The organism is Streptomyces araujoniae, from assembly GCF_050871195.1.
In the GTDB taxonomy this organism is placed as follows: domain Bacteria; phylum Actinomycetota; class Actinomycetes; order Streptomycetales; family Streptomycetaceae; genus Streptomyces; species Streptomyces bacillaris.
In genome coordinates this window covers 5123775-5180491 of sequence record NZ_CP194070.1, presented here as the reverse complement: position 1 = coordinate 5180491, position 56717 = coordinate 5123775, and the positions used below count along the sequence as shown (strand labels likewise).

General features: G+C 72.3%; 51 protein-coding genes and 1 pseudogene (2 of these 52 cut by a window edge). 19 read left to right on the top strand and 33 right to left on the bottom strand.

The annotated features are described in order from the left end of the window. Positions 1 to 1045, top strand: the final stretch of a protein-coding gene (locus tag ACQ9ZG_RS22445) for an ABC transporter permease (protein ID WP_109915695.1). The gene continues 1349 nt to the left of window position 1, outside the view; only the last 1045 of its 2394 coding nucleotides appear in the window; its start codon lies off the left edge, out of view; the stop codon is at positions 1043 to 1045. A 175-nt stretch (positions 1046 to 1220) separates the two neighbouring features. Here the strand turns inward: ACQ9ZG_RS22445 and ACQ9ZG_RS22440 are convergent, their stop codons facing one another. Then, positions 1221 to 2210 carry a hydrogen peroxide-inducible genes activator gene (locus ACQ9ZG_RS22440; protein WP_078562508.1) on the bottom strand — a complete coding sequence of 330 codons (990 nt, stop codon included), beginning with the start codon at positions 2208 to 2210 and terminating at the stop codon, positions 1221 to 1223. A gap of 132 nt (positions 2211 to 2342) precedes the next feature. Between ACQ9ZG_RS22440 and ACQ9ZG_RS22435 the strand changes: the two genes are divergently transcribed. Both ACQ9ZG_RS22435 and ACQ9ZG_RS22430 read left to right on the top strand, forming a co-directional pair. Beyond that, positions 2343 to 2897, top strand: coding sequence for a peroxiredoxin (locus ACQ9ZG_RS22435; protein WP_028416157.1), 555 nt, complete (start codon positions 2343 to 2345; stop codon positions 2895 to 2897). A 12-nt stretch (positions 2898 to 2909) separates the two neighbouring features. Further along, positions 2910 to 3443, top strand: a complete 534-nt coding sequence (locus tag ACQ9ZG_RS22430) for an alkyl hydroperoxide reductase (RefSeq protein ID WP_018490437.1) — start codon at positions 2910 to 2912, stop codon at positions 3441 to 3443. A gap of 81 nt (positions 3444 to 3524) precedes the next feature. On the opposite strand, the gene ACQ9ZG_RS22425 is transcribed toward ACQ9ZG_RS22430, so the two are convergent. The 4 genes from ACQ9ZG_RS22425 to ACQ9ZG_RS22410 form a co-directional block, all read right to left on the bottom strand. After that, positions 3525 to 4940: an AI-2E family transporter gene (locus ACQ9ZG_RS22425; protein WP_499281168.1), complete on the bottom strand. Its 1416-nt coding sequence runs from the start codon at positions 4938 to 4940 to the stop codon at positions 3525 to 3527. Between the two features lie 121 nt (positions 4941 to 5061). Beyond that, on the bottom strand, positions 5062 to 5781 hold the full coding sequence (locus tag ACQ9ZG_RS22420; protein WP_028416155.1) for an aggregation-promoting factor C-terminal-like domain-containing protein: 720 nt from the start codon (positions 5779 to 5781) through the stop codon (positions 5062 to 5064). A gap of 392 nt (positions 5782 to 6173) precedes the next feature. Beyond that, on the bottom strand, positions 6174 to 7496 hold the full coding sequence (gene phoH2, locus ACQ9ZG_RS22415; RefSeq protein ID WP_053559575.1) for an RNA 5'-3' helicase PhoH2: 1323 nt from the start codon (positions 7494 to 7496) through the stop codon (positions 6174 to 6176). A 410-nt stretch (positions 7497 to 7906) separates the two neighbouring features. Continuing rightward, positions 7907 to 8668 carry an isoprenyl transferase gene (locus tag ACQ9ZG_RS22410; RefSeq protein WP_018490433.1) on the bottom strand — a complete coding sequence of 254 codons (762 nt, stop codon included), beginning with the start codon at positions 8666 to 8668 and terminating at the stop codon, positions 7907 to 7909. 218 nt (positions 8669 to 8886) lie between these two features. Here ACQ9ZG_RS22410 and mgrA point away from each other — a divergent pair, with 218 nt between their 5' ends. After that, complete coding sequence (gene mgrA / locus ACQ9ZG_RS22405; RefSeq protein WP_028416153.1) at positions 8887 to 9936, top strand: L-glyceraldehyde 3-phosphate reductase; 1050 nt, start codon at positions 8887 to 8889, stop codon at positions 9934 to 9936. A 596-nt stretch (positions 9937 to 10532) separates the two neighbouring features. Here the strand turns inward: mgrA and ACQ9ZG_RS22400 are convergent. The 3 genes from ACQ9ZG_RS22400 to ACQ9ZG_RS22390 all read right to left on the bottom strand — a co-directional run bounded on the left by ACQ9ZG_RS22400 (position 10533) and on the right by ACQ9ZG_RS22390 (position 13317). Continuing rightward, entirely contained in the window at positions 10533 to 10982 is a 450-nt protein-coding gene (locus ACQ9ZG_RS22400; RefSeq protein ID WP_109914324.1) for a hypothetical protein, read from the bottom strand. Positions 10983 to 11187: 205 nt separating this feature from the next. After that, complete coding sequence (locus ACQ9ZG_RS22395) at positions 11188 to 12015, bottom strand: class I SAM-dependent methyltransferase (protein WP_499281167.1); 828 nt, start codon at positions 12013 to 12015, stop codon at positions 11188 to 11190. Between the two features lie 273 nt (positions 12016 to 12288). Next, a complete protein-coding gene (locus ACQ9ZG_RS22390; protein ID WP_499281166.1) occupies positions 12289 to 13317 on the bottom strand; it encodes a prepilin peptidase in 1029 nt (342 codons plus the stop codon). Between the two features lie 144 nt (positions 13318 to 13461). Between ACQ9ZG_RS22390 and ACQ9ZG_RS22385 the strand changes: the two genes are divergently transcribed. Next, entirely contained in the window at positions 13462 to 13893 is a 432-nt protein-coding gene (locus tag ACQ9ZG_RS22385) for a DUF192 domain-containing protein (RefSeq protein WP_499281165.1), read from the top strand. A gap of 123 nt (positions 13894 to 14016) precedes the next feature. Here the strand turns inward: ACQ9ZG_RS22385 and ACQ9ZG_RS22380 are convergent, their stop codons facing one another. Further along, entirely contained in the window at positions 14017 to 15399 is a 1383-nt protein-coding gene (locus ACQ9ZG_RS22380; protein WP_499281164.1) for a putative hexosyltransferase, read from the bottom strand. 89 nt (positions 15400 to 15488) lie between these two features. Continuing rightward, positions 15489 to 16082 carry a hypothetical protein gene (locus ACQ9ZG_RS22375; protein ID WP_028419843.1) on the bottom strand — a complete coding sequence of 198 codons (594 nt, stop codon included), beginning with the start codon at positions 16080 to 16082 and terminating at the stop codon, positions 15489 to 15491. A gap of 416 nt (positions 16083 to 16498) precedes the next feature. On the opposite strand from ACQ9ZG_RS22375, the gene ACQ9ZG_RS22370 reads away from it, so the two are divergent. Together ACQ9ZG_RS22370 and ACQ9ZG_RS22365 are read left to right on the top strand one after the other, a co-directional pair. After that, positions 16499 to 18526 (top strand): hypothetical protein, encoded by a 2028-nt coding sequence (locus ACQ9ZG_RS22370; RefSeq protein ID WP_109915403.1) that lies wholly within the window; start codon positions 16499 to 16501, stop codon positions 18524 to 18526. A 23-nt stretch (positions 18527 to 18549) separates the two neighbouring features. Then, a complete protein-coding gene (locus ACQ9ZG_RS22365) occupies positions 18550 to 19176 on the top strand; it encodes a hypothetical protein (RefSeq protein WP_232790496.1) in 627 nt (208 codons plus the stop codon). Positions 19177 to 19481: 305 nt separating this feature from the next. On the opposite strand, the gene ACQ9ZG_RS22360 is transcribed toward ACQ9ZG_RS22365, so the two are convergent. The 14 genes from ACQ9ZG_RS22360 to ACQ9ZG_RS22295 form a co-directional block, all read right to left on the bottom strand. Further along, positions 19482 to 20087: an OmpA family protein gene (locus ACQ9ZG_RS22360; protein WP_240800108.1), complete on the bottom strand. Its 606-nt coding sequence runs from the start codon at positions 20085 to 20087 to the stop codon at positions 19482 to 19484. Positions 20088 to 20131: 44 nt separating this feature from the next. Next, the gene (locus ACQ9ZG_RS22355) at positions 20132 to 20755 is read right to left on the bottom strand and encodes a hypothetical protein (RefSeq protein ID WP_109915402.1); all 624 of its coding nucleotides are present in this window, start codon (positions 20753 to 20755) and stop codon (positions 20132 to 20134) included. Positions 20756 to 20784: 29 nt separating this feature from the next. Further along, positions 20785 to 21345, bottom strand: a complete 561-nt coding sequence (locus ACQ9ZG_RS22350) for a hypothetical protein (RefSeq protein ID WP_109915401.1) — start codon at positions 21343 to 21345, stop codon at positions 20785 to 20787. 50 nt (positions 21346 to 21395) lie between these two features. Continuing rightward, positions 21396 to 21626, bottom strand: a complete 231-nt coding sequence (locus tag ACQ9ZG_RS22345; RefSeq protein ID WP_018490124.1) for a hypothetical protein — start codon at positions 21624 to 21626, stop codon at positions 21396 to 21398. Positions 21627 to 21830: 204 nt separating this feature from the next. Then, positions 21831 to 22721 (bottom strand): response regulator, encoded by an 891-nt coding sequence (locus ACQ9ZG_RS22340; protein WP_499281163.1) that lies wholly within the window; start codon positions 22719 to 22721, stop codon positions 21831 to 21833. 120 nt (positions 22722 to 22841) lie between these two features. Then, on the bottom strand, positions 22842 to 24188 hold the full coding sequence (locus ACQ9ZG_RS22335) for a sensor histidine kinase (RefSeq protein WP_109914519.1): 1347 nt from the start codon (positions 24186 to 24188) through the stop codon (positions 22842 to 22844). Between the two features lie 459 nt (positions 24189 to 24647). Then, positions 24648 to 25535: a DUF5936 domain-containing protein gene (locus tag ACQ9ZG_RS22330; RefSeq protein ID WP_028419650.1), complete on the bottom strand. Its 888-nt coding sequence runs from the start codon at positions 25533 to 25535 to the stop codon at positions 24648 to 24650. Positions 25536 to 25575: 40 nt separating this feature from the next. Then, on the bottom strand, positions 25576 to 26520 hold the full coding sequence (locus ACQ9ZG_RS22325) for a type II secretion system F family protein (RefSeq protein ID WP_109916768.1): 945 nt from the start codon (positions 26518 to 26520) through the stop codon (positions 25576 to 25578). A gap of 10 nt (positions 26521 to 26530) precedes the next feature. Further along, positions 26531 to 27868, bottom strand: coding sequence for a TadA family conjugal transfer-associated ATPase (locus tag ACQ9ZG_RS22320; RefSeq protein ID WP_028419648.1), 1338 nt, complete (start codon positions 27866 to 27868; stop codon positions 26531 to 26533). A gap of 82 nt (positions 27869 to 27950) precedes the next feature. Beyond that, a complete protein-coding gene (locus ACQ9ZG_RS22315) occupies positions 27951 to 28277 on the bottom strand; it encodes a TadE/TadG family type IV pilus assembly protein (protein WP_499281161.1) in 327 nt (108 codons plus the stop codon). 284 nt (positions 28278 to 28561) lie between these two features. Then, entirely contained in the window at positions 28562 to 29059 is a 498-nt protein-coding gene (locus tag ACQ9ZG_RS22310; RefSeq protein WP_499281159.1) for a TadE/TadG family type IV pilus assembly protein, read from the bottom strand. Between the two features lie 3 nt (positions 29060 to 29062). Continuing rightward, the gene (locus ACQ9ZG_RS22305) at positions 29063 to 30364 is read right to left on the bottom strand and encodes a CpaE/TadZ family protein (protein ID WP_499281157.1); all 1302 of its coding nucleotides are present in this window, start codon (positions 30362 to 30364) and stop codon (positions 29063 to 29065) included. A 7-nt stretch (positions 30365 to 30371) separates the two neighbouring features. Further along, a complete protein-coding gene (gene cpaB / locus ACQ9ZG_RS22300; RefSeq protein ID WP_028419644.1) occupies positions 30372 to 31085 on the bottom strand; it encodes a Flp pilus assembly protein CpaB in 714 nt (237 codons plus the stop codon). A gap of 230 nt (positions 31086 to 31315) precedes the next feature. Continuing rightward, a complete protein-coding gene (locus ACQ9ZG_RS22295; protein ID WP_258312145.1) occupies positions 31316 to 32188 on the bottom strand; it encodes a hypothetical protein in 873 nt (290 codons plus the stop codon). A 649-nt stretch (positions 32189 to 32837) separates the two neighbouring features. On the opposite strand from ACQ9ZG_RS22295, the gene ACQ9ZG_RS22290 reads away from it, so the two are divergent. Then, on the top strand, positions 32838 to 34574 hold the full coding sequence (locus ACQ9ZG_RS22290) for a chitinase (RefSeq protein WP_309076620.1): 1737 nt from the start codon (positions 32838 to 32840) through the stop codon (positions 34572 to 34574). Positions 34575 to 34647: 73 nt separating this feature from the next. On the opposite strand, the gene ACQ9ZG_RS22285 is transcribed toward ACQ9ZG_RS22290, so the two are convergent. From ACQ9ZG_RS22285 to ACQ9ZG_RS22265, 5 genes are all read right to left on the bottom strand, one after another. Then, a complete protein-coding gene (locus tag ACQ9ZG_RS22285) occupies positions 34648 to 35949 on the bottom strand; it encodes an Nramp family divalent metal transporter (RefSeq protein WP_109915268.1) in 1302 nt (433 codons plus the stop codon). A gap of 164 nt (positions 35950 to 36113) precedes the next feature. Then, positions 36114 to 37589 (bottom strand): GntP family permease, encoded by a 1476-nt coding sequence (locus tag ACQ9ZG_RS22280; RefSeq protein WP_028419640.1) that lies wholly within the window; start codon positions 37587 to 37589, stop codon positions 36114 to 36116. Between the two features lie 142 nt (positions 37590 to 37731). Next, complete coding sequence (locus ACQ9ZG_RS22275) at positions 37732 to 38142, bottom strand: RidA family protein (protein WP_018490109.1); 411 nt, start codon at positions 38140 to 38142, stop codon at positions 37732 to 37734. Between the two features lie 6 nt (positions 38143 to 38148). Further along, positions 38149 to 38913, bottom strand: a complete 765-nt coding sequence (locus ACQ9ZG_RS22270) for an IclR family transcriptional regulator (RefSeq protein ID WP_109915267.1) — start codon at positions 38911 to 38913, stop codon at positions 38149 to 38151. Then, on the bottom strand, positions 38910 to 40094 hold the full coding sequence (locus ACQ9ZG_RS22265; protein ID WP_499281154.1) for a sugar kinase: 1185 nt from the start codon (positions 40092 to 40094) through the stop codon (positions 38910 to 38912). Before ACQ9ZG_RS22265 ends, ACQ9ZG_RS22270 begins: the two co-directional genes overlap by 4 nt. 133 nt (positions 40095 to 40227) lie before the next feature. On the opposite strand from ACQ9ZG_RS22265, the gene ACQ9ZG_RS22260 reads away from it, so the two are divergent. From ACQ9ZG_RS22260 to ACQ9ZG_RS22250, 3 genes and pseudogenes are all read left to right on the top strand, one after another. Further along, positions 40228 to 41601 (top strand): alanine racemase, encoded by a 1374-nt coding sequence (locus tag ACQ9ZG_RS22260; RefSeq protein ID WP_499281152.1) that lies wholly within the window; start codon positions 40228 to 40230, stop codon positions 41599 to 41601. Between the two features lie 89 nt (positions 41602 to 41690). Continuing rightward, on the top strand, positions 41691 to 43322 hold the full coding sequence (locus ACQ9ZG_RS22255; protein ID WP_109917655.1) for an N-acyl-D-amino-acid deacylase family protein: 1632 nt from the start codon (positions 41691 to 41693) through the stop codon (positions 43320 to 43322). Positions 43323 to 43433: 111 nt separating this feature from the next. Continuing rightward, positions 43434 to 43529 (top strand): annotated as a pseudogene (locus ACQ9ZG_RS22250) (TetR/AcrR family transcriptional regulator); the annotation flags it as partial. Between the two features lie 68 nt (positions 43530 to 43597). Here the strand turns inward: ACQ9ZG_RS22250 and ACQ9ZG_RS22245 are convergent. Together ACQ9ZG_RS22245 and ACQ9ZG_RS22240 are read right to left on the bottom strand one after the other, a co-directional pair. Then, complete coding sequence (locus ACQ9ZG_RS22245; protein ID WP_109917479.1) at positions 43598 to 44461, bottom strand: S1 family peptidase; 864 nt, start codon at positions 44459 to 44461, stop codon at positions 43598 to 43600. A gap of 90 nt (positions 44462 to 44551) precedes the next feature. After that, a complete protein-coding gene (locus ACQ9ZG_RS22240; RefSeq protein WP_109917480.1) occupies positions 44552 to 44926 on the bottom strand; it encodes a winged helix-turn-helix transcriptional regulator in 375 nt (124 codons plus the stop codon). 99 nt (positions 44927 to 45025) lie between these two features. On the opposite strand from ACQ9ZG_RS22240, the gene ACQ9ZG_RS22235 reads away from it, so the two are divergent. The 4 genes from ACQ9ZG_RS22235 (at position 45026) to ACQ9ZG_RS22220 (ending at position 49038) form a co-directional block, all read left to right on the top strand. Then, positions 45026 to 45862, top strand: coding sequence for an NAD(P)-dependent oxidoreductase (locus ACQ9ZG_RS22235; protein ID WP_109917481.1), 837 nt, complete (start codon positions 45026 to 45028; stop codon positions 45860 to 45862). A 230-nt stretch (positions 45863 to 46092) separates the two neighbouring features. Beyond that, positions 46093 to 46908 (top strand): arylamine N-acetyltransferase family protein, encoded by an 816-nt coding sequence (locus ACQ9ZG_RS22230; RefSeq protein ID WP_028419631.1) that lies wholly within the window; start codon positions 46093 to 46095, stop codon positions 46906 to 46908. 288 nt (positions 46909 to 47196) lie between these two features. Further along, positions 47197 to 48408, top strand: a complete 1212-nt coding sequence (locus ACQ9ZG_RS22225; RefSeq protein ID WP_084992577.1) for a pyridoxal phosphate-dependent aminotransferase — start codon at positions 47197 to 47199, stop codon at positions 48406 to 48408. Positions 48409 to 48627: 219 nt separating this feature from the next. Further along, positions 48628 to 49038 carry an SCO4983 family protein gene (locus ACQ9ZG_RS22220; RefSeq protein ID WP_028419629.1) on the top strand — a complete coding sequence of 137 codons (411 nt, stop codon included), beginning with the start codon at positions 48628 to 48630 and terminating at the stop codon, positions 49036 to 49038. 238 nt (positions 49039 to 49276) lie between these two features. On the opposite strand, the gene ACQ9ZG_RS22215 is transcribed toward ACQ9ZG_RS22220, so the two are convergent. Then, positions 49277 to 50707 (bottom strand): hypothetical protein, encoded by a 1431-nt coding sequence (locus ACQ9ZG_RS22215; protein ID WP_499281150.1) that lies wholly within the window; start codon positions 50705 to 50707, stop codon positions 49277 to 49279. Positions 50708 to 50946: 239 nt separating this feature from the next. Between ACQ9ZG_RS22215 and ACQ9ZG_RS22210 the strand changes: the two genes are divergently transcribed. The 4 genes from ACQ9ZG_RS22210 to ACQ9ZG_RS22195 all read left to right on the top strand — a co-directional run bounded on the left by ACQ9ZG_RS22210 (position 50947) and on the right by ACQ9ZG_RS22195 (position 56180). Continuing rightward, positions 50947 to 52044, top strand: coding sequence for a hypothetical protein (locus tag ACQ9ZG_RS22210; protein WP_181398331.1), 1098 nt, complete (start codon positions 50947 to 50949; stop codon positions 52042 to 52044). A gap of 137 nt (positions 52045 to 52181) precedes the next feature. Beyond that, a complete protein-coding gene (locus ACQ9ZG_RS22205) occupies positions 52182 to 53441 on the top strand; it encodes a toxic anion resistance protein (protein ID WP_109916762.1) in 1260 nt (419 codons plus the stop codon). A 302-nt stretch (positions 53442 to 53743) separates the two neighbouring features. Next, positions 53744 to 55531, top strand: a complete 1788-nt coding sequence (locus ACQ9ZG_RS22200) for a vWA domain-containing protein (RefSeq protein ID WP_499281148.1) — start codon at positions 53744 to 53746, stop codon at positions 55529 to 55531. Beyond that, a complete protein-coding gene (locus ACQ9ZG_RS22195) occupies positions 55518 to 56180 on the top strand; it encodes a hypothetical protein (protein ID WP_109914118.1) in 663 nt (220 codons plus the stop codon). Before ACQ9ZG_RS22200 ends, ACQ9ZG_RS22195 begins: the two co-directional genes overlap by 14 nt. A 150-nt stretch (positions 56181 to 56330) precedes the next feature. Here the strand turns inward: ACQ9ZG_RS22195 and ACQ9ZG_RS22190 are convergent, their stop codons facing one another. Further along, positions 56331 to 56717: the 3' portion of a phosphoenolpyruvate carboxykinase (GTP) gene (locus ACQ9ZG_RS22190; RefSeq protein ID WP_109914117.1), read on the bottom strand. Its footprint extends 1437 nt past the window's final position; the window shows 387 of its 1824 coding nt (coding positions 1438–1824); the start codon falls outside the window, past its right edge; its stop codon occupies positions 56331 to 56333.

Sequence of the window (56717 nt, the reverse complement as noted above, 5' to 3'; positions counted from 1 at the left end):
CCTGCAGATGCTGTTCGCGGCGATGAACGCCGACTTCAACCGGATGACCGGCCAGGACCCCGCCCGGGCCCAGTTCGCCGGCTACTCGGAGAACGTCACCGGCGAGGCGGCCACCTCGGCCATCGAGCAGTTCCGCGCCACCAAGGGCGTGGAGGTGGTGATCGGCTCGGTGCAGGCGTACGCCACCAAGCCCGGCGTCTACGCCGACGACGACATCCCGCCCACCACCTCGGTGACCGTCGGCACCTGCGACACCCTGCGCGAGCTGGCCCGGATCACCTCCTGCGAGGACGGCGACACCTTCGTCGTCCACCCGCCGGGCGACAAGGACATGTCCTTCTGGATCGACCAGGCCGCCCGCAAGGGCCAGGTGGTCGAGATCGGCTCCGGGACGGGCAAGCCGCTGCGGTGGACCCTGCCCGCCGACTCCCCCACCGTGCAGGGCCGCAAGGACCCGATGGGCGACACGCACTACGGGATCATGGCGACCACCGGCGCGGTCGACGCGAGTACGCTGCCCGGCGCGCAGATCACCGCCCAGATCCGGGTCGACCGGAGCGTGCCGGACGTCGCCGAGCACGTACGGAACACGGCGGCCCGCATCGATCCCGGGATGCGCTTCGTCACCCTGGACTCGGTGGAGCGCGACCGGCAGTACGACAGCATCCAGACCGGGCTCAAGGTCGGGGCGAGCGTGGTGCTGCTGCTGATCGCCGCCTCGATGCTGGTCTCCCAGGTGGAGCAGTTGCGCGAGCGCAAGCGGCTGCTGTCGGTGCTGGTCGCCTTCGGCACCCGGCGTACGACGATGGGCTGGTCGGTGCTGTGGCAGACCGCCGTCCCGGTCTTCCTCGGCCTGGTGATCGCGGTCGCGGGCGGGCTGGGGCTGGGCGCCATGCTGGCCTGGATGATCGCGAAGTCCGTCTCCGACTGGTGGCTGTTCCTGCCGCTGACGGGGGTCGGCGCGGGGCTGATCCTGCTGGTGACGGCGGCGTCGATGCCGTCGCTGTGGCGGCTGATGCGGCCGGACGGGCTGCGGACGGAGTAGCCGGGAGCGGGGATCACGTGGGTGCGGCCGGGCGGAAGTCCGGCCGCACCCGCGCGCGTTCACGCGTTCGTACGGCAGGGGCGTCGGCCACCCGACCGCACCCGCACGTGTCCACGCGTTCACGTGTCCACGCATTCACGCATTCACGCATTCACGCGCTGATGCGCTCACGCGCTCATGCGGGAGGCGCGTCCACCACCCGCACCGGGAGCGGCTTCATCGCCCCGCGCAGCGCCGCCCCGAACTCCTCGAACTCGCCGCCCCGCGCGGAACCCGCCCGCATCGCGAGGGCCACCCGCCGGGTCGGGGCCGGGTGGGCGAAGTACCCGGTGGCCAGGGCGTCGTTGCGGGCGGTCTCCACCGTGAGGGCGGTGCGCGGCAGCAGCGTCACCCCGAGCCCGCCCGCCACCAGCTGGACGAGCGTGGAGAGCCCGGCGGCGGTCGTGGTGACCGGAGCCCCCTCCGTACGGCCCGCCTCCCGGCAGATGTCCAGGGCCTGGTCGCGCAGGCAGTGGCCTTCGTCGAGGAGGAGCAGCGGCAGCTCCCGCAGCGCCTCGCGCGGGATGTCGGCGCGGCCGCCGAGCCAGTGGTCCTGCTCCATGACCAGCACGAAGTCCTCGTCGAAGAGCGGGATCTCGCTGACCCCGGGGACCCCGAGCGGCACGGCGAGGAGGAGCAGGTCCAGCCGTCCCGCGGCGAGCCCCTCCAGCAGGGAGGAGGTCTGCTCCTCGTGGACCTGGAGGTCGAGGTCCGGGTAGTGGTCCTGGACCAGCCGGAGGACGGTGGGCAGGAGGTAGGGGGCGACGGTCGGGATGACGCCGAGCCGGAGCACCCCGGTGAACGGCGCCCGGGCCGCCTCGGCCTCCTCCATCAGCGCGGCGACGGCCTCCAGCACGACGGCGGTCCGCCCCGCGAGCCGCTCCCCGGCGGGCGAGAGCAGCACCTTGCGGGTCGTACGCTCGATGAGCTGGACACCCAGTGCCTCCTCCAGGGTGGAGACGGCTCCGGAGAGTGCCGGCTGACTCATCCCGATTGCGGCCGCCGCGTCCCGGAAGTGCAGATGTTCCGCGACGGCGGCGAAGGCGCGCAGCTGGGCGAGGCTGGGCTGCCTGGTGGCCGGCCTGCCGGACTGCTTGGGGCGTATGCCCTGTTTACCCTGGCCCACTGATAGGCACCTCCGATCATCGCGACCGAGTGTAGCTATTTCCCTGATCAATGCACTCTGTGCCAAGGTGGATCTCGTCCAACCCTCAGGAACTCGCCCAAAAGGGGAGTTTCGACGTTGCAAGGAGTGCGCGTGCTCACTGTCGGTGACAAGTTCCCCCAGTTCGACCTGACCGCTTGTGTCTCGCTGGAGAGCGGCAAGGAGTTCGAGCAGATCAACCACAAGACCTACGAGGGCAAGTGGAAGATCGTCTTCGCGTGGCCGAAGGACTTCACGTTCGTCTGCCCCACGGAGATCGCCGCCTTCGGCAAGCTGAACGAGGAGTTCGCCGACCGCGACGCCCAGGTCCTCGGCTTCTCCGGTGACTCCGAGTTCGTGCACCACGCCTGGCGCAAGGACCACCCGGACCTGACCGACCTGCCCTTCCCGATGCTGGCCGACTCGAAGCACGAGCTCATGCGTGACCTCGGCATCGAGGGCGAGGACGGCTTCGCCCAGCGCGCCGTCTTCATCGTCGACCAGAACAACGAGATCCAGTTCACGATGGTGACCGCCGGTTCCGTGGGCCGTAACCCCAAGGAGGTCCTGCGGGTCCTCGACGCCCTGCAGACCGACGAGCTGTGCCCGTGCAACTGGACCAAGGGCGAGAACACCCTCGACCCGGTCGCGCTCCTCTCGGGCGAGTGAGCTGATACCGACATGGCTCTCGACGAACTGAAGTCCGCCATACCGGACTTCGCCAAGGACCTGAAGCTGAACCTCGGTTCGGTCATCGGCAACAGCGACCTCCCCCAGCAGCAGCTGTGGGGCACCGTGCTGGCCTGCGCGATCGCCTCGCGCTCGCCGAAGGTGCTGCGCGAGCTGGAGCCCGAGGCGAAGGCCAACCTCTCGCCGGAGGCGTACACCGCGGCGAAGTCGGCGGCCGCCGTCATGGCGATGAACAACGTCTTCTACCGGACCCGGCACCTGCTGTCGGACCCGGAGTACGGCACGCTCCGCGCGGGCCTGCGGATGAACGTCATCGGCAACCCGGGCGTGGAGAAGGTCGACTTCGAGCTGTGGTCGCTCGCCGTCTCCGCGATCAACGGCTGCGGCCAGTGCCTGGACTCGCACGAGCAGGTGCTCCGCAAGGCCGGTGTGGACCGGGAGACCGTCCAGGAGGCCGTCAAGATCGCCTCGGTGATCCAGGCCGTCGGTGTGACCCTCGACGCCGAGGCCGTACTCGCCGAGTAGTCACCCCGCACCACCCCTGACGTACGGAAGAGCCCCGGGACGACCGACCGTCCCGGGGCTCTTCCGCGTCCGTACAGACGCCTACTTCTGCGGCGGCTCGCCCTCGGACGGCCCCGGGGGTGCGGGCTCTGCGCCCGGCTCGTCCGGCCCCTGAGCGGCCCGGGGTGCGGCGGGCGGTGAGGGCGGCGGCTCCGCCGGGCCCGCCGCCGGGGCGGCCCCCAGCGCGGTGGCCCCGTGCTGTCCGCCGACCGGGGCGGGCGTGGCGTACGAGCGGAGGTAGCCGACCACCGTGTTGACGACCGCGACCAGCGGTACGGCGACGACCGCGCCGCCGATGCCCGCGACCAGGCCGCCCGTGGCCACGGAGAGGACCACGGCCAGCGGGTGGACGCGGACCGCCCGGCCGAGGATGAAGGGCTGGAGGATGTGGCCCTCGATCTGCTGCACCGCCAGCACCACGACCAGCACCATCAGCGCGGTGAACACGCCCTCGGTGACCAGCGCGACGACGACCGCCAGCGCCCCGGAGACCACGGCACCGAGCAGCGGGATGAAGGCGAACAGGAAGATGAAGACGGCCAGCGGCACCGCGAGCGGCACGTTGAGGAAGTAGAGGCCGAGTCCGATGAAGATGGCGTCGATCAGGGCGACGAGCACCGTCCCGCGGACATAGGCGGTCAGGGTCCGCCAGGCGCGCGGCCCGGCCCCCGCGACCCCGGGGCGGGCGGCGGCGGGCACCAGCTTCAGCGACCACTCCCAGATGCGCCGGCCGTCGTAGAGCAGGAAGAGCGTGGAGAACATCGCCAGCAGCAGCCCGGTGAGGAACTCCACCATCACGGTGACGCCCTGGAGCCCGGCGGAGGTGATCTCCTCGGTGTTGGTGCCGATGGTGTCGCTGAGGTTCTTGGCGATGTCGTTGATCTGCGACTCGGTGACGTGGAAGGGGCTGTCCAGCAGCCAGCGCTTCAACTCGTCGATACCGTCGCGGACCCGGTCGGAGAGCGTGTCGAGGTTCTCCATCACCTGCCACACGACGAACCAGCCGACCAGCCCGATGATCACGAACCCGAGGACGGCGGTCACGGCGGTGGCGAGCCCGTGCGGCAGCCCTATCCGCTTGAGCCGGACCACGGTCGGCTGGAGCATCGCGGTGATGAGCAGGGCGGCGGCGAAGGCGAGGACCACCAGCTGCACGGCGGTGATGACCTGCATCAGCACCCAGAGGGTCCCGGCCAGCACGAGCAGCCGCCACCCCGCCTCGGCCGCGACCCGCATCCCCCACGGAATCGCCGCGACCGGATCGGGCTTGGCGGCCACGGAGGGGGCGTACGAGGGCGGCGCGGGCACCCGGCCGGGATCCTGGGCGTCCGAGGGCGCCCCGTTGCCCCCGCGGGGGTCGTCGTCGTCCACGGCGCGCGCCCGGCGCTCTTCCAGGCGTGAGCCCAGTTCCGTCAGTTCGGACCCGAAGCGGCCCAGCCAGCCTGGCAGTTTTGACATGTCTCTTTCCCTTCCCCCAACTTCGCTCCCCAGCGCTGCCAGGTTCGCCGGATGCGACCGTACACGCGAGAAGCCCCCCACCGCGGATCACGGTGGGGGGCTTCTCAGGACCGTCGGGCCCTCAGTACCAGTTGTTCGCCTGCCAGAAGGACCAGGCGCCGCACGGCGAGCCGTAGCGGCTGTCCATGTAGCTGAGGCCCCACTTGATCTGGGTGGCCGGGTTGGACTGCCAGTCGGCGCCGGCGGAGGACATCTTGTGGCCCGGGAGGGCCTGCATCAGTCCGTACGCGCCGGAGGACGGGTTGGTCGCGCGGTAGTTCCAGGTCGACTCGTGGTTCACGATGTTGCTGAAGCACTGGAACTGGTCGGCGGGGACCATCTGGCGGGCCATCGCCTTGACCTGGGCCACCGTGTAGGAGCCCTGCGCGGTGAAGGAGGAGGCGTCGCGGACGGCGGACCGGCTGGCGCGCTCGGCCTCTTCCTTCTTCTTCTGCTCGGCGGCCTTGCGGTCGGCCTCGGCCTTCGCCTCGGCGGCGGCCTTCTTGGACTTGGCGTCCTTGGCGGCCTGGAGGCGGGCGGACTCCTCGGCCGACTTCTTCGCGGCGGCGTCGGCGGCGGATGCCTGGGCATCGGCCTGCTGCGTCAGCGAAGCGGTCTGGACCTGGGCCTGCTGGCCCGCGGGGATGTCTGCGAGCAGCGTGGTGTCGGCTGCGGCAGCCTCGAAGTTGTTGTTGTCGTCGGCGGCAGGTGCGCCGCCCGCAGCAACGCCTACGACGGCGCCTACGGTGGTGACCGCAGTGGCAGATGCCACGGCGAACCCCCGGACCGAGATCCGGCTCACATGGTGTCCTTCCAGCATCGCCCGCTTAGGTGACCTCGCGAGCGCGTTCGTGCCCCTGGCGCTGGCCTCCGTACTGCGTGGGTCACGGGAGGCACGGGCCCGCTGGGCAACCCCGGTGAGGGGGCTGCTCCGTGGTGCTCGCGGGCGGCATACGGACTGATCTGGTGTGGAGTTGTGTGGTGCGTGGCGCCTCTGGAGGTGCCCGAGTGCCGTATGCGGGGCCTGACGGAAGCAAGACTCTGCCGGACGGGGATACCGGGGGGCAATTCTGTGTTGCGTGGGAAAGGTCACACCTCGTTTGGGTCATCGGTTTGGCGGAAATGACGGCGCAACACGGTGCCGCCCGGCTAAGCTCTTTGGCTCGCCGGGCGGCACGAACAAGGACATGCAGGTCAGATGTGTCCTTCCTCCAGCATTTCGGTCACCAGTGCGGCGATCTGGGAACGCTCCGAACGCGTGAGCGTCACATGGGCGAAGAGCGGATGCCCCTTCAGCTTCTCGACCACGGCGACGACTCCGTCGTACCGGCCGACCCGGAGGTTGTCCCGCTGGGCCACGTCATGGGTGAGCACCACGCGTGAATTCGCCCCGATCCGGGACAACACGGTCAGCAGCACGTTCCGTTCGAGCGACTGCGCCTCGTCGACGATCACGAAGGCGTCGTGGAGCGAGCGGCCCCGGATGTGGGTGAGCGGCAGGACCTCCAGCATCCCGCGCCCGAGCACCTCCTCGATGACCTCGCGCCCGGCGACCGCCGAGAGCGTGTCGAAGACGGCCTGCGCCCAGGGGCTCATCTTCTCGGCCTCGCTGCCGGGGAGGTAGCCCAGTTCCTGGCCGCCCACCGCGTACAGCGGCCGGAAGACCATGACCTTCTTGTGCTGCTGGCGCTCCAGGACCGCTTCGAGTCCGGCGCAGAGGGCGAGCGCCGACTTGCCGGTGCCGGCCCGGCCGCCCAGCGAGACGATGCCGACGTCCGGGTCGAGCAGCAGGTCGAGGGCGATCCGCTGCTCGGCGCTGCGGCCGTGGATCCCGAAGGCCTCCCGGTCGCCGCGCACCAGCCGCACATTGCCCTCGGCCGTCACCCGGCCGAGCGCCTTGCCCCGCTCGGACTGGAGGACCAGCCCGGTGTGGACGGGCAGCTCGGCGGCCTCGGGGACGTAGAGCGTCTCCTCGGTGAAGAGCAGGTCGACCTGTTCCCCGGAGAGGGGCAGGTCGGCCATCCCGGTCCAGCCGGAGTCGGTGATGGCCAGCTCGGCCCGGTACTCCTCGGCGAGGAGGCCGACCGAGGAGGCCTTGATCCGCAGGGGCAGGTCCTTGGAGACGACCGTGACGTCGTACCCCTCCGCCTGGAGGTTGCGGGCGACCGCGAGGATCCGCGAGTCGTTGTCCCCCAGCCGGTAGCCGGCGGGCAGTATGCCCGGGTCGGAGTGGTTGAGTTCGACGCGGAGCGTCCCGCCCAGGTCCCCGAGGGGGATGGGGGCGTCCAGCCGGCCGTACCGGATGCGGAAGTCGTCCAGCAGACGCAGGGCCTGGCGGGCGAAGTACCCCAGCTCCGGATGGTGCCGTTTGGCCTCCAGCTCCGTGACCACCACGATCGGCAGCACGACTTCGTGCTCGTCGAAGCGGGCCATGGCTCCGGGATCGGCCAGCAGGACGCTGGTGTCGAGAACGTATGTGCGCCTGTCGGGCATGCGGCGCTTGCTACTGGTCACCACGGAAGGACGTACCCCCTCGGACGAGGTCGGGGAGCGCGACGGACGGTCGCGGGACTCCCCGAAAGGAGAGGACGGACCGGGATCGGGCCCTGTGCGCGGGCCGGACCACGGCCTCCGCGTCGGCCGCAGGCTGACTGCGTCTACGGTCCTTCGTGTGCAAAGGGCCTCCCGGGCGAGCGGACTGGGTGCCGCTCACTTGGATGCGACATCCGCCCGGCTGATGACCGGATGTCGACCTGTCAGGGGTATTCCCTGTTCGGCCCGGAGCCATGCCGCTGCATATGACACGGTGTGGAGAAGTCCCGGTGGACGTGCGATGACCCCCGTACAGACGAGTCGGCCCCCCTGTGGAGGCCTGGTGGAGCCTGTACGGGGGGGCCGACGCGCGGAGGAGAAGGGGAGGGCCGGATTCAGGCGCCGTAGCGGCGGTGGCGCGCGGAGTAGTCGCGCAGCGCCCGGAGGAAGTCGACCTTGCGGAAGGCCGGCCAGAAGACCTCGCAGAAGTAGTACTCCGAATGGGCGCTCTGCCAGAGCATGAAGCCCGACAGCCGCTGCTCGCCGCTGGTCCGGATCACCAGGTCGGGGTCGGGCTGGCCGCGGGTGTAGAGGTGCTCGGAGATCAGGTCGGTGGAGACGACCTCCGCCAGTTCCTCGAAGGTGGTGCCCCGCTCCGCGTGCTCCAGGAGCAGCGAGCGTACGGCGTCCGCGATCTCCTGGCGGCCGCCGTAGCCGACGGCGACATTGACGATTATCCCGTCGACGTGGGAGGTCGACTGCTCGGCCTCCTTGAGCACGAGCTGCGTCTCGGCGGGGAGCAGGTCGAGCGTGCCGACGTGATGGACGCGCCAGCGGCCGTCGGCGGCGAGGTTGCGTACGGTGTTCTCGATGATGCGCAGGAGCGGTTTCAGCTCGTGCTCGGGCCGGTCGAAGTTGTCCGTGGAGAGCATCCAGAGGGTGACGACCTCGACATCGGTCTCGCTGCACCAGCCGAGCAGCTCGGAGATCTTGTCCGCGCCCGCCTGGTGGCCCTGGACGGCCGAGCCCCCGGAGGCCTTGGCCCACCGCCGGTTGCCATCGAGGATGACCCCGATGTGCTTCGGCACCTGGTCGTGGTCCAGGCGGCCTTCCACCCGGCGCGCGTAGAGCCTGTACACCAGGTCGCGGAAGTTCACTGAGTTCACCCTCTCGGTTCCGTACGGGCCCGGGGCCCGCCCTCCCCGTCGCCGGGGGTCGGGGGTCCACCCCCGCGGGGGAGCGCCGCACGGTCCGCACGGACCCGCGCGGGCGTGAGCCGCGCCGCACATCTGCGTTCCCCGAAGCCGCCACATTACTGCGATCGGGTCACGGGGGCCCAACCCGGTCTGTCACAACTCCGTGATAAGGAGGGAAAGTGACTGAATACCTCTCCCCCGACCTCTTCTACCGCGCCGCCGACACGCGCTACGACGCGATGGAGTACCGCCGCAGCGGACGCAGCGGCCTCAGACTGCCCGCCCTCTCCCTGGGCCTGTGGCACAACTTCGGCGACGACCGGACGCTGGACTCCCAGCGGGCGATCCTGCGCCGCGCCTTCGATCTCGGGGTGACGCACTTCGACCTGGCGAACAACTACGGGCCGCCGCCCGGCTCGGCCGAGCTGAACTTCGGCAAGCTGTTCGCCCAGGACTTCGCCCGCCACCGGGACGAGCTGGTCATCTCGACCAAGGCCGGCTATCTGATGCACCCCGGGCCGTACGGCGAGTGGGGCTCCCGCAAGTATCTGCTCTCCTCGCTCGACGCCTCCCTGAAGCGGATGGGCGTGGAGTACGTCGACATCTTCTACTCGCACCGCTTCGACCCGCACACCCCGCTGGAGGAGACGATGGGCGCCCTGGCGTCCGCCGTGCGGCAGGGCAAGGCGCTGTACGTGGGCGTCTCCTCGTACAACGCGGAGCAGACCGCCGAGGCGGCCGGGCTGCTGAAGGAGATGGGCGTCCCGGCCCTGATCCACCAGCCGTCCTACTCCATGATCAACCGCTGGATCGAGGACGACGGCCTGCTCGACGCCCTGGAGGCGGCCGGCATGGGCTGCATCTCCTTCGTGCCGCTCGCCCAGGGCCTGCTCACGAACAAGTACCTGAAGGGCATCCCGGAGGGCTCGCGCGCCACCCAGGGCAAGTCGCTGGACCCGGGCCTGCTCTCGGACGAGGTCCTGCGCCGACTGCGCGGCCTGAACGACATCGCCCAGGGCCGCGGCCAGTCGCTCGCCCAGCTGGCCATCGCGTGGGTGCTGCGCGACAGCCGGATGACGTCGGCGCTGATCGGCGCGTCGAGCGTGAAGCAGCTGGAGGAGAACGTAGCGGCGCTGGCGGGGCCCCCGCTGACGGCCGAGGAGCTGCGGGAGATCGACGCCTTCGCCGTGGACACCGAGGGCACCAACATCTGGGCGAAGCGCGGCTGACGGGGCGCCCGCCCCGGCAGGAGGCCGACGGCGGGTCGGGGATTCGCGCGGCGGTCCGGGAGGCCCCGGTGGGGTGGCCCGGGAGGCCGAGGCGCTGCGGTCCGGGAGACCGAGGCGCTGCGGTCCGGGAGGCCCCGGCGGTGCGGGCCCGTACCGGCCGAAAGAAAACGGGCCGGTCCGTGGGGGGGATACGGACCGGCCCGAGGGGGGGTTTCCACCATAACCCTTCGTAAGTCCCCCGGGGTCCCGCGCCGCGCCACAACTACGCTCCGGGTTCGCGGGACTCCGCTACGGCCTGGGACGGCGCCCTTGCGACCGGCGCCGAGGGGCCCGGATTCGTCCCCCGTATCGAGGGGGTGTTCCGGGGCGCGGCCTTGACGCCGGGGCCCTCCCCTGTTCGCCGCCGCTCGTCGTCGCGGTCGGATGGTGGACGGGGAGGCCGCGGGCGTCCGGCGGCGGCGCCGTTCAGGACGACGGATCGGGACGGCGGATCGGGACGGCGGATCAGGGAGGCCGATCGGGGTGGCCGATCGAGGTGGCCGATCGGGGTGGCGGTGGGGCCGCCGGAGGGACGGGGCCGGCCCCTTGGGACCGGCTCAGTGACGGTGGTGGAAGCGGACCGCCACCGTGTCTCCCGCGGTGACCACGAAGTCACCCTCCTCGCACCGGATGACGGCCTCATGGACCTCGCCGTTGCCGTCCCTGCGCTCCAGCGTGCCGACGACCGTCCAGGCGCCCTCGTACGGCACGGGCGGCAGCTGGGTCAGCGGGGCGTGCTGCCACTGGCTCGCCGGTACGCACCAGTCGGGCAGCAGCGGCCAGGTGCCGGGGGTGACGCGTAACGTCCAGTCGGAGGTGCAGGTCAGCAGGACGGACTGGTCCCCCGCGATCACGAACTCCACGGCCTCCGGCTCGCCCGTGGGCCCCTCGGGCCGGTAGAAGATCCCGTGCACCGCGGTGATCCGGGAGCCCGTGAGCCAGTCGGCGTTGCCGCCCCGGGTGCGCCCGGCCGGTCCGCCGCCGCACTCGCCGCTCTCCACCGTCATGGCCCGCTCCCTCTCCGTCCCGCCGTGCCTGCCACTGCCGCCCCTACCGCCACCCCCACCGGGCTGTTCCCGCCGCCCGCGCTCCCCCTGCCGAGTAGGACGGCGGCCCGTGCGATCGCGTTGCCTGCCGGTCGAGACCGAACTGGCCTGAGATGTAAGCGCGTTGACTCTTTCGGCCGGTCTCCCGCCGAACCCGCTCCCTACGTCACAGCGGCTTGCGGGCCTCGATCAGGAAGCGCGCGGTATGGGCGACGAACGGTCCGTCCTCCTCGATCCTCCGGTGGAGGGCGGCCAGTCGGGGGCGGTACTGCTCGACGGTGAAGCCGGGCACCATCCAGATCACCTTGCGGAGGAAGTAGACGACCGCCCCGATGTCGTGGAACTCGGTGCGCAACCGCTCGGCCCGCAGGGCGACGACGTCCAGCCCGGCGGCCTGGGCGGCGGCACGGGCGTCCTCGGGGTCGCGGGCGCGGCGCACCCGGGGCGGTTGCGGGCCGAGGAAGTACTCGACGAGTTCGAAGACGCTGGCCGGTCCGACCTGCTGGGAGAAGTACGTACCGCCGGGGGCGAGCACCCGGGCGATCTCCTCCCACCAGGTGGTCACCGGATGCCGGCTCACCACCAGGTCGAAGGCCGCGTCCCCGAAGGGCAGCGGCGGCTCGTCCGCGTCCGCGACGACGACGGCGCCCAGGGGGTGCAGCCGGGCGGTGGCCCGGGCGATGTTCGGCGGCCAGGACTCGGTGGCCACGGTGAGGGGCGGGAGGACCGGCGCGGCGGCCAGCACCTCGCCGCCCCCGGTCTGGATGTCGAGCGCGGCGCGGGCACCGGCGAGCCGGTCGGCCATGGCGCGGGCGTACCCCCAGGAGGGGCGCTGTTCGGTGGCCCGCCCGTCCAGCCAGGAGAAGTCCCAGCCGTCCACGGAGACGGCGTCGGCCTCGGCGACGAGAGCCTCGAAGCGGCCGCGGGAGGCCGGGGAGGAGAAGGAGAGGGGCGAGGCATGCGGGGTGGGGGACGGAGGGGGCTGTTCGGACATACGGGGATCGTGTCAGGCGGGGCGGGGGGCGCGACTGGATTCCGGGGGGGCTTGCGGGTTCGTGGGCGGGGGGGGGGCTGGCGGAGGCCGGGCGGGTCCCGGAGGGGGCACAGCGGCCCGGGGCCCGGTTCCAGGGGGGGCGGGCTCCCGGGGGCCGAGGAGGCTGAGGGGGCCGAGGGAGTCGAGGGGGTCGAGGGGCAGCACGGGCGTCGGCCGCCGGGCGGGGCGGGATGAGGCGGGGCTCCGTGGCGGCCGTACGGAAGGGTCGGTGGTTCAGGCCGCCAGGGCACCCAGGAGCACGCCGGTCAGCGCTCCCGCGATCATGAACGGGCCGAACGGGATGCCGGTCCTGCGCCCCGCCCGGCGCAGCAGGACGAGCCCGAGCCCGTACGCCGCGCCGAACAGGAACCCGGCGAACCCGCCCAGGAACAGCACCGCCCAGCCGTACCAGCCGAGGGCGACGCCCAGGGCGAGGGCCAGCTTCACATCGCCGAAGCCCATGCCGTTCGGGTTGATGAGGAAGAGCAGGAGGTAGAAGCCGCCGAGCGCCGCCCCGCCGAGCAGCCCGGAGGTCCAGGACCCGGCGTGTCCGGGGAGCAGGGCGGCCCCGCCGAGCACCAGGACGGCGGCGGCGGCGAGCGGCAGGGTGAGGGGGTCGGGCAGCCGGTGGACCCGGCGGTCGACGGTGGCCAGGAGGACCGCGACGGGCGCCAGCAGCAACCAGCCGGCCAGCTCGGGCCGGGCCCCCGTGGCGGCGGCGAGCGCGAGGCAGGCCAGGACGGTGGTGAGGGGGGCGAGGGCGTTGGGGGCGTAAGGGACGGAGGCGTACGAGACGCGGGGGCCGGGCGGCGGCTTCGGTGCGAGAGGGCCGGGAGGCCCGGGAGGCGGCTTCGGTGCGGAGGGCCCGGGGGGTCCGGAAGGTTCCGGGGGTGCTGGAGCCTGCGGGGCGGGAGGTTCGGGGGTTTGCGGCGCGGGGCGCTCGGGAGGCCGCGGTACGGCGGGACCGGGAGGCGGGGGCCCCGAGGGCTCGGCTGGGGCCGGGACGCCGGGGCCGGGAGGCTGCCGTACGGGGGCGGCGTGCTCGTCTCCGTACCGTACGGGTGTCCGCGCACGCGAGCCGCAGGGGGCGCAGCGCGCCGGGCCGAGCCAGCCGCCGAACGGTCCGGTGAACGGGTGCCCGGCGGGACAGGCGGTACGCCAGGGTTCCTCGGGCTCGACGGCGAACCGGTACGCGGCGCGCGGGATCAGCCATCCGGTGGCTCCGCCCCAGACGGCGGCGACGGCGAGCAGCGCGAGGTACACGGGACGACCCTAATCGGGGGCTTGGGCACGGGGCTTGGGCCCTGGGACCCACTCCGGACCGACCTTGATCGCTTCCGGTCGCTCTTGTCCGTTCCTGTCTGTTCCTGGCCCGGGCGCGGGTGCCGGGCGCTACGGTCTGGGGCCATGAGAACGCGGAAATGGCGGGACGGCGACGGGACGCTGACGGTCGACGGGGGCCCGGAGGCCCGGCGGGTGCCGCTGCGGATAGCGGCCTCGTACCGGACCAGGGCCCGGGGGCTGCTCGGGCGGGACGGGATCGACGGGGCGCTGCTGATCACCCCGTGCGCGAGCGTGCACACCTTCCGGATGCGGTTCACGATCGATGTGGCCTACCTGGACCGGCAGTTCACCGTGCTGGCGGTCCGGACGATGAAGCCCGGCCGCCTGGGCCTCCCCCGGCTGCGGGCCCGCCATGTGGTGGAGGCGGAGGCCGGGGCGATGGAGCGGTGGGGGGTACGGCCGGGGGCCCGGGTGCGGCTGCGGGCGGCGGGGACGTCCTGGGGGCGGGAGGAGTCCGGGGCGAGTTGGGGGCGGGACGGGTCCGGGGCGGTCTAGGACAGGCATCGGACATCCTGGCCGGCGGCGCCACACCGTCGGCGGGCAAACCACCGGCCACCGGTCTGACGGCGGCCGGTCTGACGGTGTTCCGGACGCGCGGCGGCAGTGTGACGACGGGCGCTAGGGCGGGCCCGCGCCGAGCAGGGTCCAGGCACCGAAGGCGGCCGACGCGCAGGCGAGCACGGCGAGGACGAGGGTTGCGGGGGCGGTGAGGACCGCGGGGCGTGCGGACCCCGTCGGTGCCGTGGGCCGCTCGGGGGCGTCGGGCAGCAGAGGCGCCCCGCGGTCCGCGCCCGCCACGGTCACGGCGGCCCGCTCCTCGCCCGGCGTGGGGCCGGGGGCCTTCGCGCGCGCCCCGTCCCGCGCACGCCGCCCGCGCCCCAGCCCGGCCAGGGCGACGGCCGGGGGCAGGAGGAGCGGGAAGGCGGGCATCATCAGGCGGGGCCGGGAGCCGAAGTAGCCGGCACCGATCAGTGAGACGACGACGATCGCGACGGCGTAGACGAGGACGGGCAGCGGCTGCCGCTGCCGTACGCAGAGCACCACCAGCCACCCGAGCAGCCCGAGCGCCGCGCAGAGCCCCAGGGCGGCGGGCAGCGGCAGCCCGGCGATGAAGGCGGCCAGCGCGCGTCCGCCGTCGATGTTGTTGCCCCACTGCGCCTGGACCTCGAAGTACGCGAACGGGCTGCCCTCGCGCACGGCGACGAACACCACGTACGCCAGCCAGCCCAGCGGTGCGAGCGCCACCCCCGCGAGCATCCGGGCGTTGCGGCGGAGCAGCGGGCCCGGGCGGCTCTCGGCACGGAACTCCCGTACGAGGGTGACCGCCGCGGTGATCGCCAGGGCCGCGATGAGGGCGGCGGCGGAGGGCCGGGTGAGCCCCGCCAGGACGCAGAGGGCGCCGGCCACGAGCCAGCGCCCCTTGAGGACCGCGTACAGCGCCCAGGCGGCCAGGGCGGTGAAGAGCGTCTCCGTGTACGCCATCGACTGGACGAACGCCGTCGGGTACACACCCCAGAGTCCGGCCAGCACCACCCCCGTACGCCGTCCGTGCAGCTGCGCCCCCACGGCGAAGATGCCCCACGCGGCGAAGAGCCCGGCCGTCCAGGCGACCAGGAGTCCGGCGCCGCCGAGGGTGAGCGGGGTCACCTCGGAGATCCCGCGCTCCAGGGCGGGGAGGAGGGGGAAGAAGGCCAGGTCGGAGTGGAGGGCGCCGTCGGGGAGGGTGGCGGTGTGGCCGTACCCGTTCTCGGCGATGCGCTGGTACCAGACGGAGTCCCAGCGTCCGCTGAGCCGCGCCACGGGGTCCTTGCCGGAGGCCCCGGCCGCCGTCCAGAGGACCAGGAGGCCCAGGGCCCGGACCGCGGCGTAGACCGCGAGCGCGGGCGCGGCGGCCCGGAGCGCGGCGGCCGTGCGGGGGCCGCGGCCGGGGAGGGCCTGGTCCGCGGCCGGGGCGAGGGCGGGCTCGCCGGGCATCCGGGTACGGAGGTGTTGATCGGACATACGGCCGATTATGTCGCCCGTCCCGGACATTCCCGACCGGCCTGCCCCGCCCTCGCTCTCGTTCTCGCCCCGCCACGGCTTCCCGCCGCTCACATGCTGGGGACGGCGCTCCCGAACACCTTCCAGGGCGAGATCGTGACGGCGTCCATCACCGTCAGCTGCGGATGCCCGGCGGCGATCTCCTCCCGTACGGCGACGGCGTCCGGCCAGGAGTCGAGGTAGGCGGAGCCCTCGATGACGACGCCGTCCCAGTCGGTGCCGGCGGTCATGCCGCTCCGGTCGACGACGAAGCCGATACAGAGCACGGACGCCCGGCCGACGGTCCGCCGGATGGCGCTCACGGCCCGCTCCCGCTCCACCGGCGGCAGCTCCCCCACGGAGAACTCGACGGCGACGACACCGCCGCGCGCCCGCCGTATGCGCACCAGCAGATCGGGGCCCCCGTCCATCCACAACCGGAACCCGACCTCCTGGAGTCTTTGCAGACCGGAAAGGGAGAGAAGCTGCTCGCGCGTCACCGGCGAGCGGGCCCCGCACGAGGGCAGGTCCAGACTGACGAGTACGGTGCGCCCGGTCACCGGATGCACCGGGCGGAGCCCCTCCGCCTCCAGGTCACCCAGGAGCGTCGCGGCGTCCAGCCGGGTCCAGCCCAGGTGGTACGAGTAGAAGAACCCGGCACCCATCAACGCCCCCACCCCCATCGCAGCCCGAGCCCATTGATTCGCTCACGCAAACACAAGGGCGGGCGGTCACCGTCTTGGCCGAGCGTAGCGAGCGGCACCGGGCAGCGGCGTGGGCCCACGGACCCACCGACGGCCCAAAGAGCGGGCGGAGCGAGCCCCGAAGTCAAAGCGGCGCGCCGGTGACACCCCGCCGGACCGGGGCCGCACCCCTGGCGAATCCGGACCGAGCGGACACATGACAATGGCACAGGACCCGTCGGGCCCACGGCACTTGGGCCCGACGCGAGGGCCGGCCCTGGGACCGGTTTGGGACCGGTTTTGGGGCCGGGGACCCGCGCCGGGGCCGTACTCGCGCCGTACGCTCACGGCCACAACAGACGCAGGCACACGCACACTTCACAACGGGAGGACAGACCGTGGGCGGTGGCGGGGTCGGCGGCTGGGAGGGCGGCAGGCACACGGGCCGCATACCGTCGGGACGCCGGGGCGCGGGGGGCTCCGGCGCACCGGCATACGGCCAACCGGGCGGCCGTTTCCTCGCGTTGACCCGGAGCTGGGCCGCGGGCACGCTGGTCTATGTCGCCGCCGGATTCCTGACGGGCCGGGTCCTGCTCGAACTGCTGGGCTCCGGGGCGCGGTTGGAGACGTTCGGCTGGCGGCTGGCCCTGCTGCACATCCCCGCGCTCGTCGTCACCGTGCTCACCGTGCTGGCCGCCGCCCGGTTGCTCCCCGACGAGTACCGGGAGTCCCGCACCCTCTATCTGCTCGCCGCGCTCACGGTCCCTTCGGCCGGTCTGGCGTACGGCTTCGCGGTGTCGTGGGAGGCGGTGGGGATCGAGGGCGTCCTGATGCCGGTGGTGTCACTGGCGACGGGCGCGGCTTCGGGGGTGGCCGTCGACCGGCTGCTGGAGGAGCGCGCCACCCGGCCGGCACCCCCGCCGACGTATGCGTACAACTGGCGGGACGGTGGCGCCACCGCGACGGAGTACCTGGGCGTGGTGGTCCTCGTCGTGACCCTGATCGGCGCGATGGCGATGGCCGGGGTCGGCGGGCAGATCGGGGAACGCATCCGCTGCGCGATCACCTCCCTGGGCGGGGGCGGCAGTGCGTGTGCGGGGGGCGGCGGGGGCCCGGAGGCGCGGCCGAGGACGGACGCCGACTACGAGCCGAAGATGTGCCAGATCTCGTCCGTCTCGGACACGGCGGGCGGGAAGGTGAAGATCGGCTGGTTCGAGTGGGGCGAGGAGTACGGGTTCCAGCAGAAGGTCTCCCAGGCCAATACCGACGTGAACGGGGACGGGAAGGTCGACGGGAACGACCGGGTCGTCTCCATGACGTTCACCGACGCGGCCTCCGCCGGGGGCACGGCGAGCACCCCGGGCGTGAAGCTCGGAAGCCTCGGCAAGGCGGACGTCGACATCGGCGGCGGCATCAAGATCACGAACGGTGACACCTGGATCTTCGCGAGCGAGGAGGAGGCGCGGAAGATGCGGGACGACATCGCGGAGATGAAGATGTGGGAGACCGCGACCCGGCACGGGGGCGGGTACGGGGGCAACTGGTACTCGGGCATGAAGTGGGCGGAGAAGAAGCAGGACATCGAGCGGCGGATCGGCGACAAGAAGATCTCGTACTCGACGGTCGGCCTCAACGCCTATGCGGACGGCGGACTTTCGGTCAAGGGCGGCGACGAGGACGAACTCGGTGCGAAGTTGGGCGGCAAGGCCAGGTTCTCGCCCGAGGTGACGATCGCCAGGGACGACGTGAACGGCAACGAGTCGTACACGTACACCGCCAGGCTCGAACTGGAGGGCAGGCTCGGCGGAAACGCGGGCCCGCTCAAGGGGACGGTGGGTGCCGACCAGAGCCGCACCGGGGCCATCACCGTCACCCGCGACCAGAAGACCGGGAAGCTCGTCCGCATCGACATGACGCAGACGGTGGAGGACGTCTCGGCCTCCGGAAAGGTCGAAGTCGGCGGCGACAACGGGGAGTCGGGCGCGGACAAGCGCGGCGGCAAGGGCAGTGTGTCGGACGGATCGGGCGGGACCGGCGTCCGGGTGGTGACGAACTCGCTCGTCCTCGGCAAGGAGACGGACGCGGCGACGGAGGCCCAACGGGCGGTGGCGGAGGAGTGGTTGGGCGGCTCCGGCAACAACACGGCGCCGTTCGAGTACCTCTTCGGGGACCGGGGCATGGAGACCCGCCCGACGGGCAACGACCCCTTCGAGCACCTGATGTTCGAGGAAGGCCTGTCCAGCACGATGCGCTACCTCGGGGAGACGGACGCGCAGGACTTCGGCTTCGAGATCTCGCTCGGCATGAGCCTGGGCTTCTCGGTCTCCACCGAGGAGAAGAGCCAGTCGCTGACGGACGCACGGTTCCTGGGGGCGCCGCGCGGGGACGGCCGGACGTATCTTCCGTACAGCTACTGCGCGAACTGACCCCGATGAAAGGGCGATCGAGGATGACGAGAGGGCCTTTCGGGGGACGGCGGCTCGCCGGGGTGCGCCGGGTGCGGGTGACGGCCGCCCTGGGCCTGGCCCTCGCGGTCACCCTCCCGCTGACCGGTTGCGGCAGCGGGAGCGGCACCGGGGGGACGGCGCGGGTCCCGGAGGGCTGGTCCACGCTGGACACCGACAGCTTGAGCGTCGGCTACCCGGAGGACGAGGGGTACGCGGAGCAGCCGGCGGCCGAGCGGAGCGGGAACAACGCGGCGGTGGCGCTGAAGGTGGAGGACGGCATCCGCACGGGCATGGTCTCGGTCCAGCTGGACTTCGCCACCGGTGTGAGCGACGCGGCCGGAGCGGCGGCCGCGGCGGGCGCCGGCATCGGCCTGGGCACCACCCGCCGGTCCACGGAGGACGTCCGCCTCGCAGGCCCCTCCCCCGCCCGCGAAGCCCGCCGCATCGACTACGACTTCACGGCGGACGGCAGGGAGAACACCCCGAACCGGGGCACCCCGATGACGGGCGTCCTGGTCGCGGGCGTGGACTCGTCCGGCGTCCCGTTCGTGGTCCGCCTGAACGCGGTGAAGGGGGCGGTGGGTGAGGGGGAGCTGGACGCGTTCGTGGGGTCGATCACGGTGAAGTAGGGCCGGGGTGTCCGGGAGCAGCCGAAGGGCTGGCGCGTCCGGGAGCTGCCGAGGGTCCGGCGCGTCCGGGAGCAGCCGAGGGGCCGGCGCGGCGGTGTGACCGCGGCGCCGGCCCCTCGGCTGCTGCAGGACCCTCGGCTGCTGTGCTGCGTTCCTCTCGGCTGCTGTGCTGCGTTCGCCTCGGTGGCTCTGCTGGGTTTCCCTCAGTGGCTCTGCTGGGTTTCCCTCAGTGGCTCTGCTGCGGCCCCCTCGGAAGCCGGCAGGAACCGGCAGAGGCCGACAGGCACCGACAGGCACCGACAGGGTCAGGAGCCCTCGCCCCGCTGGAAGGAGACCTCCACGCGGCGGTTCTTCTTGCGGCCCTCCTCGTCGGCGTTGCTGGCGATCGGGTACTGCTCGCCGTAGCCCCGGATCTCGTACGTGACTGTGGGGCCGAGCTGCTGCGACAGGACCCCGTGCACGGCGTCGGCGCGCTGCTTGGAGAGGACGTCGCCGTGGGCGGAGGAGCCGAGGTTGTCGGTGAAGCCGAAGACGCGGACCCTGGTGGCGTTCTGCTTCTTGATCTCCTCGGCGATGGCCGCGATGCGGGCGTTGGCCGCCGAACCCAGCTTCGCGCTGTCCTTGCCGAAGAGGACCTCCGCCTGGAGCGCGAACTTGATGTCGGCGTTGCTGTCCTCGCGGCGCTCCTCGCCGCCGAGGTCTTCGACGACCTGGACGATGTCGAGGACCTTGGCGGGACCCAGCGTGCCGCCGTCGGGCATCTTGAGGTCCGGGTCGTTGGCGTCGACCTCCACCGGGGGCACCGACTGGGCCTCGGTGCCCGGTGGCACGCTGGGGCCGTCGTCGGCCAGGGCCGGCGTCCCCCCGAACAGGGTGAGGCTCGCGACGACCAGGAACGAGGCCGCCGACATGGCCGCCGGCCTCAATCGGGTGCGTGTGTGTCTCATGTCGGCCGTCACCCGGAGATCTTGAGGGATGTCGTCGCGAAGGTCGGGAGGGTGAAGTCGACCTCGGTGGCACCGGCCGGCGGGGCGGGGAACTGCATGAAGACCGATGTACTCTTGCCTGCCATGAGCGGCGGGATACCTGTTGTGCACAGGCAGCGGTTCTCGGTGTCGCGCAGAATGTAGTAACGCTTCTTCCCGACCTTGTCGACGAGCGTGGCTCCGGCGACGGAGTTGGGATTCGCCGCAAGCAGCGCCGTCTCGGACCCTGCCCACGCCGTCGTATTCGCCGACTGGGTTCCCTCGTTCTTGATCACACCTTGCACGGTCACGAAGCCACCGGAATCGCGCTTTACCTGATTGACCACCAGCGTGAGTCCGTCCAGACCACGTGCCTCGGCCAAGGTGACATTCGGATCCACGTTCGCCGCCGCCGCGGTGTCCATCTGCTGCTCGCCCTTGTCCTCGGACGCCGGTGAACTGGCCGGGGCGGACGGCTCCGCCGAACCCTCGCTCCGGGGCTCCGCCGCCCCGTCGCCACCGTCACCGCATCCGGCCAGGGCGAGAGCCAAGGCAGCCACGGCGGCGACGGCCGGCGCGAACCTTCTCTTTGTTGTGGCACGCCGAAAACTCATGGTCCGATTCCCCTACTCGTCGTTCGCTGTCACTGGTCGACCAACCGCACATCGAAGAGATCTTTGCTCACACGGGACCAATCGGGCTGGCTGCTCGTGGAGATCTCGAATACCGCGCCATTTCTGCACGTGAAGGTGTAGAGGTCCTTGATGCCGTCGTTCGTGAGATCGACGGCTTCCCACGTGCATCGGAACTCGATGAGGGCGGTCGCCGAGGCCTTCGCGAGCGTGCTCCCGGACCCGGGGAGAACCGGAGAGTCGACGGGCTTACGTCCCTCGACCTGCACGGTGACCTTGTAACGGGGGTACCCGTACTCCGCTGCACAGGACCGCTGGTCGTTCCCGTTGGCATCTGCCAGTCGTCTCGCCTCGGCGCAGGGGCGGTAAAGCGTGAAGGGCCGCTGCAGGAACAGGTCCAGCGTCTCCAGCGGGAGGGCGGCGAGGAACCCGGTCTCGATGTCCTCGCGAGCGGCCTGCGCGGCGGCCAGGGCAGCCGCGTCCGCACCCCCCTGGGACCCGTTGCGCAGAGCGGCAGCCTTGCCGACGGCGAAGAACGCGAACGCAAGGAAGAGCAGGCCCGCCACCATCATCACGTAGATGGGGAAAGCCTGCCCTGAGTCCCTCCGCGAGCGAACGCAGGTCACTGCGCCGTGATGGCATTCACCAGACCCTGGATACGTGCGGAGATCGCCCCGCCGATCCCCGTTGCCACGATCGCCCCGATGATCGCCACCACCACCAGAATGATCCCCAGGTACTCGAACGCCGTCTGACCCCGGTCCTTCGCCGCGTAACGCCTGCGAAGGGCGCTGACGGCCGTGTTCGCCCAGCCGTTGACGTGGACGGCGGCCTTCAGGGTGAAGTTCGACATGGTGGTCCCCTCCTGGTTGGGCCGACCGCCTGCCGGCCGACTCGGGCGTTTCCGCGGTGTCGGCCTCGGGTCCGGCTTCCTCCTGGCCGGGGCCGGGGGCGACGGGAGAAACATAGGAGGGGGGCGGCGTGCGGTCAGAGGGTCCGTGGGCCCATTCCCGGGCCCAAAGGGGGCTCCGGATCCACTCGTCCGGCGTGCGGGGCGTCATGGGTGGCGTCCGGGGTCGCGGGGGGCCGTGCCCAGCCAGCGGGCTATCGCCTCGCTCCGGGTGGTGCTGTGGAGCTTGGTGAAGATGCGGTTGATGTGGTTCTTGACGGTCTTCTCGCTGATGAAGCAGGTGGCGGCGATCTGCTGGTTGCTCATTCCGGACGCAATCAGGTCCATGACCTCCACCTCCCGCGAACTCAGCCCGTACTGCTGCCTGTTGGGGGGAGAGACCGACCCCCCGGTCACAGAAGACTGTCCCACAGGAGGTTGCAGTTGCGAAAGGCTTTCCGAAGGTTCGCCCGGTCGGGGGAGGCGGTGGACGGGCGGCGGCGGGGCCGTCGAGAGGGCCGCGCCCAGGCCGTCGGGCAGAGGGACGCGGTCCGGGGCCGTGCCGTGGCGCATGTGGGCCAGCAGGGCGTCCGCGGCCGTGGCCGTGAAGTTGGCGCGGCCGTTCCTCGTGTCCCGCACCGCCTGGACCAGCTGGTCCGCCGTGAACTCGCCGTGCACCAGGTAGCCCCCCGCGCCCAGCCGCAGGGCCTCGTGCACGATCTCGCTCTCCCTGCTGTACGTCAGCATCAGTACGGGGGCGAGGCCCACCAGGTGCGGCAGCGCCGAGATGCCGTCCACCCCGGGCATCCGTACGTCCAGCAGCACCACGTCCGGGCGGTGGTGCAGCGTCTTCTCGTACGCCTCGCGGCCGTCCGCCGCCTCCGCGACGACCTGGATGTCCGCCCGGCCCGAGAGCAGGACGCCCAGGCCCGCCCGGACCACCGGGTTGTCGTCCGCCACCACCACCCTGAGCCTGGCCGCGGGGGGTGCGGCGGGCAGGGCGGGGGGACCGGCCGCGGGGTGCGGGCGGCGGGCTGGTTCGAAGGGGTCGTCCGGCATGTTGCGACCTCCTCTCCGGGGTGGGGATGCGTAGGGGCGGGGGTGTGGGGGCGGGGATCTGTGGGAGGGGCTGGGATCTGTGGTGGGGGGGCGGAGGCTGGGATCTGGGGTCTGGGGCGTTCAGTCGGCGACGGGGTCGGCGGGCGTCCGGGCCGGTGGGGGCACGCCCGTCAGGGCCGCCAGCGGGAGTTCCACCCGTACCTCCGTCCCCCGCTTCGCCCTCCCCCTGCCGATCCTGATCCGGGCCCCGATCGACGCCGCCCGCTCCACCATGCCGACCAGGCCGAAGTGCCCCGCCCGGCGCAGGCTCTCCAGCGTCGTGCCGGCGGGGAGGCCGCAGCCGTCGTCGTACACGCTCACCCGGAGCACATCGTCCCGCACCCCGGCGAGGACGACCAGGTACGTGGGGGCCGCGTGCCGGTGCGCGTTCTCCAGCGCCTCCGAGGCGACCGTCAGAAGGTGGCGCGCCACCGCCTGCGGTACCAGCGGGACGGGGGTGTCCTCAGCGAGCCGGCGGAACGTCGCCCGGACAGGGTGGTGGGCCGTGAAGTCCGCCGCCTGCGCCTCCAGTTCGGCCACCAGGTCCACGCCGCCCTCCAGGCCCTGTTCCCGCCGCAGGTCCGTGAGCAGCTCCCTCGACTCCGCCGCCGCCCGGCGCGCGGCCCGCGCCACCAGCTCCGCGTGGTGCCGGACGGTCGGCGGGTCCATCCGGTCGGCCGAGCAGGCCAGGCCGTCGGCGGCCAGCGCCAGGCCGTGCAGGGTCTTCGCCACCGAGTCGTGCATCTCCCGTGCCAGGCGAGTGCGTTCGCCCTCCACCGCCTCGTTCACCGCCAGCCGCGCCCGGGTCTCGGTGAGCGCCTGCGTGGCCGTCCCGAAGCGCAGGAGGAGGTTGCGCAGGGCCACCCCCACCGCCCCGGCGATCACACAGAAGCCGGGCAGGAGCAGGCCCGTCGCCCCGCCCGCCTCCAGCGTCGGCACGGTCGCGTACACCCCGAAGACGATCACCACCTGGAGCGCCGCGAAGACCGCCGCCCCGCGCCAGCCCTGGACCAGGCCCGCCAGGAGCGGGGTGCAGACGGTGACGTAGGCGAGGGTCGACTCGGGCGTCGCCGTGATCAGCAGCAGCGATCCGAAGAGCGCGTCGACGGCCAGCAGCCAGGGGTGGCGCAGGAGGACCGGGCCGAACCGTTCCCAGTCGCGGAACAGGACGTACGAGCCCATGAAGGTGACCAGGATCGCCGCGCCGATGAACCAGGTGGGCAGGCCGGGGGCGGTGTGGGCGATGGCGTACGGGGTGGCTATCGCGATCATCGCCAGCCGGAAGCCGAACACCTGGCGGCACATGGCCTGCAGCGCGTTGACCTGGATGGCGAAGGCGGGGGTCGCCGGGGTGTCCGTGTGCGCCCGCGCCAGGTCCGTCGCCAGATCGGTGGTGGAGGCGAGGAGCGTCTTCGGGTCGGGGGGCATGGGAGCGGGGGGCGTGGGGGCGGGGGGCGTGGGGGCGGGGGGCGCGGAACCGGGAGGCGCGGAACCGGGAGGCGCGGAACCGGGAGGCGCGGAACCGGGAGGCGCGGAACCGGGAGGCGCGGAACCGGGAGGCGCGGAACCGGGAGGCGCGGAACCGGGAGGCGCGGAACCGGGAGGCGCGGAACCGGACGGTGCGGAACCGGGAGGCGCGGAACCGGGAGGCGCGGAACCGGACGGTGCGGAGCCGGACGGTGCGGAGCCCGTCGCCGTGGTGTCCGCTGGCGCGCGGTCCTTCGTCCGGCCCGCCCCGGGGTTCGTCCTCAGGCCGGGGCGCCCGCCGCTCAGTTGGTATGCCATGCGCCTGTCACCTCCGGTGCGCTGCCCGTACGGCCCCGTGAGGCCCCGGCGGGCCCGCAGGCCCCGTCGTACCCGTCGTCCCCACCCCTCCCGCCGTTCATGTCAGCCGCCGGTGAGAAACGAGAAGTCGACGTCGGCTCCGTACACGAAACCCACCGTGAGGAGAACGAGTGTGCCCGGCAGCAGGAACGACGTCACCGCGAACGTCGCCTTCGGGACCGCCCTGGCCGCCTTGCGGCGGGCGTTCTGGGCGTCGGTGCGGCGCATGTCGTTGGCGATCTGGATGAGCGTCTCGACGATCGGGGCCCCCAGTTCCTCGCCCTGCTGGAGCGTGGTGACGAACATCGCGACCTGCTCCGAGTCGTTGCGCCGGCGCAGCTCCTCGAAGGCCTGGCGGCGGCTGACGCCCATGTCCATCTGGCGCAGGGTGATGCGCAGTTCGTCGGACCACGGGCCCTCGTACTTCTCCGACACCCGGTCCAGCGCCTGCCGGAAGCCGAGTCCGGCGGAGACGACGACGGCGAGGACGTCGAGGAAGTCCGGCAGGGTGCGCTCGATGTGCTCGCGGCGGACCCGGACCGCCGACCAGAGTCCCACCTCCACCCAGAACAGGCCGAACGCGATCATGAGGAGCGCGAGGAAGACCTGGCCCTGGAGGAGCATGGAGAAGGCGCCGAGGAGGCCGAGCGCGCCGTAGACCGCGCGGCGGGCCGCGTAGCGGTCGATGGTGAGGCCGCCCGGGTTTCCGGCCAGGTCGATCTGGCGGCGCTTCTTGTTGACCGCCTTCGGGCCCATCATCCGCAGCACCAGCGGGGCCCAGCGGATGCCGAGCCGGTCGATGCCGGAGCCCACGGCGCTCGTGCGGGTGGCGCCGGACTCCAGGGCGACGGCGAGGTCGCCGGGGAGCTTGGCGTCGGCGCGGTACATCCGGATGCCGTGGATGGCCCCGTAGACGGCGATGCCGACCACCAGGGCGAGCAGCAGGTCCATGGTGCGTACGTCCCCTCTCTCTTCCCGGCTCTTCCCGGCCTCAGACGTCGATACGGGACAGGCGGCGGATGACCACGAAGCCGATGGCGTACAGGGCGATGGCCACGACCACCGCCGCCTGGCCGATGAAGGCGCCCGTCATCCGGTCCAGCGCGCCCGGCATGACCGCGTTCATCAGGAGCATCGCGCCGATGCCGAACGCCGGTACGGCGTAGGCGGTGACGGTGACCTGCGAGAGCTGGGTCTTGACCTCGCGGCGGGTCTCCTTGCGCTCCTCCAGCGTCTCGGTGAGGTTGCGCAGGGAGCTGACGACCGTACCGCCCGCCCGGTTGGAGAGCACCAAGGTCGTGACGAGGACGACCAGTTCGCGGGAGGGGAGGCGGTCGGTCAGCTCGCTCAGGGCCTCCTCCAGGGATTCGCCCACCGCCAGTCTCCGTGCCACCCGGGCCAGTTCCTCGCCCGCCGGGTTCTCCATCTCCTCCGCCGCCATGGAGAGCGCGGTGCGCAGGGCCAGCCCGGCCTGGGTGGCGTTGGCCAGGATGCGGGAGAGTTCGGGGAGTTGGTTGATGAACCGCTCGGTGCGCTTCGTACGCTGCCAGTTGAGGAACGCGTTGGTGCCCCAGAGGCCGATCAGCGCGGCGACCGGGCCGAAGAACGCCGCGAGCACGGAGGAGGCGATCATCCACAGTCCGGCCATCGCGACCAGGGCGTAGACGAAGAACTCCCCCGGGGTCAACTCCATGCCTGTCGCGGCGAGTTTCCGCTCCAGCTTCCGGCCGAGCGCGGTGGCCCGCAGTCTGCGGTCCAGGCCCTTGAAGCGGCGGTGGCGGCCCGTCTCGGGGAGCTGGCCGACGTGGGAGAGCCGCTCGACGAGCGCGTCGCGGTCGGCCTTGCCGCCGGAGTAGGCGTGCAGGCCCATCACGCCGAGCACACAGGCCAGCAGGGTGACGCCGACGGTGACCAGGGGGAGGTTGACGTTGTCCATGGCGCGGTACCTAGTTGGCCTCTCGGGTGGCGAGCTGTTCGGCGTGCTCGGCGACGCCGAACGCCTGCGGGACGGGCTGGCTCGCCAGATAGAGCCGGTCGGCGACCCGGCGGGGCAGCGGCAGGTACTGGAAGCGGCCGTGGACGCGGCCGTCGGCGGCCATCGGCTGCGCCGCGAACCGGGCGACGGTCACGATGCGGTACGGGTCGCGGCCGTGCGAGTCCAGCACCGCGATCTCAGTGATCTTCCTGGTGCCGTCGGCGTGCCGGGTGAGCTGCACGATCACGTCGACCGCACTGTTGATCTGGTCGTGCAGCGCCTCGAAGGGGATCTCCACCTCGGACATCGAGGCCAGGGTCTGGAGCCGCATCAGCGCGTCCTCGGCGCTGTTGGCGTGGACGGTGGCGAGCGAGCCGTCGTGGCCCGTCGACATCGCCTGGAGCATGTCGAGCGACTCGCCGCCGCGGACCTCACCGACCACGATCCGGTCGGGGCGCATACGGAGGGAGTTGCGGACCAGGTCGCGGATGGTGATCTGGCCCTTGCCCTCGACGTTGGCCGGGCGGGACTCCAGCCGGACGACATGGCTCTGCTGGAGCTGGAGTTCGGCGGAGTCCTCGATGGTGACGATGCGTTCGGCGTTGGGGATCAGTCCGGAGAGCGCGTTGAGGAGCGTCGTCTTCCCGGTACCGGTGGCGCCCGAGACGATGATGTTGAACTTGGCCTGGACGAGACCGGCGAGCAGGATCAGCATCTGCTCGTCCAGCGAACCGAAGCCGATCATCTCCTGGAGGGTGAAGGAGCGCGGGAAGCGGCGGATGGTGAGCGTGGCGCCGGTCAGGGAGAGCGGCGGGATGATCACGTTGACGCGCTCGCCGCTGGGCAGGCGGGCGTCGACCATCGGATTCGACTCGTCCACCCGGCGGTTGACGGTCGACACGATGCGTTCGATGGTCTGCATCAGCTGCTCGTGCGAGCCGAAGCGCAGGGGGAGCCGTTCCACCTTGCCGCTGCGCTCGACGTAGATGTGGTCCGGTCCGTTCACCATGATCTCGGTGATGGAGGCGTCCTCCAGGAGCGGTTCCAGGATGCCGAGGCCGAGCGCCTCGTCCACCACGCGCCGGATGAGCTGCGAGCGCTCGACGGTGGAGAGGACCGGGCCCTCGCGGCTGATGATGTGGCCGAGGACGCGCTCCAGCCGGGCCCGCCGGTCGGCGGCGGCCAGCGAGGACATCTCCGCGAGGTCGATCTCCTCCAGCAGCTTGGCCCGGTAGGTGGCCACCAGGTGGCCGTCCTCCCGTGCACCGCCCTGCTCGTCGGGGGCGGTCATGCGTGCCCGCAGGCTCATTTCTGCCCAACTCTCCTCGGTGTGGCGGGGTGTGGCGGGTGTGGCGCTCGACGCGGGTACGGCGGATGGCCCGTACCGGGGGTCACTCGCGCGGCATCGTGGCGCTCCGGGTCGCCGTCCAGGGGCCGATACCGGGGACGAGCGAGGGGACCTCGACCGCGACGGTGGCGGTGATGTCCTCGAATCCGCTCTGGCTGTACGAGAACCCGTTGCCCGCCACCCAGCCGCTCACCGCGCCCCGGGCCGCCGCCTCCGGGTCCCCGTGGGCGTCGTAGCTGGCCGCCGTACGGGCCCCGGCGCGGGCGGCCGTGCCCGCCTGGTTGGCGGCGTACGCGGCGATGCCGAGCTGGATGGCCAGCAGGGCGACGAGGAGCAGCAGCGGGAGGAAGCCGAGGTACTCCAGGGCCACCTGGCCGCGGTCCCGGCGCGCGCCCGGGGTTGGTGCGCACCCGACCGCACGATCCCGGCGCGCCCCCGGGGCTGGTGCCCTTCCGCCCGCACGATCCCGGCGCGTGCCCTCGGCCCGGGCGGATACGCAGGCTCCCTCCCGTACGCGGGCGCCCTCCCGGCTCGCCTTGCGGACCGGGGCCGGAGCCAGGACCGGGACCGGAGCCCGTCCGTCGGTGCGACCCCGGGGCCTCCCCCTGCGGAGGATCCCGAGGCGTTCCCCGTACGGGAGGGTCCTCATCGTCGTCATCGCCAGTCCTCCAGCGCCGATCCGGCTTCCCCGTCGATGCCGATGTCCAGGTCGAACAGGCCCGGCACCAGCACCGGAACCTTGAGCGTCACCGTCGCCTCGTACAGGTCGGCGCCCCGGCCGCAGCTCACCGTGGCACCGCTCGCCCAGGCGGCGGGCAGATCCTCCAGCGCCCCGGCCCGGCAGGCGGCCGCCGGCGCGTACTCCGCCCCGCTCCCCCGGCGTGCGGCCACGTCCGCCGCGTTGCCCGCGAGGCTGAACGTGTAGCCGATCAGGGCGCACTCCCAGAGGACGAGCATGATCAGGATGATGAAGGGGGTCATCCCCAGGAACTCGACGGCGGTCTGCCCCCGGTCATCCCTCCGGAGCGCCCTGAGCCCGCGCCCGGGCGCGCCCGGCCCCCGTACCGTCCGGGCCCGTCGCCCTCCGCGGGCGCCTCCCGCTCCCCCGGGCCCCCGTATGGAGCCGCGCGCCGTCCTCGTGGTCGTCGTCATGGCTCAACGTGTCCCCTCGGCCTCTGCGGGCCCGCCGCGCCGGCGGCGCGGGCGGCCGATCGGGCCCCGGTCGTTCTTCGGGGAGCCGCCATTCCGCTTGGCGAGCACACCGCCGCCCTTCCTGGCGGCCGCGCCCGGCTTGACGATGCCCAGTTCCCCGGCCAGACCCCACAGGGCCTGCTTGACCGTGCTCCTGGCGTCCAGTTCGTGCAGCCGGCCGGAGTCGATCGACGCCTGGAGCTCCTTGAAGTTGGCGGGGACCGCGGCGCTCGCGACCCGGGTGCCGGTGATCTTCTGGATCAGCGGCGGCTGGATCTCGGTGTTGCGGGTGTAGCGGTTGACGAGGGTGACGGTCTCCTCGGCCTTGCGGATCTGGAGCCGTTCCCACATCCGTACGATCCGTTTCGCGCCGCGCACCGCGATCACGTCCGGGGTCGTCACCAGCAGGGCCGTGTCCGCCATCTCGATGGCCGCCGCGTTGGCCCCGTTCATCTGGCCGCCGCAGTCGATGACGACGATCTCGTACCGCGAGCGCAGGGCGCTGACGATCTGGCGGGAGGAGCGGTCGCTGACCTCCTCGCCGCGTTCCCCCTCGCCGGGGGCGAGCAGCAGGGCGAGGCCGGTGGAGTGGGAGAAGACCGCGTCGGCCAGGACCCGGGGCGAGATGTCGGCGATCAGGGCGAGGTCGACGAGGGAGCGGCGGAACTGCACGTCGAGGTAGGAGGCGATGTCGCCGGTCTGGAGGTCCATGTCGACCAGGGCGACCGTGTGGCCCGACGCCTGTGCGGCCAGGGCGAGTTGGATGGCGGCGACGGTGGCCCCGACACCACCCTTGGCGCCGGTGACGGTGACGACCGTGCCGCCGGGTCCGGTGAAGACGTCATGGGCGGAGGAGAGGTGGCGGCGTACGCCGGTGGACCACTGGGCCGCGGCCTGGACCCGGTTGGCCAGCTCCTCGTAGCTCACGGGCAGGGTGACCAGGCCGCGGGCGCCGGAGTCCATGGCGGCGGCGAAGAGGCTGGGGCTCGCGTCCGTGGTGATCATGACGACGCCGACGGAGGGGAACCGCAGGGAGACCTCCCGGATCAGCTCCAGGGCCGGGACCGGGCCGATCCGCTCGTGCACCAGCACCACTTCGGGCAGTTCGTCGAGGGTCTCGCCCGCGAGCCGGGCCAGGGTGTCGATCAGCTGGGTCGAGTCGGTCACCGGGCCGGCCGGTTCGGCCTCCGGCAGCTGGCTGAGCAGGGTGGTGAGGGAGCGGGCCGCGTCGGGGTCGCCGACGGCCGGGAGGATTCTGGTGGTCATCCGATCCTCACTTGTCCTTGTCGAGCGTGTAGGTGCGGTCGCCCGGGCGGATCGTGCCGTCGCTGCCCGGGGCGACGAGGGCGAGGCGGACGTGCTCCGCGAAGGACTCGGCGTAGGCGACGCGCTGGGCGTCCAGGGTGTTCAGGGCGAAGGTGATCGGCACGGCCTCGGTGGTCTGGTTGCGCCGGCCGTCGCTGCTCGGGTCGAGGGGGGTCAGCTCGCCCACCTCCAGGACCTTGGCGTTGGAGACGATGACCTTGGACTGGGCGGGGTCGCCCTTCTCGCCCTGCTCACCGGCGAAGGTGGCGTAGATGTTGACCGTGGCACCCGGGGTGATCTTGCCCGCGACGCCGGTCGCCGCGTCGATCATGATGGCGATCTCCTGCTCACCGGCGCGGAGTTCGGGTTTGCGGACCATCATGTCCGACTGGAGGAGCGAGCCTTCGCGGAGCTGGGTGACGGCGATCTTCGACTCGACCTCCCGCAGGTCGGTCACGGCGTTCTCCGAGAGCCACCGCTTCGGCATCGTGATCTTCTCGAACTGGCCGCTGGTCAGGGCCGTGTAGGGGGCCACGTCGCTCTTCACCCGGTAGGCGGTCACCTCGGGGCCGACCTTGGAGTTCACATCGCTGATCACCGAGAGCACACCGGCGAAGGCACCGAAGGCACACAGGACCGACAGGAGCAGGAGTATCACGCCGCGGCGCTGGCGGGAGTTCATGGCCGGTCAACCTCGTTCGGATCGGGATGTGTGCGGTTCGGAGTGCGGGCGGTTCGGGATGCTTGCGGTTCGGTGTACGGGCGGATCGGAGTACGGGCAGTGCGGGATGTGTGCGGTTCGGGGGCGCGGGTTCGGAGGCGGAGGGGTACGGGCCCGGGCCGGGCGCACCGGCCGCCTCGGGCCCAGCCGAAGGGCGGGGCGGGTGAGGCCGGCCGCGGGGTGCGGGAGGCCTAGGGGCCGGAGCGGCCGCCGGACTCCAGCTGGAGGACCCCGGTGGACGGTCTGCGGTCGCGGTGCTCGGGAGCGGCGAGCGGTGCGGAGCAGAAGGCGCAGCGGTCCCCGATGAGCTCCATGGCGCACCAGTGGCATCTCTCCCTGCGGACGGAGGCGACCAGTTGGTACAGCACGGAGATGTCCGGGAGGTGGGCGGCGAACTCCACGAGTTTCGCCGTGCCCCACCAGCGCGGCGAGTCGGCGGGGACGGCCGTCTCGTGGACGGCCTGGACCTTCCAGGCGGGGGCGAGGGACTCCTGTACCCAGGCGGACGGCGACTGCCCCTGCGCGACGAGGAGATGCGTACGGAACTCGGGTCCGGTCAGGGGTTCGGCCGCCGGGCCCAATTTGACGAGCTGCGGTTCGGGTCCGGCGAGCACGGCGAACTGGGAGCCGGGGACCCAGGACTTGGCGTGGCTCTTGAGGCTGACCGGGACCCGGTCGAGCTTGGCCACGGAGTGGAGCAGGGCACCCGCGTAGATGTAGTGCGCCAGCAGCCGGGCGGCGGAGGCGACGACCCCGGGGCTGAAGTCGCAGATGGACAACTGCCGTAACTGCCGGACCAGTACGGCCACGCCGAGGGGCGGCAGTTCCACCTTGACCAGGGCGATCCGGTCGCTCTCCAGGACGGAGCGGATGGAGTGGAGGCGCCGTTCGTGCTCGGGCCGGATGCCGCTGGGGTAGAGGGCGATGACGTAGCCGTGCTGTTCGAGCAGCAGGTGCATGTCGCCGACCGCCCGTTCCAGGGTCTGGGCCTCGGGGGCCTGGAGCAGGGCCGCGGTCGGGGTCTGCTGATCGGTGGGCGGCAGCACCAGGTCTGCACTCGTCACTGCTATCGCGGTCGGCACGCTCTTCCCCGTTCGGCTCCGGCCGCCGCCAAGACGTCGGCCGCAATCGCTCCTGCTCCGTGCTCCTGCCTCAGCACTTTAGCCACGTCTCACCAGGCAGAGAACAGTTATCGGAGACCAGTGCGTCATCAGGCGAACACCGTTCGTACGGGATTCGGGCGCCAAAGGGGATGAAATCGATTCCGGTCGACCCGGCCGCCCTTGCGGAGCGTCACCGAAGAATCCATCCGGAATCCGGGCATCTTCTCGTTTGCGCACGTCAGGGCGGAGCGGGGCGCGTTCCGGACTCTCCCGGCAGGGCCTCTCCGTCACGGTACGGAGACCCTGGGCAAGATCACCCGTGCGGGTCGGGGGTGGCGGTGCGGGATCACCGTCCGGCAAAGATTCCCCGGAAGCGACTCCGGCGGAGCCCCACCCGGGCGCGGTCGCGGGCGTCCACCGTCCACCCGGCGGAGCCGTCCCGGGGGCCGCCGCCGAAGCCCCGTTCGCTGCCAGAGGTCTTGACAACTCGATTGGTCTGGACCAGCTTATGCGCAGCGGTCGCCACCGCCTCTGCTCCACCCCGCACGGTACGACCCCTTCCCCGCCGTACCACCCCGCCACGTACCACCAACTCCCCACGGAGGCCCACGTGCAACGCTCCGCAGGCAGCAGAAGACGCCGCAGAGGGAACTCCTCCCGGCCGTTCCTCGGCGGCGCCATGGCCGTGATCGCGGCCGGCGCCCTCACCGTCACCGGGCTCGTCTCCACCGCCCAGGCCGCCGACGTCAACAACGCGAAGAACGCGGGCTTCGAGTCGGGGCTCGCCAACTGGGCCTGTTCCGGCGGCAGCGGCACCACGGTCTCCTCCCCCGTGCGCAGCGGCACGTCCGCGCTGAAGGCCACCCCGGCCGGCCAGGACAACGCCCGGTGCTCGCAGACCGTGGCCGTGAAGCCCAACTCGACCTACGCGCTCAGCTCCTGGGTGCAGGGTGGTTACGCCTACCTCGGGGTGACCGGCAGCGGCACGACCGACGTCTCCACCTGGACGCCCGGCTCCACCACCTGGACCAAGCTGTCCACGAGCTTCAGGACCGGCCCGAACACCACCTCGGTGACCGTCTACACCCACGGCTGGTACGGGCAGTCCGCCTACTACGCCGACGACGTCGAGGTGACGGGTCCCGACGGCGGTGGCGGCGGCGACGGCCCCGGCCCGGTCATCCCGGGTGCCCCCGCCGGTCTCACCGCGGGCGCCACGACCACCTCCTCGGTCGCCCTGTCCTGGAACGCGGTCTCCGGCGCCACGGGCTACAAGGTGTACCGGGACGGTGTGGAGGCCACCACCTCCACCGGGACCTCCGCGACGATCACCGGGCTGGCCGCCGACACGGCGTACCAGTTCTCCGTGAGCGCGACCAACGCGGCCGGGGAGTCGGTCAAGTCCGCCGCGATCAGCGCCCGTACGGCCAAGCCCGGCACGGGCCCCGGCCCCGGCCCGGCCGTGCCCAAGCACGCGGTGACCGGCTACTGGCAGAACTTCAACAACGGCGCGGCCGTCCAGAAGCTCACCGACGTCCCCGCCGACTACGACATCATCGCGGTCTCCTTCGCGGACGCCACGCCCACGCAGGGCGCGGTCACCTTCAACCTGGACACCGCCGGGCTGAACGGTTACACCGACGCCCAGTTCCGGGCGGACATCAAGACCAAGCAGGCGCAGGGCAAGAACGTCATCATCTCCATCGGCGGGGAACTGGGCACGGTCCGGGTGGAGAACGACGCCTCGGCCACCGCGTTCGCCAACTCGGTGTACGCGCTCATGCAGGACTACGGGTTCAACGGCGTCGACATCGACCTGGAGAACGGCCTCAACGCCACCTACATGACGAAGGCGCTGCGCCAGCTGTCGGCGAAGGCGGGTCCCGGCCTGGTCATCACGATGGCCCCGCAGACGATCGACATGCAGTCGACGTCGGGTGAGTACTTCAAGACGGCGCTGAACATCAAGGACATCCTGACCGTCGTCAACATGCAGTACTACAACAGCGGTTCCATGCTCGGCTGCGACGGCAAGGTCTACCACCAGGGTTCGGTGGACTTCCTCACCGCGCTCGCCTGCATCCAGCTGGAGAACGGTCTCGACCCGTCCCAGGTCGGCATCGGCGTCCCCGCCTCCACCCGGGGCGCGGGCAGCGGCTACGTCGCCCCGTCGGTCGTGAACGCGGCCCTGGACTGCCTGACCAAGGGCACCAACTGCGGTTCGTTCAAGCCCTCGAAGACCTACCCGTCGCTCCGCGGCGCGATGACCTGGTCGACGAACTGGGACGCGACGGCCGGGTTCGCCTGGTCGAAGGCGGTCGGACCGCACGTCCGCAGCCTGCCGTAACCGGCAGCACCCTCCAGAGACCTGCAGCGCCGCCGCTCCCCCGGCGGCGCTGCGGCGTTTCAACTGGAGAGGCTCACCAGGGGAGTTCGCGTACCTGCTGCACGCACAGCACGACGAACAGCAGCCCCGCCAGCGCCAGCATTCCGTTGCTGACCCAGCCGTTGCGCCACTCCCTGGGCGTGCGGGAGGAGTTGAGCAGCCAGAGCAGGGTCAGGGCGAGGAACGGCATGAAGAACGCGCCGAGCACGCCGTACGCGATGACCAGGCCGAAGGGCTCGTCCAGCCAGAGCAGGGCCATCGGCGGGAAGGTCAGCCAGAGGAGATAGGCGCGGAACGGCACCGACCGCTGCTGCCGGTCGACGGTCTCCGGGCCCGCGTGCTCCTTCTCCCCGCCCGCCGGGGCCCGGAACCGCTCCACGAAGTCGGCGAACATCAGGCTCACCCCGTGCCAGACGCCGATCAGCGACGAGAACGAGGTGGCGAAGAAGCCGATCAGGAAGAGCGTGGCGGTGGCCCCGCCGAACCGGTCCTCCAGCACCTCGCCCAGGTCGATCAGACCCCGGTCGCCCGAGGTGAGGGCGATCTGCGAGGCGTGCAGCAGCTCGGCGCCGACGACGAGCATGGCGACGACGAAGATGCCGGTGGTGACGTAGGCGACCCGGTTGTCGAGCCGCATCACCTTCATCCAGGAGGAGTTGCTCCACCCTTTCGCGTTCACCCAATAGCCGTAGGCGGCCATCGTGATCGTGCCGCCGACGCCGCCGATCAGCCCGAGGGTGTAGAGCAGCGAACCGTCCGGCAGTACGGGGGCGAGCCCGGCGAACGAGGCCCCGACGTCCGGCACCGCCCGGGCGGCCACGTACACGACCACCACGAACATGATGCCGACCAGCACCGTCATGACCTTCTCGAAGACGGCGTACCGGTTGAACCAGACGAAGGCCAGCCCGATCAGCCCGGTCACGATCGCCCAGAACTTCAGCCCCGGACCGTCCGGGAAGAGGGCCACGATGGGCAGGGCGCTGGAGGACATCGCCGTCGCGCCGTAGATGAAGCCCCAGATGACGACGTACACCGCGAAGTAGACGGTCGTCCACGCGCCGAGGCTGCGCCAGCCGTCGAAGAGAGTGCGCCCGGTCGCCAGGTGCCAGCGCCCCGCCGCCTCGGCCAGCGAGATCTTGACGAGGCACCCGATCACCGCCGCCCACAGCAGCGTGTAGCCGAACTTGCTGCCCGCGATCAGCGTCGCGACCAGATCCCCGGCCCCCACCCCCGTCGCCGCGACGACGATCCCGGGACCGATGTACTTCCAGCTGGACTTGCGCGGCCGGGAGTCCGGCTCACCCGTCCCTGTGGTTGCTCTTGTCTCAGCCATGCCGATCAAGGAAGCGCAATCGGCGGGGCCGCACAAGAGGGCGTGCGGGGATCGGGCAGGGGCGGGGCGGGGCCGGGATCGCCACAAGGGGCCTCAAAAGCCGTGGTCCAGCACCTGGCCCGCCCCTCCGGGCGACGACGGCGACGACGGCGACGGGGCAGGCCCTACAGCACCAGGCTCAGCAGCGCCGCCACCACGAAGCCCGCCACCGACAGCACCGTCTCCAGCACCGTCCAGGACTTCAACGTGTCGCGTTCCGAGATGCCGAAGTACTTCGACACCATCCAGAAGCCGCCGTCGTTGACGTGCGAGGCGAAGATGGAGCCCGCCGAGATCGCCATGATGATCAGCGCGAGGTGCGCCTGGGAGAGGTCCTGGCCCTCGACCAGCGGGACCACGATCCCGGCCGTGGTGACGATCGCGACGGTGGCCGAGCCCTGGGCGACCCGCAGGACCACCGAGATCAGCCAGGCGAGCAGGATGACGGGCAGGCCCACGTCGTTGAACGTGTCGGCCAGCGCGTCCGCGATGCCGCTGCCCTTGAGGACCGCGCCGAAGACCCCGCCCGCGCCGACCACCAGCAGGATGTTGCCGACCGGCTTCAGCGAGGAGGTGGAGACCGACTCCAGGGACTTGCGGGACCAGCCGCGGCGGATGCCGAGCAGGTAGTACGCGAGGAACAGGGCGATCGTCAGGGCCACGAACGGGTTGCCGAAGAACTCCACGACCGAGCGGAGGGTCGAAGGGTCCAGCGCGATGGAGGAGAAGGTCGCCGCGAGGATCAGGACCAGCGGGGTGCCGATGATCGCGAGGACGGTGGCGAGCGGTACCGGCTTCTCGTGCGGGGTGACGCCCGCCGCCCGCTGCTCGGCGGCGACGGCCGCCTTGGCCTCCGCGGCCGCCTCGACCATGTCCTGCGGTACGTCGACGAAGATCCGCTTCCCGATCCAGGCGGCGTACGCCCAGGCGGCCAGGACCGCCGGGATGCCGACGACCGCGCCCATCAGGATGACCCAGCCCAGCGAGACGTTGAAGAGTCCGGCGGCGGCCACCGGGCCCGGGTGCGGCGGCAGGAACGCGTGGGTCATCGAGAGCCCGGCCAGGAGCGGCATCGCATAGAGCAGGATCGATTTTCCGGACCGCTTGGCGGCCGCGTACACGATCGGCGCGAGGACGAAGATGCCGACGTCGAAGAAGACCGGGATGCCGAAGATGAGTCCGGTGAGGCCCATCGCGAGCGGGGCGCGCTTCTCCCCGAAGAGGTTCAGCAGGCGGGCGCTCAACACCTCTGCCCCGCCCGAGACTTCGAGGATCGCGCCGAGCATCGTACCGAGCCCGATGATGATCGCCACATGGCCGAGGATGCCGCCCATGCCGGATTCGATGACCGAGACGGCTGCGGATTTCTGCACGGTGCCGAAGAGTTCGGTGACCGAGAGCCCGGCGCCGAGGCCGACGGCTATGGAGACGGCCAGCAGGGCGACGAAGGGCTGGAGTCTGACCTTGATGATCAGGAAGAGGAGGAGCGCGATACCGAGGGCGGCGACGGTCAGCAGACCGGCGGTGCCGTCGATCAGGAGGAGCAGGCCACCGGTGTGCGGTGGGGTCTCGACCGGCGGTGGGGTGGCGGCGAGCGGCATGGGGCAACTCCGATGGTGCTGGAGGGAGGGCAGGGCGGAGCGCGGTACGGCGCCCCCGGGGATCGGGGCGCCGTACCGTACGGCGGGGTGGGGAGGTGCTGCGGGTGGAGCAAGGCGATCGGGCTGCGAGACGTCCGGACCGTCAGCTGAGCACCGCGAGCGCGTCGATCTCGATCAGCAGGCCCTTGGGCAGGCCCACGTAGACCGTCGTCCGCGCCGAGGGGGCCTCCTTGAGGTTCTGCTCGGCGAAGTAGGTGTTGTAGATCTCGTTCATCTCCGCGAAGTGGTCCACGTCGGTGAGGTAGACGCGCATCATCATCACGTCGTCCCAGCTCGCGCCGCCCTCCTCCAGGATCGCCTTGACGTTGGCGAAGGTCTGGAGGGTCTGCTCGCGCAGGGTGGGGCCGGCCGGGGTCGGGGCCTGGCCCTCGACGGCCGGCAGGAAGCCGACCTGGCCGGCGACCTGGAGGATGTTCCCCTTCTTCACGCCGTGCGAGAACTTCGCCGGCGGCGCGGTGTGGGTGGAGGGGGTGAGCGCGGTCTTCTCGGTCATGGCTGATCAGACTTTCTTGGGTCGGTTGGTGCCGGAGCCGGAGTACTCCCGGCTGATGGTCTCGGCGGTGCGCCGGACCAGCGGGAGGAGGGTGAGGAGTTCCTCGGCCGTGACGACCACGTTCGGTGCGGAGACCGACATGGCCGCGACGACCCGGCCGTCCGCGCCCCGGATGGGGGCGCCGATGCAGTTGATGGACTCCTCGTGACCACCGAGGTCGGTGGCCCAGCCCTGTTCGCGGACGACGGCCAGCTCCTTGAGGAAGGCGGCCGCGTTCGGCGTCGAACGGGGCGTGTACATGAGGTAGTCGAGCTTCTCGGCGATCGCGCGCCGCTCGGGCTCGGTGAGGTCGGCCAGCAGCAGCTTGGCCACGGCCGCGACGGTGATCGCGACGGGCTTGCCGATCCGCGAGTACATCCGGACCGGGTAGCGGCTCTCGACCTTGTCGATGTAGAGGACTTCCTGCTCCTCGTAGACGGCGAGGTGCACGGTGTGCCCGCAGCGGTCGTTCAGCTCGACCAGGTGCGGGTGGGCGATCTCGCGCACGTCGAGGTTCTCGACGGCCTCCTGGGCGAGCGCGAAGAGCCGGGCGCCCAGGCGGTAGCGCTGGTCCTGCTGGCGGTAGACGAGCCCGTGCTCGTGGAGCGTACGCAGCAGGCGCAGCGCCGTGGACTTGTGGACGCCGAGCCGCTCGGCGACCTGGCCGAGGTCGGCGGGGCCCTGGGCGAGCAGCGGCAGGATGCTGAGTGCCCGGTCGACGGTCTGGCTCATGGCGTACGTACCTCCTCGTGGGCCCGGTCGGCTGCGGTCCAGCCGGGGCCGAGACGAAGTCTCCCCCAGGCGCCGTCGTCGAGGGCGGCGAGGCGGTCGGCGTGGTCGCGGGCGGGCGGTTCGGTGAGGTCGCCGGGGACGGTGAGGACGGCGGCGGCCATCAGATGCCCGTGCCGGACCCGGTCCCGTACGGGCAGGCCGCGCAGGGTCGCGGAGAGGAACCCGGCGGCGAACGCGTCCCCGGCCCCGACGGCGGCGACGACGTCGACACGGAGGGCGGGGACGACGGTGACGGTGTCGCCGCCGGCAGACCGGGGAGCGCCCTGCCCTGCCTCGGCCGCTCCGACCTCCGTGGAACGCGGGCCCGAGCCGTCCTCGGCCCCTCCTGCGGCAGGATCCGGCCCTCCGGCGTTCGGGGAGCGGGGCGCTGGGCCGAGCCCCGAGGCGAACACCGTCGCGCCCGCGCTCCCCCGCTTCACGACGACCACCGAAGGCTCCGGCAGCGCCGCCCGGATCGCCTCCGCGCCGACGATCCCCCACGCCTCCTCCGCCTCGTCCTCACCGACGAAGACCAGGTCGCACCGGCGGGCCAGCTCCAGCAGCACACCGGCATCCCCGTCCCGCCACAGCCGCGGCCGGTGGTTCACGTCGAACGACACCAGCGGGCGCCCCGGGCGCGGAGCCGTCAGCTCCCGCAGGAGGGCCAGGCAGTCGGCGGAGAGCGCGGCCGTGATCCCGGACAGATGCAGGATCCGCCCCGCGAACAGTTCCCCGTACGGGACGTTCGCCGGTGACATCGCGGACGCGGCCGACCCCGCCCGGTAGTACGCCACCTCGTGGGCCCCGGTCCCGCGATCCGTCGCCGTACGGAAGTAGATGCCGGTCGGCCGGTCGGGGTCGCGGCGGACGGCAGAGGTGTCGACCCCGTACCCCGCGATCGTCTCGACCAGGTGGTCGCCGAAGCCGTCGGCCCCGACCCGTCCCACCCAGGCCGCGCGGTGCCCGGCGGCGGCGAGGGCGCAGGCCACGTTGGACTCGGCGCCCCCGATCCCGCGCCCGAAGGACGGCACGTCGGCGAGGCGGCCGGGCTGCGAGGGCAGGAACGTCACCATGGACTCACCGAGGCAGACGACATCGGTGGTCGTGGCGGCGTGGGCCGTCCCTGCTGCGGGTCCGGACACTGAGGGCTCCTCGCTGGTCGGTGTGCGGGCCGGTGGTCACCATTGACCGGGCGTCGGCTCGGATGTTAGACAGCGTTGAGCGATATACGCAATGGATGTTGCATATGTTGCAACGAACTTCGAGGAGCTCACCTTGGCAGCCGACCGCCCCACCGACCGCCCCGCGTCGTCCACGGCCGACCGCACCGCGCCCCCGGCCTCCGCCCGCGCCGCCTCGCCGTCGACCGCCCGCGCCACGTCCCTGGCCGCCGGTCTCGCCGACGAGCGCGTCGACCACCGCTTCAAGGCCCTGCCGCCGGACGCCGAGGGCCTCACCGTCTCCGCCCTCGCCGCCGAGCGCCGCAACCTCTTCACCGGCGGGTTCACCACCCCCGTCCTCGCGCTCTCCGCCGAGTCGGTCGAGCACAACCTCGCCCTGCTGGAGACGTACGCCGAGCGGCACGGCCTCGCCTTCGCCCCGCACGGCAAGACGTCGATGGCCCCGCAGCTCTTCGCGGACCAGCTCCGGCGCGGCGCCTGGGGCATCACGGCCGCCGTGCCGCACCAGGCACGGGTCTACCGGGCGTACGGGATCGGGCGGATCTTCCTCGCCAACGAGCTGGTCGACCCGGTCGCGCTGCGCTGGCTGGCCGGTGAGCTGAGCGCCGACCCGGAGTTCCGCTTCGTCTGTTACGTGGACTCCGTGCGCGGGGTCGAGCTGATGGAGGAGGCCCTGGGCGCGGCGGGCGCCACCCGCCCCGTCGACGTCGTCGTGGAGCTGGGCGCGGGCGAGGGCGCGCGGACCGGGGCCCGGACGGAGACCGACTGCGCGGCGGTGGCCGACGCGGTGGCCGGGGCCGGGTCGCTGCGCCTGGTGGGCGTGGCCGGGTACGAGGGCGAGGTGCCGGACGCCGATCCGGAGCGCGTACGGGCGTGGCTGCGGCGGCTCGTGGCGCTGGCGGCCGTGTTCGACGGCGAGAAGCGGTTCGCCGGGGCCGGGGAGATCGTGATCAGCGCGGGCGGCAGCGCCTGGTTCGACGCGGTGGCGGACGTCTTCGCGGGGATCCCCGAACTGAGCCTGCCCGTTTGTAAGTTGCTGCGCTCCGGCGCGTACGTCTCGCACGACGACGGCCACTACAAGCACCTCACCCCCTTCAACCGGGTCCCCGAGGAAGGGGCGTTGGAGCCCGCGTTCCGGCTCTGGGCCCAGGTGGTCTCCCGCCCGACCGGTGAACAGGCCTTCCTGAACGCGGGGAAGCGGGACGCGGCGTACGACCTGGACCTCCCCGAGGCGCAGGTGGTCCGCTCGGCCCGGGACGGTTCGGTGCGCCCGGCCACCGGCATCACGGTCACCGGCCTCTCCGACCAGCACACGTGGGTGCGTACGGAGGCGGGGGCCGGACTGGAGGTGGGCGACTGGGTCGGGATGGGTCTCTCGCACCCCTGCACCAGCTTCGACAAGTGGCAGCTGATCCCGCTGGTGGAGGCGGACGGCACGGTCACGGACTACATCCGCACGTTCTTCTGAGCAGCCCCTCCCCCCCTGCCCCTGCCCTTCCTCCCGCCCCGCCTCCGCCTCCGCCCCCATCTCCGCCTCCGCTCCCCGAAAGGCTCCCCATGGACCTGGTCCTGCGCGACGCGCTCGTCGTCGACGGCACCGGCGGGCCGTCCTACCGCGCCGATGTGGCGGTGGACGGCGGCCGGATCTCCGAGATCCACCGCGAGGGCTCCCCCGGCCCCCGCCCCACCGCCGCCCGGACGGTCGACGCCGACGGGCTCGCGCTCTCCCCCGGCTTCATCGACATGCACGCCCACAGCGATCTGGCGCTGCTGCGCGACCCGGACCACAGCGCGAAGGCGGCGCAGGGGGTCACGCTCGAAGTCCTGGGCCAGGACGGCCTGTCGTACGCCCCGGTCGACGACCGTACGCTCGCGGAGGTCCGCCGCTCCATCACCGGCTGGAACGGTGACGGCTCCGACATCGACTTCGACTGGCGCACGGTCGGCGGCTATCTGGACCGCCTGGACCGGAACTTCGGCGGCCAGGGCATCGCGGTCAACGCCGCCTATCTCGTCCCGCAGGGCACGGTCCGGATGGCCGCGGTCGGCTGGGAGGACCGCCCGGCCACCGACGCCGAACTGGCCCGGATGAAGGAGCTGGTGGACCAGGGGATGCGGGAGGGCGCGGTCGGCATGTCGTCCGGCCTGACCTACACCCCGGGGATGTACGCGGACGGCGCCGAACTCACCGAGCTGTGCCGGGTGGTGGCCCGCCACGGCGGCTACTACTGCCCGCACCACCGCAGTTACGGGGCGGGGGCGCTGGAGGCGTACGAGGAGATGGTGCAGCTGGCGCAGCACGCCGGCTGCGCCCTCCACCTCGCCCACGCCACCATGAACTTCGGCGTGAACAAGGGCCGGGCGCCGGACCTGCTGGCCCTGCTGGACGGTGCGCTGGCCACCGGCGCCGACATCTCGCTCGACACCTACCCGTACACCCCCGGCTGCACAACACTCGTGGCGATGCTGCCGAGTTGGGCGAGCGAGGGCGGACCCGAGTCGGTCCTCACCCGGCTCGCGGACCCGTCGACCGCCGAGAAGATACGGCACCACCTGGAAGTGCTCGGCTCGGACGGCTGCCACGGGGTGCCGATCGAGTGGGACACCATCGAGATCTCCGGCGTCAGCGCCCCGCGGCTGGTCGAGTACGTGGGCCGTACGGTGGCGGATTCGGCGGCGCTGCGGGGCGAGGAGCCCTGGGTGACCGCACGGCGGCTGCTCACCGAGGACCGGCTCGGCACGACGATCCTCCAGCACGTGGGCCACGAGGAGAACGTCCGCCAGATCATGCGCCACCGCGTGCACACGGGCGGCAGCGACGGCATCCTCCAGGGCGACAAGCCGCACCCGAGGGCGTACGGCACGTTCCCCCAGTATCTGGGGCGGTACGTGAGGGAGTTGGGGATCCTCTCGCTGGAGGAGTGCGTGGCCCACCTGACCTCCCGCCCGGCCGCCCGGCTGCGGCTGGCGGACCGGGGCCTGGTGCGCGAGGGGTACCGAGCGGACCTGGTGCTCTTCGACCCGGAGACGGTGGCGGCGGGCTCCACCTTCGAGGAGCCGCGCACCCTGCCGGTGGGCATCCCGCATGTGCTGATCGACGGCAGGTTCGTGATCGAGGACAGCCGCCGCACGCCGGTGCTGGCGGGCCGGGCGGTGCGGGGCGCGGGGGCCGGGGCGGGGGCTTCCTGAGGGCTCCGGGCGAGGGCTCCCCGGGCAGCAGCCGGGCCCCGGCCTCGGAGCAGGCCCCGGACCCGGACGCCCCCCCGGGACGCGGTCCAGGGCGTGGCCCCGGACGCCGGTATGCCGTACCTGGAGCGGGAGGCGCGCGAGACGTTCCGGGTGGGGCTCGGGGTGCTGCTCGACGGCATCGAGGCGGCGCGCGCCCGGCGGCCCTGAGAGAGACCAGGACCGTCGGACACGCGCCGCACATCACTCACACCTACGGCACCCGGCAGGGCGCGGGGCTACGGCTTGGGCAGCCCGCAGCCCTCCCGGTCCAGGTCGATCTTGTTGCCGAGACCGATGCACGGGACCATGTTGTACGTCTGCTGGGCGTAGTTGATGCCCTCGCGCACGGTCACGTCACCGTTCTCGTCGACCTCGCACGGGTTGTTGTCCGTGCACTCCTGGCCGCTCTCGTTACCGGTGTTGTTGACGGCGACCACCTTGCCGGTGGCGTCGTCGATCACCGGCGAACCCGACGTACCGCCGATGGTCCGGCACTCCGGGGTGTAGCGCACCGAGTCCTTCCAGGTCCACCGGCCCTCCTTCAACTGGTGGACGAAGCCGTCGATGTCGCAGCTGTAGGTGCGCTTCCAGTAGCCGGAGGCGACGGTGATGGCGGTACCCGCGACGGGGTGGGCGGTCTCCAGCTCCAGCGCCTCGATGCCGTAGGCGCTCTCGATCTCCTCGTAGGTGGAGGTGAGTTCGTAGAGCGAGAGGTCGGTGTCGGTCATGGTGCCGTACGCGATCTTGCTCGCCCTCAGCGTGCCGACGCCGCTGCCCGAGGCGTCGAGCAGGGTGAACGTCCGCGTGGACGGACGGTCGACGAGCACTTCGCCGGGGCCCGGGAAGCCGGTCTCCAGACAGTGCCCGTTGGAGAGCACGAGGGCGGGGTCGGTGGGCGCGGAGTCGGGCGAACGGACCACGGAGCCAGAGCAGTTGCTGAGCGCGACGGTTCCAGCGAAGGTCACGGCCTTCGCGGCGGGCGCGGGTGCGGCCTCGGTGGCGGATTCCCGCGCCTGCGCGGATTCGGCCGCGACGGCGGGCGCGACGCCCGCTCCCAGGAGCAGGGCAGCAAGAAACGCACCGATGAGAGGCTTGTTCATGTGGGGGGTCCCCTCCAGTGATGCCAGGACCGGAAATCTTCCGGCTTTTGACATGCGCATGGTTCCCCAGATGTCCGGCCATCACAAGGGTCAGTTTCCGGCCACCTCTCCGCCCGCGGGGCCCTCCTCGCCCCCACTCCCCGGATACACGTGCTCACGCCCCCAGTCCCCCAGCGGCCCCAGCGCCGTGTTCAGCGCCACGCCTCGCGGGGTGAGCGAGTACTCCACTCTCGGCGGCACTTCGGCGTACTCCTCGCGGTGCACGATGCCGTCGTCCTCCAGCTCCTTCAGGTGCGCCGTGAGCACCTTCTCGGTCACGCCGGGGACGGCCCGGCGCAACTCCCCGAAGCGGTAGGTCCTTTCGGCCAGGGCCCACAGGATGAGCACCTTCCACTTGCCGCCGACCACGTCCATCGCGGCGTCGATCCCGCAGACGTACGCCCCCGGCCTCCGTACCGCCCTCATCGCGACACCCTCCCCCACCTGATCACTCACCACCGGGTAACCACCCACTCGAAAGTGCGTACTTGAGCACTCCCGGACCCTTCGACCAGCCTAAACCGCATGTCCGACAACGCATCAGCACCGACCTCACCGACCGCACCGGCCTCCCCCGCCCCGCTCGCCCTGCTCGGCCTCGGCGCCATGGGCACCGCACTGGCCCGCACCTGGCTCGCCGCCGGGCACCCCCTCACCATCTGGAACCGCGGCCCCGGCCGCACCGCCGAACTCGCCCTCCGGGGCGCGCGGGTGGCGGACAGCGCGGCGGAGGCGGTGGCCGCGAGGCCGCTCGTCGTCACCTGCCTGCTCGACGACGCCTCGGTCCGGGAGGCGCTTGCCGACGCCGACCTGACCGGCAAGGACCTGGTCGACCTCACCACCTCCACCCCGGCCGAGTCCCGCGCCCGGGCGGCCTGGGCGGCGGAGCGCGGGGCCCGTTTCCTGGACGGCGGGATCATGGCCGTACCGCCGATGATCGGTGCGCCCGGGGCGGGCGGCCACATCCTCTGCAGCGGGTCGCGCGCCCTCTTCGACCAGCACCGCGACGTGCTCGGCGTTCCGGCGGAAATCCGTTACGTGGGCGAGGACTTCGGGCTGGCCGCGCTCTACGACGTGGCGCTGCTGAGCGCGATGACCGCCATGTTCGCGGGGGCCCGGCACGCGTTCGCGCTGGTGGAAGGGGCGGGGATCGACCGGGAGGAGTTCGGCGGGCTGGTGGCGGACTGGCTCACGGCGATGGCCCCGGCGACGGCGGCGTACGGCGACCCGTCACCGCCCGGGGACACGACGAGCCCGGCCGTGGTGGCGGCCGGGGACGCGGCCCTGCTCCGTACGGCCCGGGAGCAGGGCGTGGACACGGCCCTGCTGGAAGCGGCGGCGGGTTCGGTGACCGGCATCTGACCGGCGCCGACAGCAGTTGTCCGGTGGGCCGTCGGCGGCACGGGCGCCCGGCCGACGCCGGCGGGTCGGCCGTACGGGAGCGTCGGCCGGCCTCCGACCGGTGCCGACAGCGCGCGCGGCCGGGCTACGACCGGCGCCGACAGCGCGCGCCCGGTGGGCCGTCGGCAGCACGTGGCACGGGCCCGGTGTGCCTGAGACACGGCCCGGCCCCGGCTGCGTACGGTCGGGGTATGACACTCGACCTCGACGCCTATTTCGCCAGGATCGGCTGGTCCGGGGAGCCCCGGCCCACGGTGGAGGTGCTGCGGTCCCTGCACCGCGCGCACGCCCTGGGCATCCCGTTCGAGAACCTGGACGCGGTGCTCGGATCGGCGCCCTCCCTGGACCTGGCCGACCTGGAGGCCAAGCTCGTCCGCGGCGGGCGGGGCGGCTACTGCTACGAGCACAACACCGTCCTCGCCACCGCCCTGCGCCAGCTCGGCTTCACGGTGACGTTCCTGGCCGCCCGGGTGGTCCTGGGCGCCGCGCCCGGCGCCGTCCGCCCGCGCAGCCACATACTGCTGCGGGTGGACGTGCCGGGTGTGGCGACCCCGTACATCGCCGATGTCGGGTTCGGGGACGTCGGCGCGCTCCTGGAGCCGATCGAGCTGGTACCGGGTGCGGAGCTGCACGACGCCCCGCGCCGCCACCGGCTGGTCACCATGGCGCACGACGGTCCGCTGGAGATGTGGGAGCTGCTGGCGGAGCAGGGCGGGAGCTGGGAACCGCAGTACACGTTCACGCTGGAGCCCTTCGAGTCCCCGGACTTCGAGATGATCAACTGGTACGTGGCGACGAGCCCGCGCTCGCCGTTCCAGCAGGCGGTGTACGTGCGGCGCACCCTGCCCGACGCCTCGCACCTGGCGCTCGCCGGGCTGGACCTGGTCGAGCGGACCGAGGACGGCACGGTCAAGGAGCGGCTGCTGTCGGGCCGCGACGAGGTGGTGCGGGTGCTCCGGGACGACTTCGACATCCGTGTACCGGAAGGTGCCGTGCTGCCGGCGTAGGCGCACGGCGACGGACCGGACGTGCGGACACGACGCCCCTCGCCCGTCTTCACCCGCCTTCACCCGCCGGCGGGGCGCCGTGTCACCGCCCGCGTGGCGCATCTCACCCGCGCGGGCCGCTGACGCCCCATTCCAAGCCGCGACGCCGCCGCCACCGGCCCTTCCCACGGTCCGGGGCCGGGGCGGCCTTGGCGTTGGAAGCCGGAGCGCGGCGGCGGGCGGGGCCGGGGTCCCGAGAACGGCGCAATCTCCGCGCACCCCGCGAAACGCGGCCGTAAGCTCACGGACATGCAGGTCATCCAGTCCACCAAGCTCGCCAACGTCTGCTACGAGATCCGGGGCCCCGTGCTGGAGGAGGCGATGCGGCTCGAAGCGGCCGGTCAGCGCATCCTCAAGCTCAACACGGGCAACCCGGCCGCGTTCGGGTTCGAGTGCCCGCCGGAGATCCTCGAGGACATCCTCCGGAACCTCTCGGGCGCGCACGGTTACGGCGACGCGAAGGGGCTGCTGTCGGCGCGGCGCGCGGTGGTGCAGCACTACCAGACCAAGGCGATCGACCTCGACGTCGAGGACGTCTACCTGGGCAACGGCGTCTCCGAGCTGATCCAGATGTCGATGCAGGCCCTGCTCGACGACGGTGACGAGGTCCTCGTACCGGCCCCGGACTACCCCCTGTGGACGGCCTCGGTCGCGCTGGCGGGCGGAACGGCCGTGCACTACCGGTGCGACGAGCAGGCCGACTGGATGCCGGACCTGGCGGACATCGAGCGGAAGATCACCGACCGCACCAAGGCCCTGGTGATCATCAACCCGAACAACCCGACCGGCGCGGTGTACGACGACGAGATGCTGCGCGGTCTCACCGAGATCGCCCGCCGCCACAACCTGATCGTCTGCTCCGACGAGATCTACGACCGGATCCTGTACGACGGTGCCACCCACACCCCGACGGCGGCGCTGGCCCCCGATCTGATGGTGCTGACGTTCAACGGGCTCTCGAAGAACTACCGGGTGGCCGGATACCGTTCCGGCTGGCTGGCGGTCTGCGGCCCGAAGGCGCACGCCACCTCGTACATCGAGGGGCTGACGATCCTGGCCAACATGCGGCTCTGCGCCAACATGCCCTCCCAGCACGCGGTGGCCACCGCCCTCGGCGGTCGGCAGTCGATCGAGGACCTGGTGCTGCCGGGCGGCCGGATCCTGGAGCAGCGGGACGTGGCGTACGACCTGCTGACCTCGATCCCCGGGGTGACCTGCGTGAAGCCGAAGGGGGCGCTCTACCTCTTCCCCCGGCTCGACCCGAAGGTCTACAAGATCAAGGACGACCGGCAGATGGTGCTGGACCTGCTGCGCGCCGAGAGGATCATGGTCGTGCAGGGGACCGGGTTCAACTGGCCGGAGCCCGATCACTTCCGCATCGTGACGCTGCCCGCGACGGAGGAGCTGCGGGACGCGGTGACGCGGATCGGCTCGTTCCTGGACGGTTACGGGCAGCCGTAGGCCGGGCGCCCACGGTGCGGGGCGGGGGCTGAGGCGGGGCCGGAGGTCGGGCTGGAGGCAGGGAGGCCGCCGGACGGTTGCCCGGTCGGTCGGCGGCCGGGGCGCCCGCCCGGGCGCCGGACCGGATGCCCGAACGGTTGCGACCGGATTTCAGATCGAGCGTAAGTTTAGACTCGATCCAATGTAGGATGGATATCCAGCATCACCGGGAGGCCATCCATGTACGAGCCGATCCGCACCCCCTCGGTCCACAGCCCGGCCGACGACGCGGACTTTCCGCACCGCAGCCGCGAGGAAGAGCTGGACATCCAGCTGGCCGGGCACCTCGCCGCCCTCCTCGCGGTCACCGACGAACTGGGCCTCGGCGCGGCGGGCGACCGCATCGCCGAGCAGGTGGCGCGGCTGCGCGGCGCCCCGCCCGCCCGGCACGCCGCCCTGACCGACGCCGCCCCGGCGGCCCTGCACCGCCGCGCCCACGCCCTGGCGGGCCGCGCACTGGTGGTGGCGGCGTCCCGCGCCGACACGACCGCGGCCATCCTCTCCGCGCAGCGGATGGACGCCCACACCGAGGCCCTCGCCTCGGCCTCCGCCGACACCGCCGCCTCCGGGCAGCTGGTCGGCGCCCACTGACGGCCCCGGTCCGCGTGCCGGCAGGGCGCGCGGACCGGGTGCCACGTTTCCGGTTCCCGGACCTGGGTTCCCTGGCCCGGCCCCCTGGTCTCAGTGCCCTGACCCCAGTTCCCCAGGTTTCAGGTCCCTGACATCAGTTCCCCGGTCTCGGTTTCCGGGCCTCCGTTGCCCGGTCTCCTCCCCGCTGCCCGGTCCCGGTTCTCCGCTCGCCCTTCACCCTTCGCCGTTCTCCGCGGGATCAGCCCGCGTCCCCCAGCAGCCCCGAGGCCTCGCGGAAGTCGTCCAGCGCCGGGCCGAATTCCCCGGCCGCCAGGCGAAAGGCCGACCGGTCCATCAGGGTGTCGGCGAGAACCGCCGGTCCCTCGACCGAGCCCTGACGGGCCAGGCCGCGGGCCAGCTTCACCCCCTCGTCGAACAGGTGCCGCGTCCGCTCCGCGAACAGGTGGGTGTGGAACTCCGCGTGGACAGCTGAGCGCACGGCGAGAACCCGATGCAGCCGGACCCGCTCGGCACACGGGACGTCCGGGTCCTCGGCCGCCTGCGCGGCGAGGGCGTCGGCCTCTTCCCGCAGGGCTGTACGGCTGTCGAAATAGCGTTGCCGGACGTCCGGGGACCAGTCCCGAGGTACCACGCCCAGCGGCGGACGCGGCACGGCGGGCCCCGAGCTCTCGCGGGACGCGGGCCGCTCGTCGGACGCGGGCGCCTCCCCGAACGCGGGCCGCTCGTCGGACGCGGGCCCCTCCCCAGACGCGGGCCGCTCGTCGGACGCGGCGGGCCGCTCGCTGTCCGCGCCCGAGAGGGACAGCAGCACGGCCCAGAAGGTTGCCTGGTAGCCGCTCCGCGACCGGCGCTCACCGGTGGTGGCCAGCTCCGTCAGCACGGCCCGGGCCTCCCTGCGTACGGCGGCCGCCCGCTCCCCCCTGCCCCGGGCGCCGAGCATCCGCGCATATCCGATCAGCGCGTGGGCGTGGCAGGCCACCGGCCCCCGGTCGGCCGCGGCCTCGGCCGCTTCCATGGTGACGAGCCCCTCGAACGCGGCCAGCGCCTCATCCGCCCGGCCCGCGTCATGGAGAGCGCCGATCCACTCCAGGAGCAGCCAGGCGAGCGTGCCCTCACCGGGCCCGTCCGGCAGCGTCGCGGTGACCAACTCACCGAGCAGGTCCGCAGCTTCGGCACAACGGCCCTCCTCGGAGATCCCGGCCGCCCACTCCCTCACCCCCCGGCTCACCGGACCACCGACCGCTGCGGCCTGCGCACGGCCGATGGCCAGCATCTCGGCCCGCAGGGCCAGCCCTTCGGCGCGCCTGCCCATGGCGTACAGATCCCTCTGGCAGAAGTCGAGTGCCTGGTACAGGAGTTGCGCACGCCCGGGTTCGGCCGGGTCGACAACCCGCGCCGCGGCCACCGCTTCCTCCAGCAACGCGAGTCGCGCCATGGGTGGTTCGTGGAATCCGGCCCCGGGGCCGCCGGACCTGCCGGAACCGTGGACCCGTTCGTAGCTCAGGTCGTGCAGTGCCCGGACCAGGCGGGGCAGATAGGCGGCGGGGCCGACCCGGGCGAGCACCCGGTAGGCGTCGACTTCCTCGTACGGCGTGCGGCGGCCCGATCCGAGCAGGATGGTCCGCGCCCGCATGATGTCGTCCTGATCGACTGTCCCCGAGATGTCCATGGCGGAGATTCTGGGCGCCGCCGAGGCCGCCGAACAAGGCGTGGAACCTGTGCCGTCCGTCCTACGAAGACCGCCTCTGACCTGTCATGATGGAGATGTCATCGCCTCTGCCGCCACCCTCTCCCGAGCGTCCCGGCCGCCCCTCCGTTGCGTACTGGGATAGCCGCTTCATCTCCCGTACACCCAACTCGGCCAGGAATGTCGGCTTCCGGGCGCACTCTGCGCACGTGAGACGCATCGTGGGAATCGTCCTGGCGGTCCTCCTGATCGGCGGCGTGGCGGCGGCCGTCGTGGCAGGCCGTGACAGAGGCGGCAACGGCAGCAGTGGCACGGCAGCGACGACCGTGCGGGGCGTGATCGGGTCGGAGAAGGCCGAGTTCTTCGCCGACCCCGACACGGTGAAGGCCCTGGCCGCCCGGGGACTCACCGTCAAGGCCGAGACATCCGGATCCTGGGCAATGGACCAACTCTCTTTGAAGGAAAAGGACTTCGCGTTCCCCAGCTCCAAGGCGCCGGCCGACGAGCTGCGCCGCGGGTCCGCCGTCGAGGGCGGTCCGCTGCGGCCCTTCTACTCGCCGCTCGTCGTCGTGGCCCACCGCAACGCGGCCGAGGTCCTCGCCGCCAACGGCCTGGCCCGGCTGAAGACCGACGGCACCACCAGCTTCGCCACCCGGGGCACGCTGCTCATGGTCCCCTACCTCGCGGCGGCCGAGGCGGACCGGACCTGGCAGCAGCTCGAAGGGGCCTCCGGTCACGCCGAGTTGAGCGGCACGCTCTTCATCACGAGCACCGACCCCGTCTCGTCCAACTCCGGTGCCCTCTACCTCGCCGCCGCCTCGTACGTCGCCGACGGCGGCCGGGTCGCGGCGGACCGCGTGGCCGTGGACCGGACGGCGGCGCTCATGCGGAAGCTGGTCCAGGTCCAGGGGGCCCAGCAGACCAGCAGCGACGCCCCGTTCCGGGACTTCATCAGCGGGGTCGGCAACCCGTTGGTGCTGGTCTACGAGTCGCAGGTGGCCTCCCTCCTGGCCCACAGCGACCGGCAGGAGATCGGGGACCTCGTCGTGCTCTATCCGGACACCACGGTCTCCAGCGACCACACCCTGGTACCCCTGACGGCGGCGGGCCGACGCCTGGGCGAACTGCTGTCCACCGACCGGCAGTTGCGGCAGCTGGCGGTACGCCATGGCTTCCGCCCGCAGGGCGCGGCGGCCGAGTTCACCGCCGCCACCGCGGCCCACGCCGACTACATCGACCAGCAGCTGACCGGCGTACGCCAGGCACCCGTGCCCACCGCCGAGGTACTGCGCGCGATGGCCGAACGGGCCCGCGGCTGATGCGCCGCGCCGATGCCGTACGGGGGCCGGGGCCCGGAGCAACGCCCGCGCAGGCCCCACCCGCCACCGCCCCATCACACCCGGCTTCCCCCTCCCCCGCGTGCCCCGAGGCACCCGCAGCCCAGGAGACGTGACCCATGCCCCAGGACCCCAGAACCCCCTACACGAGACCGCGGGAGGCAGGCGAGCCGCAGGAGGCGAGGCCCCACGGCGTCGGGCCCCTGGAGCCGCCGGCCGCGCCGCTCGTGCTCACCCCGCCCGAGCCCGTCGCCCCCGTCCGGGCCGAACAGGCCGCCGGGCTCGTCCCGGTGGAGGACGGGGTGCGGGAGGAGATGGTGCGCCGGGCGGAGGAGTACGTGGGCTCGCTCGCCGGACTCGACGCCCGGTCACCGGAGTTCACCTCCCGGATCGGCGAGATCGCCGCGCTCGGGCAGGGCGACATCCGCAGCGCCGCGCAGCAGTCCAACCGGATGCTGGACCGCACCGTCCGCTCGCTGGCCTCGGGCGAGGGCGACGCACCCGCCCGCGTCGGGGCCTCGCTGGTCGAACTGCGGCGCACGGTCCGGGATCTCGACCCGGGCGACACCCCGGCCCGCGGCGCCCGCAGGCTGCTGTCCCGGCTGCCCGGCGCGAACCGGTTCCGCGACCACGTCGCCGCGTACGCCTCCGCGCAGGGCACCTTGAACCGGATCGTCGGCTCCCTCCGCAGCGGCCAGGACGAACTGCGCCGCGACAACGCCGCGTTGCACACCGAACGCACCCGGCTCTGGGAGTCGATGGGCAGCCTCCAGGAGTACGCGGTCCTCACCGAGGCCCTCGACGAGGTCGTGGCCCGCCGCATCGCGGAGACCGAGCACACCGACCCCGTACAGGCGGACGCGCTCCGCGCCGACGTCCTCTTTCCGGTCCGGCAGAAGCACCAGGACCTGCTGACCCAAATCGCCGTCTGCGCACAGGGATACCTGGCGATGGACGTCGTACGGCGCAACAACGACGAGCTGATCAAGGGCGCCGACCGGGCCGCGACCACCACGGTCTCGGCGCTGCGCATCGCGGTGATGCTCTCCTCGGCGCTGGACAACCAGCGGCGGGTCACCGAGCAGGTGCAGGCGCTGCGCTCCACCACGGAGGAGCTGATCCGGGGCAACGCGGAGATGCTGGCCACCCAGAGCGGTGAGATCCAGCGCATAGCGGCCGACCCGGCAGTGGGCGCGGAGACGCTGCGTACCGCGTTCCACCAGATCTACCGGACGCTGGACGCCATCGACACGTACAAGGTGCGGGCGACGGAGTCGATGGCCGCCACCGTAGAGGCGCTCACCGCCGAACTCCAGGAGGCGGGCACCCGGTTGGAACGGGCACGCTCCTCCGGCACGCCGGACGGAGACCTCGCATGAGCCACCTCCCCCAGGGACGCATGCGCCTCCCCTCATGGACCCGCATGAGCCGCCCCTCGCGGACCCGCGCGAACCGGTCCGCCCAAGCACGCACGGACCTGTTCCCGCAGGCACGCACGGACGGACTCCCGCAGACACACACGGACCCGTTCCCGCAGGCACACACGGACGGACTCCAGCGAACCCGCACGGACGGACTTCAGCGGGCACGCACGGACGGTCTCCCGCAGGCACGCGAGGGCCGGCCCTCCCGACCGCGCACGCACGACTTCCCGCAGGCTCGCACGGGCCGGCCCCCGCAGATGCGCGCCGACGGACTTCCGCAGCCGCTCACGGACCGGTCCCCACAGGTCCGCGACGGCCGGACCGCCCGCGCCGACGCCCCCCTCAGGCCCCCGCGCCGCGCCTTCGCACCCCTGCTCGCCGCCACCGCCGCCCTCGCCGTACTCCTCCCGCTCGCCGCCTGTACGCCGAACCCGGCCGGCCCGGCCCCGGAGCCCGCCGATGACGGCCGGCCGCGCTCCGGCACCGTCCGGGTCCTCGCCTCCAGCGAACTCGCGGACATGGAGCCGCTGTTGGAGGAGGCGCGCAAGGCGACCGGGATCACCGTGCGGCCCACCTGGACCGGCACCCTGGACGCCGTCGAGCGGCTGGCCTCGGGGAAGGCGGACGGGGCGTTCGACGCGGTGTGGCTGTCGTCCAACGACTATCTGCGGCTGAACCCGGAGGCCGCCCGCCGCGTCACCTCCGAGACCCCGCTGATGACCTCGCCGGTCGCCCTGGGAGTACGGCCCGCGACGGTACGGCGGCTCGGCTGGGACCCGGAGCGGGTCAGCTGGGCCCAGGTCCACCGGGCGGTGGCGGACGGGAAGCTCACGTACGGGATGACCGACCCCAAGCGCTCCAACTCCGGCTTCTCCGCGCTCATTTCGGTGGCCTCCGGACTGTCGGGCGCACAGGCGGCACTGACCGACGCGGACGTCCGCGCGGCGACCCCCAAGCTGAAGGAGTTCTTCGCGGGACAGCGGCTGACCTCCGGCTCCTCGGGCTGGCTGGCCACCGCGTACACCCGGCGCTCCACCGTGGACGCGCTGATCAACTACGAATCGGTGCTGCTCTCCCTCGCCCGGGACACCGGTGCCGGTACCGATGCCGGCACCGGCACAGAACCCGCCGACCCCCCGGCCGGCACCGAGACCGACGCCGAAAGCCGCACGGGCAGGGATACCGGCACCAACACCGACCTGACCGTCATCCGCCCCCGCGACGGCGTCGTCACCGCCGACTACCCGCTCTCCACGCTCACCGGCGCCGCCCCCGAGGCCAAGGACGCGGTACGGGCCCTGACCGAGCACTTCCGCTCCGCCGCCGTCCAGCGCGAGATCACCGAGCGGACCCTGCGCCGCCCGGTGGTGGCCTCCGCGCGCCCCGCCGAGCCGCTCTCCCCGGAGCCTCGCCGCGAACTGCCCTTCCCCGGCTCGCGACCGGTCGCGGACGGGCTGCTCTCCACCTACGAGCACCAGCTCCGGCGCCCCTCGCGCACGGTGTACGTCCTGGACACCTCGGGGTCGATGAAGGGGAAGCGGCTGGAGCAGCTGAAGTCCGCCCTGACCGGGCTGACCGGCGACTTCCGGCAGCGCGAGGAGGTCACCCTGCTGTCGTTCGGGTCGGCGGTGAAGCGGGTCCGCACCCACACGGTCGACCCGGCGGACCCGGCGGCCGGGCCCGCCGCGATCCGGGCGGACACGGCCGCGCTGACGGCGGAGGGGAACACGGCGATCTACTCGTCGCTGACGGCTGCGTACGACCATCTCGGCCCGGACACCGACGCGGCGTTCACCTCCATCGTGCTGATGACGGACGGCGAGAACACGGCGGGCCGGTCGGCGGCCGAGTTCACCGCGTTCTACCGGTCCCTGCCGCCCGCCCGGCAGATCACCCCGGTCTTCCCGATCGTCTTCGGGGACTCCGACCGCTCGGAGCTGGACCGGATCGCCGCCGTGACCGGTGGTCGGCTCTTCGACGGCACGAAGGAGGACGGACCCGGTTCGCTGGAAGGGGCGTTCGAGGAGATCCGTGGCTACCAGTAGGCCGACGGCGGCCGCGGCGGGCCGGGCGCTCGCCTACCTCGAATCCGCGAAGAACCTCACCGGCAGCGCCTGCGCCCTCGCCGGACTCGCCCTCACCTTCACGGGGTTGGCGGGCGCGTACTGGCCGGTGGTGGTCGCCGGGCTGTACGGGGCGGGCGCGCTGGTCGCACCGCCGACCCGCCCACCGGCACCGCGATTCCCCGACCCCGCATCCCCCTTGGACGGGCTACGCAAGGACGTCACCACCCTCCGGGCGTATCTGGCGCAGGTGGAACTGCCACCGGCCGCCATCGAACGGCTCGGCCCGCTCGGGGAGTTGCTGGACGGACTCCTGACCCCGGGCTGGGTCTCCGAGGCGCTGGCGCAGAACCCGGAAGGCATCCACGTACTGGCCCGGGCGGTGCACCGGGACCTCCCGGAGTCCGTGGACACCTACGTACGGACTCGGTGGTGGACCCGGATGGCCCCGGGCCGGCAGGACCCCGAGGAGCAGCTCGTGCGCCAACTCGCCCTGCTGCACGGGGAGGTCGAGGAGCTGGTGGCGGGGCTGCGGGAGGCCGAGGAGATCCGCCAGCAGACGCACACCCGCTATCTGGAGGACCGGGGCACGGGGAGCACGTACGGAACAGGGACGGCCCCCGGAACCTGAGGGGGTTCCGGGGGCCGGCAGGGCGTCCTTGGTCGGGGACTCCCTGAGGGGCTGTCGTCTCCGGCAGCCCCCGTTCCGCGGCGGGTCGTCGTACCCACAGGTCAGGGCGGATGTCCGATGGACCCGGCCGCGGGGCTCAGAGGGCAGGGCTCAGCCCAGGCGCTCCACGAGCTTGCGGTGCTCGTCCCACAGCTCCTTGGGCGTGTGGTCGCCGAAGGTGTTGAGGTGCTCGGGGACCAGGGCGGCCTCCTCGCGCCAGACCTCCTTGTCGACCGTGAGCAGGAAGTCGAGGTCGGACTCGGAGAGGTCCAGACCCTCGGTGTCCAGCGCGCCCTTGGCCGGCAGGATGCCGATCGGGGTCTCGACGCCTTCGCCCTTGCCCTCCAGGCGCTCCACGATCCACTTCAGGACGCGGCTGTTCTCACCGAAGCCGGGCCACACGAACTGGCCCGCGTCGTTCTTGCGGAACCAGTTCACGTAGTAGATCTTCGGCAGCTTGGCCTGGTCCTTGTCGGCGCCGACCTTGACCCAGTGGTT

Bases quoted from the DNA above. Each gene is read 5' to 3' on its own strand.
- ACQ9ZG_RS22430 (WP_018490437.1), top strand. From the start codon at position 2,910: ATGGCTCTCGACGAACTGAAGTCCGCCATACCGGACTTCGCCAAGGAC.
- ACQ9ZG_RS22425 (WP_499281168.1), bottom strand. From the start codon at position 4,940: ATGTCAAAACTGCCAGGCTGGCTGGGCCGCTTCGGGTCCGAACTGACG.
- ACQ9ZG_RS22400 (WP_109914324.1), bottom strand. From the start codon at position 10,982: ATGACGGTGGAGAGCGGCGAGTGCGGCGGCGGACCGGCCGGGCGCACC.
- ACQ9ZG_RS22395 (WP_499281167.1), bottom strand. From the start codon at position 12,015: ATGTCCGAACAGCCCCCTCCGTCCCCCACCCCGCATGCCTCGCCCCTC.
- ACQ9ZG_RS22385 (WP_499281165.1), top strand. From the start codon at position 13,462: ATGAGAACGCGGAAATGGCGGGACGGCGACGGGACGCTGACGGTCGAC.
- ACQ9ZG_RS22380 (WP_499281164.1), bottom strand. From the start codon at position 15,399: ATGTCCGATCAACACCTCCGTACCCGGATGCCCGGCGAGCCCGCCCTC.
- ACQ9ZG_RS22375 (WP_028419843.1), bottom strand. From the start codon at position 16,082: ATGGGTGCCGGGTTCTTCTACTCGTACCACCTGGGCTGGACCCGGCTG.
- ACQ9ZG_RS22365 (WP_232790496.1), top strand. From the start codon at position 18,550: ATGACGAGAGGGCCTTTCGGGGGACGGCGGCTCGCCGGGGTGCGCCGG.
- ACQ9ZG_RS22360 (WP_240800108.1), bottom strand. From the start codon at position 20,087: ATGTCGGCGGCCTCGTTCCTGGTCGTCGCGAGCCTCACCCTGTTCGGG.
- ACQ9ZG_RS22355 (WP_109915402.1), bottom strand. From the start codon at position 20,755: ATGAGTTTTCGGCGTGCCACAACAAAGAGAAGGTTCGCGCCGGCCGTC.
- ACQ9ZG_RS22350 (WP_109915401.1), bottom strand. From the start codon at position 21,345: ATGATGGTGGCGGGCCTGCTCTTCCTTGCGTTCGCGTTCTTCGCCGTC.
- ACQ9ZG_RS22345 (WP_018490124.1), bottom strand. From the start codon at position 21,626: ATGTCGAACTTCACCCTGAAGGCCGCCGTCCACGTCAACGGCTGGGCG.
- ACQ9ZG_RS22340 (WP_499281163.1), bottom strand. From the start codon at position 22,721: ATGCCGGACGACCCCTTCGAACCAGCCCGCCGCCCGCACCCCGCGGCC.
- ACQ9ZG_RS22335 (WP_109914519.1), bottom strand. From the start codon at position 24,188: ATGCCCCCCGACCCGAAGACGCTCCTCGCCTCCACCACCGATCTGGCG.
- ACQ9ZG_RS22330 (WP_028419650.1), bottom strand. From the start codon at position 25,535: ATGGACCTGCTGCTCGCCCTGGTGGTCGGCATCGCCGTCTACGGGGCC.
- ACQ9ZG_RS22325 (WP_109916768.1), bottom strand. From the start codon at position 26,520: ATGGACAACGTCAACCTCCCCCTGGTCACCGTCGGCGTCACCCTGCTG.
- ACQ9ZG_RS22320 (WP_028419648.1), bottom strand. From the start codon at position 27,868: ATGAGCCTGCGGGCACGCATGACCGCCCCCGACGAGCAGGGCGGTGCA.
- ACQ9ZG_RS22310 (WP_499281159.1), bottom strand. From the start codon at position 29,059: ATGACGACGACCACGAGGACGGCGCGCGGCTCCATACGGGGGCCCGGG.
- ACQ9ZG_RS22305 (WP_499281157.1), bottom strand. From the start codon at position 30,364: ATGACCACCAGAATCCTCCCGGCCGTCGGCGACCCCGACGCGGCCCGC.
- cpaB (WP_028419644.1), bottom strand. From the start codon at position 31,085: ATGAACTCCCGCCAGCGCCGCGGCGTGATACTCCTGCTCCTGTCGGTC.
- ACQ9ZG_RS22285 (WP_109915268.1), bottom strand. From the start codon at position 35,949: ATGGCTGAGACAAGAGCAACCACAGGGACGGGTGAGCCGGACTCCCGG.
- ACQ9ZG_RS22280 (WP_028419640.1), bottom strand. From the start codon at position 37,589: ATGCCGCTCGCCGCCACCCCACCGCCGGTCGAGACCCCACCGCACACC.
- ACQ9ZG_RS22275 (WP_018490109.1), bottom strand. From the start codon at position 38,142: ATGACCGAGAAGACCGCGCTCACCCCCTCCACCCACACCGCGCCGCCG.
- ACQ9ZG_RS22270 (WP_109915267.1), bottom strand. From the start codon at position 38,913: ATGAGCCAGACCGTCGACCGGGCACTCAGCATCCTGCCGCTGCTCGCC.
- ACQ9ZG_RS22255 (WP_109917655.1), top strand. From the start codon at position 41,691: ATGGACCTGGTCCTGCGCGACGCGCTCGTCGTCGACGGCACCGGCGGG.
- ACQ9ZG_RS22245 (WP_109917479.1), bottom strand. From the start codon at position 44,461: ATGAACAAGCCTCTCATCGGTGCGTTTCTTGCTGCCCTGCTCCTGGGA.
- ACQ9ZG_RS22240 (WP_109917480.1), bottom strand. From the start codon at position 44,926: ATGAGGGCGGTACGGAGGCCGGGGGCGTACGTCTGCGGGATCGACGCC.
- ACQ9ZG_RS22235 (WP_109917481.1), top strand. From the start codon at position 45,026: ATGTCCGACAACGCATCAGCACCGACCTCACCGACCGCACCGGCCTCC.
- ACQ9ZG_RS22230 (WP_028419631.1), top strand. From the start codon at position 46,093: ATGACACTCGACCTCGACGCCTATTTCGCCAGGATCGGCTGGTCCGGG.
- ACQ9ZG_RS22225 (WP_084992577.1), top strand. From the start codon at position 47,197: ATGCAGGTCATCCAGTCCACCAAGCTCGCCAACGTCTGCTACGAGATC.
- ACQ9ZG_RS22220 (WP_028419629.1), top strand. From the start codon at position 48,628: ATGTACGAGCCGATCCGCACCCCCTCGGTCCACAGCCCGGCCGACGAC.
- ACQ9ZG_RS22215 (WP_499281150.1), bottom strand. From the start codon at position 50,707: ATGGACATCTCGGGGACAGTCGATCAGGACGACATCATGCGGGCGCGG.
- ACQ9ZG_RS22205 (WP_109916762.1), top strand. From the start codon at position 52,182: ATGCCCCAGGACCCCAGAACCCCCTACACGAGACCGCGGGAGGCAGGC.
- ACQ9ZG_RS22200 (WP_499281148.1), top strand. From the start codon at position 53,744: ATGCGCGCCGACGGACTTCCGCAGCCGCTCACGGACCGGTCCCCACAG.